Source organism: Aciditerrimonas ferrireducens (assembly GCF_023130475.1).
GTDB lineage: Bacteria > Actinomycetota > Acidimicrobiia > Acidimicrobiales > UBA8190 > Aciditerrimonas > Aciditerrimonas ferrireducens.
Map to the genome: position 1 here is coordinate 1 of NZ_JAKHEX010000014.1, position 57,009 is coordinate 57,009.

The 57,009-nt window shown below is 75.0% G+C and carries 48 protein-coding genes, 3 tRNA genes and 3 pseudogenes (1 of these 54 only partly in view); 22 read left to right on the forward strand and 32 right to left on the reverse strand.

What is annotated here, in order from left to right:
- The 3 genes and pseudogenes from Acit_RS08675 to Acit_RS08685 all read left to right on the forward strand — a co-directional run.
- Positions 1–678, forward strand: a pseudogene (locus tag Acit_RS08675) (hypothetical protein); the annotation flags it as partial.
- Positions 675–3,374 (forward strand): malto-oligosyltrehalose synthase, encoded by a 2,700-nt coding sequence (gene treY / locus Acit_RS08680; protein ID WP_248108133.1) that lies wholly within the window; start codon positions 675–677, stop codon positions 3,372–3,374. The pseudogene Acit_RS08675 and the gene treY, both read left to right, overlap by 4 nt.
- 13 nt (positions 3,375–3,387) lie before the next feature.
- Positions 3,388–4,266 carry a hypothetical protein gene (locus Acit_RS08685; protein ID WP_248108135.1) on the forward strand — a complete coding sequence of 293 codons (879 nt, stop codon included), beginning with the start codon at positions 3,388–3,390 and terminating at the stop codon, positions 4,264–4,266.
- A gap of 53 nt (positions 4,267–4,319) precedes the next feature.
- Here the strand turns inward: Acit_RS08685 and Acit_RS08695 are convergent.
- Positions 4,320–5,397, reverse strand: a pseudogene (locus Acit_RS08695) (ferritin-like domain-containing protein).
- A gap of 147 nt (positions 5,398–5,544) precedes the next feature.
- On the opposite strand from Acit_RS08695, the gene Acit_RS08700 reads away from it, so the two are divergent.
- Entirely contained in the window at positions 5,545–6,237 is a 693-nt protein-coding gene (locus tag Acit_RS08700) for a TetR/AcrR family transcriptional regulator (RefSeq protein WP_248108141.1), read from the forward strand.
- 33 nt (positions 6,238–6,270) lie between these two features.
- Positions 6,271–7,701, forward strand: coding sequence for a threonine/serine exporter family protein (locus Acit_RS08705; RefSeq protein ID WP_248108143.1), 1,431 nt, complete (start codon positions 6,271–6,273; stop codon positions 7,699–7,701).
- Between the two features lie 12 nt (positions 7,702–7,713).
- Here the strand turns inward: Acit_RS08705 and Acit_RS08710 are convergent, their stop codons facing one another.
- Positions 7,714–10,650, reverse strand: coding sequence for an AAA family ATPase (locus Acit_RS08710; protein WP_248108145.1), 2,937 nt, complete (start codon positions 10,648–10,650; stop codon positions 7,714–7,716).
- The gene (locus tag Acit_RS08715) at positions 10,647–11,816 is read right to left on the reverse strand and encodes a metallophosphoesterase family protein (RefSeq protein WP_376746040.1); all 1,170 of its coding nucleotides are present in this window, start codon (positions 11,814–11,816) and stop codon (positions 10,647–10,649) included. The genes Acit_RS08710 and Acit_RS08715 overlap by 4 nt, the downstream gene beginning before the upstream one ends.
- Positions 11,817–12,079: 263 nt before the next feature.
- On the opposite strand from Acit_RS08715, the gene Acit_RS08720 reads away from it, so the two are divergent.
- The 6 genes from Acit_RS08720 (at position 12,080) to Acit_RS08740 (ending at position 15,484) form a co-directional block, all read left to right on the forward strand.
- Positions 12,080–12,352, forward strand: coding sequence for a type II toxin-antitoxin system Phd/YefM family antitoxin (locus Acit_RS08720; protein ID WP_248108149.1), 273 nt, complete (start codon positions 12,080–12,082; stop codon positions 12,350–12,352).
- 23 nt (positions 12,353–12,375) lie between these two features.
- On the forward strand, positions 12,376–12,624 hold the full coding sequence (locus Acit_RS08725; protein ID WP_248108151.1) for a type II toxin-antitoxin system RelE family toxin: 249 nt from the start codon (positions 12,376–12,378) through the stop codon (positions 12,622–12,624).
- 94 nt (positions 12,625–12,718) lie between these two features.
- Complete coding sequence (locus Acit_RS08730; RefSeq protein ID WP_248108153.1) at positions 12,719–12,877, forward strand: hypothetical protein; 159 nt, start codon at positions 12,719–12,721, stop codon at positions 12,875–12,877.
- 385 nt (positions 12,878–13,262) lie between these two features.
- On the forward strand, positions 13,263–13,604 hold the full coding sequence (locus tag Acit_RS13950) for a hypothetical protein (RefSeq protein WP_376746038.1): 342 nt from the start codon (positions 13,263–13,265) through the stop codon (positions 13,602–13,604).
- The gene (locus Acit_RS08735; protein WP_376746039.1) at positions 13,605–14,618 is read left to right on the forward strand and encodes an IS1380 family transposase; all 1,014 of its coding nucleotides are present in this window, start codon (positions 13,605–13,607) and stop codon (positions 14,616–14,618) included.
- A 227-nt stretch (positions 14,619–14,845) separates the two neighbouring features.
- Entirely contained in the window at positions 14,846–15,484 is a 639-nt protein-coding gene (locus Acit_RS08740) for a tyrosine-type recombinase/integrase (RefSeq protein ID WP_248108155.1), read from the forward strand.
- Positions 15,485–15,510: 26 nt separating this feature from the next.
- Here the strand turns inward: Acit_RS08740 and Acit_RS08745 are convergent.
- The 11 genes and pseudogenes from Acit_RS08745 to Acit_RS08795 form a co-directional block, all read right to left on the reverse strand.
- Positions 15,511–15,584, reverse strand: a tRNA-Arg gene (locus Acit_RS08745).
- Between the two features lie 92 nt (positions 15,585–15,676).
- Positions 15,677–17,116, reverse strand: coding sequence for a metallopeptidase TldD-related protein (locus Acit_RS13640; RefSeq protein WP_248108157.1), 1,440 nt, complete (start codon positions 17,114–17,116; stop codon positions 15,677–15,679).
- Entirely contained in the window at positions 17,113–18,615 is a 1,503-nt protein-coding gene (locus Acit_RS08755; protein ID WP_248108159.1) for a TldD/PmbA family protein, read from the reverse strand. The genes Acit_RS13640 and Acit_RS08755 overlap by 4 nt, the downstream gene beginning before the upstream one ends.
- A 2-nt stretch (positions 18,616–18,617) precedes the next feature.
- Positions 18,618–19,574, reverse strand: a complete 957-nt coding sequence (locus tag Acit_RS08760; protein ID WP_248108161.1) for an alcohol dehydrogenase catalytic domain-containing protein — start codon at positions 19,572–19,574, stop codon at positions 18,618–18,620.
- Between the two features lie 42 nt (positions 19,575–19,616).
- Entirely contained in the window at positions 19,617–20,441 is an 825-nt protein-coding gene (locus Acit_RS08765; protein WP_248108163.1) for an ROK family protein, read from the reverse strand.
- Positions 20,442–20,563: 122 nt separating this feature from the next.
- Positions 20,564–21,196, reverse strand: a pseudogene (gene bluB, locus Acit_RS08770) (5,6-dimethylbenzimidazole synthase); the annotation flags it as partial.
- An 11-nt stretch (positions 21,197–21,207) separates the two neighbouring features.
- Positions 21,208–22,686, reverse strand: a complete 1,479-nt coding sequence (locus Acit_RS08775; RefSeq protein WP_248108167.1) for a type IV secretory system conjugative DNA transfer family protein — start codon at positions 22,684–22,686, stop codon at positions 21,208–21,210.
- On the reverse strand, positions 22,686–23,945 hold the full coding sequence (locus Acit_RS08780) for a VirB4 family type IV secretion system protein (protein WP_248108169.1): 1,260 nt from the start codon (positions 23,943–23,945) through the stop codon (positions 22,686–22,688). Before Acit_RS08780 ends, Acit_RS08775 begins: the two co-directional genes overlap by 1 nt.
- A gap of 13 nt (positions 23,946–23,958) precedes the next feature.
- Positions 23,959–25,443, reverse strand: coding sequence for an SCO6880 family protein (locus tag Acit_RS08785; protein ID WP_248108171.1), 1,485 nt, complete (start codon positions 25,441–25,443; stop codon positions 23,959–23,961).
- Positions 25,436–26,803, reverse strand: a complete 1,368-nt coding sequence (locus Acit_RS08790; protein WP_248108173.1) for a hypothetical protein — start codon at positions 26,801–26,803, stop codon at positions 25,436–25,438. The genes Acit_RS08785 and Acit_RS08790 overlap by 8 nt, the downstream gene beginning before the upstream one ends.
- A complete protein-coding gene (locus tag Acit_RS08795; RefSeq protein WP_248108175.1) occupies positions 26,800–27,105 on the reverse strand; it encodes a DUF6112 family protein in 306 nt (101 codons plus the stop codon). The genes Acit_RS08790 and Acit_RS08795 overlap by 4 nt, the downstream gene beginning before the upstream one ends.
- Before the next feature lie 283 nt (positions 27,106–27,388).
- Between Acit_RS08795 and Acit_RS08800 the strand changes: the two genes are divergently transcribed.
- A complete protein-coding gene (locus Acit_RS08800; protein WP_248108177.1) occupies positions 27,389–28,651 on the forward strand; it encodes a sensor histidine kinase in 1,263 nt (420 codons plus the stop codon).
- Positions 28,648–29,412 carry a winged helix-turn-helix domain-containing protein gene (locus tag Acit_RS08805; RefSeq protein WP_312710394.1) on the forward strand — a complete coding sequence of 255 codons (765 nt, stop codon included), beginning with the start codon at positions 28,648–28,650 and terminating at the stop codon, positions 29,410–29,412. The genes Acit_RS08800 and Acit_RS08805 overlap by 4 nt, the downstream gene beginning before the upstream one ends.
- A 43-nt stretch (positions 29,413–29,455) precedes the next feature.
- Here Acit_RS08805 and serS read toward each other — a convergent pair whose 3' ends face one another.
- Positions 29,456–30,757 carry a serine--tRNA ligase gene (gene serS / locus Acit_RS08810; protein WP_248108179.1) on the reverse strand — a complete coding sequence of 434 codons (1,302 nt, stop codon included), beginning with the start codon at positions 30,755–30,757 and terminating at the stop codon, positions 29,456–29,458.
- 27 nt (positions 30,758–30,784) lie between these two features.
- On the opposite strand from serS, the gene Acit_RS08815 reads away from it, so the two are divergent.
- Both Acit_RS08815 and Acit_RS08820 read left to right on the forward strand, forming a co-directional pair.
- Positions 30,785–31,858 (forward strand): ABC transporter ATP-binding protein, encoded by a 1,074-nt coding sequence (locus Acit_RS08815; protein ID WP_248108182.1) that lies wholly within the window; start codon positions 30,785–30,787, stop codon positions 31,856–31,858.
- Positions 31,855–32,586, forward strand: coding sequence for an ABC transporter permease (locus Acit_RS08820; RefSeq protein ID WP_248108183.1), 732 nt, complete (start codon positions 31,855–31,857; stop codon positions 32,584–32,586). Before Acit_RS08815 ends, Acit_RS08820 begins: the two co-directional genes overlap by 4 nt.
- A 4-nt stretch (positions 32,587–32,590) precedes the next feature.
- On the opposite strand, the gene Acit_RS08825 is transcribed toward Acit_RS08820, so the two are convergent.
- On the reverse strand, positions 32,591–33,244 hold the full coding sequence (locus tag Acit_RS08825; RefSeq protein WP_248108185.1) for a TlpA family protein disulfide reductase: 654 nt from the start codon (positions 33,242–33,244) through the stop codon (positions 32,591–32,593).
- 13 nt (positions 33,245–33,257) lie between these two features.
- The gene (locus Acit_RS08830) at positions 33,258–34,169 is read right to left on the reverse strand and encodes a heme o synthase (protein ID WP_248108187.1); all 912 of its coding nucleotides are present in this window, start codon (positions 34,167–34,169) and stop codon (positions 33,258–33,260) included.
- Positions 34,170–34,304: 135 nt separating this feature from the next.
- On the opposite strand from Acit_RS08830, the gene clpS reads away from it, so the two are divergent.
- From clpS to Acit_RS08855, 5 genes are all read left to right on the forward strand, one after another.
- Positions 34,305–34,622 (forward strand): ATP-dependent Clp protease adapter ClpS, encoded by a 318-nt coding sequence (gene clpS / locus Acit_RS08835; RefSeq protein WP_248108189.1) that lies wholly within the window; start codon positions 34,305–34,307, stop codon positions 34,620–34,622.
- 7 nt (positions 34,623–34,629) lie between these two features.
- Positions 34,630–35,115, forward strand: coding sequence for a DUF2017 family protein (locus Acit_RS08840; protein ID WP_248108191.1), 486 nt, complete (start codon positions 34,630–34,632; stop codon positions 35,113–35,115).
- Positions 35,112–36,467, forward strand: coding sequence for a CysS/YqeB C-terminal domain-containing protein (locus tag Acit_RS08845; RefSeq protein ID WP_248108193.1), 1,356 nt, complete (start codon positions 35,112–35,114; stop codon positions 36,465–36,467). Before Acit_RS08840 ends, Acit_RS08845 begins: the two co-directional genes overlap by 4 nt.
- A 213-nt stretch (positions 36,468–36,680) precedes the next feature.
- A tRNA-Asp gene (locus Acit_RS08850) sits at positions 36,681–36,755 on the forward strand.
- Between the two features lie 55 nt (positions 36,756–36,810).
- Positions 36,811–36,883: transfer RNA gene (locus tag Acit_RS08855), tRNA-Phe, on the forward strand.
- 81 nt (positions 36,884–36,964) lie between these two features.
- Here Acit_RS08855 and pyrE read toward each other — a convergent pair.
- Genes pyrE through purF form a run of 3 tightly spaced genes read right to left on the reverse strand, consistent with a single transcriptional unit; the run spans position 36,965 to position 40,139 of the window.
- Positions 36,965–37,606, reverse strand: coding sequence for an orotate phosphoribosyltransferase (gene pyrE / locus Acit_RS08860; RefSeq protein ID WP_248108195.1), 642 nt, complete (start codon positions 37,604–37,606; stop codon positions 36,965–36,967).
- Complete coding sequence (purM, locus tag Acit_RS08865; RefSeq protein ID WP_282436658.1) at positions 37,597–38,640, reverse strand: phosphoribosylformylglycinamidine cyclo-ligase; 1,044 nt, start codon at positions 38,638–38,640, stop codon at positions 37,597–37,599. The genes pyrE and purM overlap by 10 nt, the downstream gene beginning before the upstream one ends.
- Positions 38,641–38,657: 17 nt before the next feature.
- Positions 38,658–40,139: an amidophosphoribosyltransferase gene (purF, locus tag Acit_RS08870; RefSeq protein ID WP_248108199.1), complete on the reverse strand. Its 1,482-nt coding sequence runs from the start codon at positions 40,137–40,139 to the stop codon at positions 38,658–38,660.
- A 124-nt stretch (positions 40,140–40,263) separates the two neighbouring features.
- Between purF and Acit_RS08875 the strand changes: the two genes are divergently transcribed.
- Positions 40,264–41,133, forward strand: a complete 870-nt coding sequence (locus Acit_RS08875; protein WP_248108201.1) for a PHP domain-containing protein — start codon at positions 40,264–40,266, stop codon at positions 41,131–41,133.
- A 53-nt stretch (positions 41,134–41,186) separates the two neighbouring features.
- Here the strand turns inward: Acit_RS08875 and purL are convergent, their stop codons facing one another.
- The 12 genes from purL to dnaK form a co-directional block, all read right to left on the reverse strand.
- Entirely contained in the window at positions 41,187–43,397 is a 2,211-nt protein-coding gene (gene purL / locus Acit_RS08880; protein ID WP_248108203.1) for a phosphoribosylformylglycinamidine synthase subunit PurL, read from the reverse strand.
- Positions 43,394–44,086: a phosphoribosylformylglycinamidine synthase subunit PurQ gene (gene purQ, locus Acit_RS08885; protein WP_248108205.1), complete on the reverse strand. Its 693-nt coding sequence runs from the start codon at positions 44,084–44,086 to the stop codon at positions 43,394–43,396. The genes purL and purQ overlap by 4 nt, the downstream gene beginning before the upstream one ends.
- The gene (gene purS, locus Acit_RS08890) at positions 44,083–44,370 is read right to left on the reverse strand and encodes a phosphoribosylformylglycinamidine synthase subunit PurS (RefSeq protein WP_248108207.1); all 288 of its coding nucleotides are present in this window, start codon (positions 44,368–44,370) and stop codon (positions 44,083–44,085) included. The genes purQ and purS overlap by 4 nt, the downstream gene beginning before the upstream one ends.
- Positions 44,367–45,263, reverse strand: coding sequence for a phosphoribosylaminoimidazolesuccinocarboxamide synthase (locus Acit_RS08895; protein ID WP_248108209.1), 897 nt, complete (start codon positions 45,261–45,263; stop codon positions 44,367–44,369). The genes purS and Acit_RS08895 overlap by 4 nt, the downstream gene beginning before the upstream one ends.
- Complete coding sequence (purB, locus tag Acit_RS08900) at positions 45,254–46,624, reverse strand: adenylosuccinate lyase (protein ID WP_248108211.1); 1,371 nt, start codon at positions 46,622–46,624, stop codon at positions 45,254–45,256. The genes Acit_RS08895 and purB overlap by 10 nt, the downstream gene beginning before the upstream one ends.
- Positions 46,621–47,886, reverse strand: a complete 1,266-nt coding sequence (gene purD, locus Acit_RS08905; protein WP_248108213.1) for a phosphoribosylamine--glycine ligase — start codon at positions 47,884–47,886, stop codon at positions 46,621–46,623. The genes purB and purD overlap by 4 nt, the downstream gene beginning before the upstream one ends.
- Positions 47,887–47,897: 11 nt before the next feature.
- Entirely contained in the window at positions 47,898–49,178 is a 1,281-nt protein-coding gene (locus Acit_RS08910; protein ID WP_248108214.1) for an adenylosuccinate synthase, read from the reverse strand.
- A 106-nt stretch (positions 49,179–49,284) separates the two neighbouring features.
- Positions 49,285–51,777: an ATP-dependent Clp protease ATP-binding subunit gene (locus Acit_RS08915; protein ID WP_248108216.1), complete on the reverse strand. Its 2,493-nt coding sequence runs from the start codon at positions 51,775–51,777 to the stop codon at positions 49,285–49,287.
- Positions 51,778–51,945: 168 nt separating this feature from the next.
- Positions 51,946–52,386: a heat shock protein transcriptional repressor HspR gene (locus Acit_RS08920; protein ID WP_248108218.1), complete on the reverse strand. Its 441-nt coding sequence runs from the start codon at positions 52,384–52,386 to the stop codon at positions 51,946–51,948.
- A complete protein-coding gene (gene dnaJ, locus Acit_RS08925) occupies positions 52,386–53,513 on the reverse strand; it encodes a molecular chaperone DnaJ (RefSeq protein ID WP_248108220.1) in 1,128 nt (375 codons plus the stop codon). Before dnaJ ends, Acit_RS08920 begins: the two co-directional genes overlap by 1 nt.
- A gap of 6 nt (positions 53,514–53,519) precedes the next feature.
- A complete protein-coding gene (locus Acit_RS08930) occupies positions 53,520–54,242 on the reverse strand; it encodes a nucleotide exchange factor GrpE (RefSeq protein WP_248108222.1) in 723 nt (240 codons plus the stop codon).
- Complete coding sequence (gene dnaK / locus Acit_RS08935; RefSeq protein WP_248108224.1) at positions 54,239–56,071, reverse strand: molecular chaperone DnaK; 1,833 nt, start codon at positions 56,069–56,071, stop codon at positions 54,239–54,241. The genes Acit_RS08930 and dnaK overlap by 4 nt, the downstream gene beginning before the upstream one ends.
- 199 nt (positions 56,072–56,270) lie before the next feature.
- Here dnaK and gpmA point away from each other — a divergent pair, with 199 nt between their 5' ends.
- A protein-coding gene (gpmA, locus tag Acit_RS08940; protein ID WP_248108226.1) for a 2,3-diphosphoglycerate-dependent phosphoglycerate mutase crosses the window boundary here: on the forward strand, positions 56,271–57,009 show its 5' portion. It continues 14 nt past the right edge of the window; the window shows 739 of its 753 coding nt (coding positions 1–739); its start codon is at positions 56,271–56,273; its stop codon lies beyond the right edge, outside the window.

The following is a 57,009-nucleotide window of genomic DNA, read 5'->3' on the forward strand; positions in this document are numbered from 1 at the left end:
AACCGGCCCCGGGCCGATCGCCTCACGATGGTGCTGCCGCCCGAGCTCGTCGAGCTGGCGTGCGTCCTCGTGGCCCTCGGGCCGGGCACGCCGCTGGTGTTCATGGGCGAGGAGTACGGCGAGACCCGGCCCTTCCCGTTCTTCGTCGACCACCGGGACCCAGCCCTCCTCGACGCGGTGCGCCGGGGGCGGGCCGAGGAGCTCGGGGCCGACCCGGTGGCCCTCGGGCTCGACCCCGCCGATCCCGCCACCCGCGCCCGGGCCGTCCTCGACCCCTCGGTGGCCGGGTCCCCGCCCCACGAGCGGCGCCTGGACCTCTGGCGGACCCTCCTCAGCGTGCGCCGGACCCACCCGGCCCTCGCCCCCGGGGGCACCTGCCGGGCCGAGTGGCACGAGGGCACGCTGCTGGTCCAGCGGGAGCACGGGGAGGCCCTGGTGGTGCTCTGCTGGCGGATCGGGCCGGGGGAAGCCGTCCTCGAACCGGCGCTCAACCTCGGACCGGGTCGCTGGCGGGTGCTGGCCGGCTCGGCGTTCCCCCTCGACCCCAGGCCCCCGGGGGCGGGCCGAGACGGGCCGCTGTCCGAGGACTGTCGGCTGGCCGTGCCGGGACCGGGCTGGCTCCTGGTGGACCGCGAGGCGCCCGCCGGTCCGGCGGTCCCCCCGGGGGCCGCGAGGTGAGCGCCAGGCGGCCCGTCCCCGGGCCCGAGCCTCGGCCGGCCCGGTGGCTGGGCTCGACCTACCGCCTCCAGCTGCGCCCCCCGGACCTCGAGGGGGCCCGGACCCTGCTGCCCGAGCTGGCCCGGCTCGGGATCTCGACCCTCTACCTCTCCCCCATCGCCCGGGCCCTGCCCGGCAGCCGGCACGGCTACGACGTCGCCGACCCCAGCGAGGTCGACCCGGCGATCGGCGGCTTCGCCGCCTGGGAACGCCTGGCCGAGGCGGCCGAGGCCCTCGGGATGGGCCTCCTGGTGGACAGCGTGCCGAACCATCAGGCGGCCCACGAGGAGAACCCCTGGTGGGCGGACCTGCTTCGCCACGGCCGGCGGTCCCCGCACGCCCGGGCCTTCGACGTGGACTGGGCGGCGCATAAGGGACGGGTGCTGCTGCCCATCCTGGCGGTGCCGTTCGCGGACGCCCTTGCCGAGGGGTCCCTCCGGGTCGCCGTGGCCCGCCGTCGCGGCGAGCCCCGGGGCCTGCGGCCCGGGGAGCCCGTCGTGGTCGTCTCGGACCGCCGGCTGCCGATCGGGCCGGGCACCTGGGAGGACCTGGCCCCCGACCCGCCGTCCCTGGCCCGGCGCTGCAGCGCCAGCCGGCGCGGCCGTGCCCTGCTTGCCGAGCTGCTCGATCGGCAGGCCTGGCGGTTGGCCTGGTGGCGGACCGCGCCGGCCGCGGCCGGCTACCGGCGGTTCTTCGACGTGGACGGCCTGGTCGGGGTGCGGGTGGAGGACCCCGAGGTCTTCGCCGCGACCCATCGGCTCCTGGCCCGCCTGGCCGAGGCCCCGGCGTTCGCCGGGGTGCGGGTGGACCACCTCGACGGCCTGGCCGACCCGGTCGCCTACCTGGGCCGCCTCCAGGCCCTCCTGGCCGGGGCCGGCGCCGGGCGGGCGGAGCGGCCCGTGGTGCTGGTGGAGAAGATCCTTGCCGACGACGAGGTCCTGGTGGCCGGGCCCGCCGACGGCACCACCGGCTACGAGGTCACCGCCCGCCTGCTGCGGACCCTGGCCCCGAGCGACCCGCCTGCCGCGGACGTCGGGTCCCTGGCCCGCCAGGGCCGGCTGGTGGTCCTCGACGAGCTCTTCCCCGGGGAGCTCCGACGCCTCGCCGGCCGCATGGGTCACCAGCTGGCCCGGAGCACCGCCGGCCACGACCTGACCGAGGAGGACGTCCTGGCCGGCCTTCGGGCCCTGACCGCCGGCCTGGACCGCTACCGCACCCTGCTCCGACCCGGGGAGCCGCCGGGGCCGGCGGACCGGGCCGCGCTCCTGCGGGCCGCCCAGGTGGCCCGGGACCTGGTCAGCCAGGAGGCCGGGCCGAGCGCCCCGCTGGCCCGCTCCGACCCGGCCCGGCTGCTCAAGGTGCTGGTCGACTTCCTGCTCGCCGTGCCCCCGGCAGGGGGCGGCGCCGAGGCCGACCCGGGCCTAGCCGGCTCGATCGGCTGGGGCCCGCTGGTCGCCCGCTGGCAGCAGCTCGCCAGCGCCGTGGCCGCTAAGGGCGTGGAGGACACCGCCCTCTACCGCCTGCCCGGGCCCCGGGCCGACGCCGACGTGGGGGACCAGCCGGGGGCCGGGCCCCTGTCGAGCGCCGAGCTGGCCGGCTGGCTGGCCGAGCGCCAGCGCTGGGCCCCCGAGGGCCTGTGCCCCTTGGCCACCCACGACGCCAAGTGGTCCGGGGACGCCCGAGCCCGGCTCGCCACCCTGGACCACCCGTCCTCGGGGTTCGAGCGGGCCGTCGCCCGCTGGCAGCGCCGGCACCGTCGCCTGCTCGGCGGCCAGCCCGGGCTGGACGCGCCGAGCCTGGCCGACGAGCTGCGCCTCTACCGGAGCCTGGCCGCCCTCTGGCCCCCGGGGGGCCTGGCCGCCACCCCGGACCCCGCCGGGACCCGGGAGGCCCTGGCGGGGAGGCTCGGCGGGATGCTCGAGAAGGCCGCCCGGGAGGCCAAGGAGCGGACCAGCTGGACCGACCCGGACCCGACCTACGAGGCGGGCCTGCGGCGCTGGGTGGAGGAACTCGTCCTCGGCCCGCCGTCCGGGCGGTTCCTGGCCGAACTGGAACGGCTCCTCGCCCGGGTGGGCCCAGCCGCCGCGGCCCTCGGCCTCGGCCTGGTCGGCCTGGCCCACCTGGCCCCCGGGATCCCCGACACCTACCAGGGCAGCGAGGGCTGGCTGCTGGTCGGCGTGGACCCGGACAACCGCGAGCCCCTCGACCCCGCCGCCCTCGCCGCCCGCCTGGCCGTCGCCCTCGGCGAGCCCCTCGAGGCCCTGGTCGAGCGGTGGTGGACCGGGGCCCTCAAGATCCGGGTGGTCCACGAGCTGCTCGAGCTCCGCCGGGCCCGGCCGGCGCTCTTCCGGCACGGTGCGGTCAGCGCCCCCCGGGTCCAGGGCCCCGAGGCCGAGCGGGTCGTGACCCTGGCCCGCCAGGACCGAGAGACGACGGCGCTGCTCCTCACCGTGCGACCGGACCCGGGCCGGGTCCGCCCCGGTCGCCTGCCCGCCGGCGCCGAGCTGGCCCCGTCGGCCACGGTGGTGCTGCCCCGAGGCTGGCCTGGCCGGTTCCGGGAGCTCCTCGGCGGCCACGAGGTCCGGGCGCGGGCCGGCCGGCTGTCGGTGGCCGACGTGCTCGGCGCCGTGCCGCTCGGGGTGCTGGTCGGGGTCTAGGGTGCGGCTTTTGATGCGCGCGAGCTCCCCCTGGACCCAACCGGCCCGGCGGCTGGCCGCCCTGGGAGCGATCGGGCTGGCCGGCTGCGCCCTTGCGGCCTGCAGCAGCGGCACGACCTCGGCCGCCACCCCCGCGACGTCGTCGGGGGTCGGCGGCACGCAGCACCAGCCCGCCGCCCCGGCCACGAGCGGGCAGGCCGGCTCGACGACCGGGGTGCCCTCGGCCTTCCCCAGCCCGGTCCGCCAGGCCCTGGCCGCCCTCGCTGCCCGCACCAGCCTGCCGCTCGCCGGCCCGACCGACCTGGCCAGCCCCGACGCGCTCTCCGCCCTGACGGCCCTGGAGCGCGCGAGCTGGTCGGTGCAGCTCTACGCCTGCCCGCGCCCGGAGCCCTTGAACAGCCCGGCGATCAGCTCGTGCGAGGACGGGGCCGACACCGAGGGCGGGTTCGGGGTCCACGAGGAGGCCTCGGCAGCCGCGGCGCAGGCGGCGCTGCCTGCGGTCGCCTCGATCGCCGGGCCCGCGCAGCCGGTGCGAGGGTGTCCCGCCAGCTCACCCCAGACGACGGTCGACGGGCAGACGGTGGCCCTCTGCGGGCCGAGCGGCTCACCGCCGACGATGGCCAGCTGGACCGAGGGCGACTGGCACATCGTCTGGCTGCTCAACGGCGAGCAGGGCACGGCGCTCACGGCCGCCCTGACACCGCTCGTCGAGCGGCTCGACCACGTGGACCTGCCGCCCCACCCCGGGATCCTGGGGGTGGACGAGGCCCCCGACGGCCAGCACGCCACCGCCGCCTGGGCGGTCGGCGACACCGTCTTCTGGGACTTCGCCTACCACTCGGCGGTCCAAGCCGCCGACATGGCGGCGAGCACCCAGTCGTTCCGCCCATGAGCGGACCCGGGCCCGGCCGCCGGGCCGGGCATCACGGTCGCCGTTGCGTCGGCTCAGCTGGCCCCGGTGGCGATGGTGGCCGCCACGTCCGCCTGCCGAGCGGCCAGGCGAGCCGCCGCCGCCCGGCGCGCCGCGTCGATCTCCTCGGCGGTCCGCTCGTCCTCGGCCATGACCCCGTCGAGGTCGACCGACTCGAAGCCGATGACGCCCATCTCGGTGAAGGCCTGGCGGACCTTCGGGCCGAAGAGCCCGATGTCCTTCAAGGTCGGCACGATCCGGGTGAAGAGCAGGCTACGGAAGGCTACCTGGATCCTCGACGTCGAGGCCCAGGCGCTCCCAGACCTCCTCGGCGAGGAAACGGTCCCGCATGAGCCAGCAGGCCTCGGCGCAGAGCTCCTCGCGCTCCTCCCGTTCGGCAGTGCTCAACTCGGGGTAGTAGGCCCGGAGGACGTGCCGGCCGAACATGACGTGGCGGGCCTCGTCCTGCATGACGTAGGCGTTGAGGGCCCGGGCCAGCGGGTCGCCGGTCTGGTTGCGGATGAGGCCGAAGGCCGCCAGGGCCAGCCCCTCGATGAGGACCTGCATGCCGAGGTAGGTGATGTCCCAGCGGCTGTCGGTCAAGACGTCGTCCAAGAGGGCCTGCAGGTGCCGGTTGATCGGGTAGGCGAGGCCGAGCTTCGTCAGGTACCGCCCATAGGCCTCGACGTGGCGGGCCTCGTCCATGACCTGGGTGGCGCCGTAGAACTTGGCGTCGATGTCCGGCACGTTCTGGACGATCTTCGCGGTGCAGACCAGCGCGCCCTGCTCCCCGTGGAGGAACTGGGAGAACTGCCAGGCCACCATGTGGCGGCGGACCTCGGCCCGCTCGGCAGGACCCATGCGCTCCCAGGCCGCCGACCCGAAGATGGGCACTGCTTCGTCGGGCACCTGCAGGGGGTTCTCGGGGTCGATCTCGAGCGACCAGTCGATGCGATCGGCGGCGTCCCACTGCTTGCGCTTGCCCTTGTCGTACAGAGCGAGCAGTTCGGCCCGCTCGGCGTCGTAGTCCCAGCGGAAGCGGACCGTCCCGCTCCGATCCTGGGTCTCCCAGCCGGTCTGCTCGACCGGCACGGCGTAGTGGAACTCGAGCACCTTCACCTCCCCCAGTCCCGGCAGACCTGGTCTGCCCGCGATGCACCGAGGACGACCGGCGTGACGCCCCCCGGAGCCGGTCCGTCCCCCTCCGACTGTGACATGCTGTCACACATGGCGTCAAGGGGTGGTCTAGCGGGGCGGCGGATGGAGGCTGGGACCCTGACGCCCCTGGCGAGCCGACCCCGTGGCGCCCGGCAACGACGGGAGGTGGTGCAGCGGCAGCTGGCCGACGTCGTGGAGGGGCTCCTGCGCTCTCGGCGCTGGGCCACCCTGCGGGTCGAGGAGGTGGCCGGCGCCCTCGGCATGACCCGGACCGCCTTCTACCGCTACTACCCGGACCTCGGGGCGGTGCTGCTCGCCCTGCTCCGCGACCTGGCGGGCGCCATCCAGAGCCGGGGCGCCGCCTGGTGGGGACCCCCGCCGCCCGCCGACCCGGCGGGCATGGCGGCGCGGGGAGCGAGCCTGCGGGCCGCCGCCGTGGGCACCGCCGAGATCTTCGCCGACCATCTGCACCTGCTCCGGGCGGTGCTCGACGCGGGGGCGAGCGACGAGGGCATCGAGCGGGCCTACCGGGCCATCGTGGAGGGCTTCGTGGCCGCCGGGGCCCGGCGGATCGCCGCCGAGCAGGCCCTCGGCACGGTGGATCCCGGCCTCGACCCCGAGCAGACGGCGGCTGCCCTGGTCTGGATGAGCGAGCGTTACCTCGGCACGGTCCTCGGCCGCCCCGAGGCCCCGAGCCCGGCCGCCGCCGGGGAGGTCCTGGCCACCATCTGGTGGCGGACCCTCTTCGGGCGGGAGCCCGGGGCCGGGGGCGGGCCGCTGATGGGTCAGGGCTGAGCGCTCGGTTCGCTCTTCCTATCCTGGGGGGCCGTGGCCGACCCTCCTGCGCTGCCCGCCCCCCGGGCGGAGGGTCGCGGGGAACCGGGCCGGCCTGGCCGGGCGCGACGGCGAGGAGCGGGCTGGGCTCGCTTGGCCCGGGACGGTCGGGTGCTGCTCGATGCGGCTCGGCAGCGGCTGGCCGGTTGGCGAGCGCCGGGGCCGGCCCCGGTGCACCTGCCCGAGCCGGAGGAGCGCGCCGTCTACCGGATCCTCACCTTCGCGCTGCGAGCCGGGGCGGTGCTGCTCTCGGCGGGCGCGGGGACGGTCGACGTGGAGCGGACCATCCTGGCCCTGACCGCGGCCTGTGGTCTGCCGGGTTGCGAGGCGGATGTGACCTTCACCTCCCTCACCGCCTCCTACCGGCGGGGCGACGACGTGGAGCCGGTCACCACCTTGGTGGTGGTCCGGGACCGGACGGTGAACTTCGCCAAGCTGGCGGCCATGGCCGAGCTGCGCCGGGACTTGGTCCAGGGCCGGATCGACCCGGAGACCGCCATGGCCCGCTTGGGGGCCATCGAGCGGCTCTCGGTCCGGCGGGGCCGGGTGGTGGTGCTCGGCTGGGCGGGCATGGCGGCAGCCTTCACCGTGCTGCTCGGGGGACAGGCGCTGGCCGCGGCGGTGGGTTTCGTCTCGACCGCCGTGGTCTTCGTGGTGAACCGGCGCCTGGCCCGGGCCGGGGTGCCGGACTTCTTCTTGAGCGTGAGCGGCGCGGCGGTGGCCACTGCCTTCGCCGTGGCCCTGGCGGCGCTCCACGCCCCGGCGGTCCCGGCCTTCGTGGTGGCCGGGGGGATCATGGTGCTGGTGCCCGGCTTCAAGCTGGTGGCCAGCGTGCAGGACGCGCTGACCGGATTCCCGATCTCGGGCACGGCCCGGGGCCTGGAGGTCCTGCTGATCGCCACCGGCATCGCCACCGGGGTGAGCATGGTGATCTACGCGGGCCGTTCGGCGGGCATGAGCCTGCACCTGGGCAGCATCCCGGAGTTCTCCCTGCTCTACTTCCCGGTTCAGGTGCTGGCGGCTGCGGTGGCCGCCGCCCTCTACGGGGTGGCTACGTCGGTGCCTCGCCGCTTCCTGGTCTGGTCGGCGAGCACCGGGGCGCTGGGCTGGGCCATCTTCTTGGCCCTGGGCCGCAGCGGGGTGTCCCTCGTAGTGGCCTCGGCGGTGGCGGCCATCGCCGTCGGCTTGGCCAGCCAGCTCCTGGCCGGCTGGCACGGCACCCACCCGTTCCTCTTCATCGTGCCGGGCATCATGCCGCTGGTGCCCGGCCTGACCATCTACCACGGGATGCTGAGCCTGGTGGAGGGGCAGCGGGACGCCGCCGGGATCCTCGTCGAGGCCCTGGCCATCGGGTTGGCCATCGCCGCAGGGGTCACCCTCGGGTACCTGCTCGTCCAGCCCTTGGAGCGCCCCCGGCCGAGCTGAGGCATCTCGCGCTCAGGGCTCGGCGGGTCGGTAGCGAGCCCCTCGCTTGACGCCCTCCTGGAGGACCTGCCCGGTGGCGAGCAGGTGCCGGATGGTCGCCGACCAGCGGGCCTCGTCGAGACCGGTCGCCGCGAGGACCTCGGCCCGCCCGAGGGGCCGCCCGGCCTGCCGGAGGCAGGCGAGGACCTGCGCCGCGTCGTCTGCAGGGCCGCCCGGAGGGAGGTCGCTCGGGGCGGGCCCGGTGGCGCCGCCCCGGGTCGCCATGGGCTCGAGGCGGACGGCCTTGGCGGTCCCGACGGCCCGGTAGCGCTCGGGGACGCAGGTGAGGACGAGGACCTGGGCGTCGCGCCCCGCCTCGGCGAGCACCGCCCCGAGGCGTTCGAGCCGGTCGGGGTCCGAGTAGCCGAGCGCGTCGTCGATGACGACGGGCACTCCTGTGTCGGTCTCCGGTCCGCCCTCGGCCCCGGGGCTCGTGGCCTGTCGGGCGACCAGGCGGGCGCAGGCGAGGCGACCGAGGAGGCAGAGCTGCTCCTTCGCGCCCGTCGAGAGGGAGTCGTAGGGAACGGTGACGCCCTCGAGGGTGCGGCTCACCACCTGGAAGGTCTCGGGGTCGAGCTCGACCGAGAGGCTCGGACCGAACACCACCCGCCCGAGGCGCTCGATCTCGGCCCGCAGGGGCCCGAGGTAGCGGGCCTTGGCCTCGACCCGATGTCGGGTGAGCACCTCGAGCAGCAGGTCGGCCGCCTCGGCGCGCCGCTCGATCGCGACGTGCTCGTCCTCGAGCGCCCGGCAGCGGGCCCGGGCCTCCTCGAGCCGGTCGTGGAGGCCGCGCTCGCCGGTGGACCGCAGCTCGCCGGTGACCTCTGCGAGGCGCCTCTCGAGCTCGGCCCGCTCCCGCCGGTGACGCTCGAGACTCTCCTCGGCGTTGGCGAGGAGGATCCGCTGGCCGCCGGGATCCTCTTTCTCGAGGCTCTCCCGTGCCTGGCGCGCCGTCGCCCCGGCCTCGTCGGCGAGCCGCCGGGCCGCGCCGAGGGCCTCTTCGACCGTCTCGTCGGGCTCCTCGCGCCGGGCCGCCGCCAGCTGCTCCTCGAGCATCCCGAGGTCCCGCCGGGTCGCCTCGAGGGCCACTCGACGATCCATGGCGGCCTCGCGATGCCGGGCGAGCTCCTCTCGTGCCCGGGCGTGGATCTCTTCGGCGCTCGACTGGGCCTGCTGGGCCTCGGCGAGGGCCCGGAAGGCCTCGGCTTCCTCCCGCTCGGCTGCCGGGAGATCGACCGGCAGGGGTTCCTCGGCGCGGTGCTCTCGCCGGTCGGCCTCGACGCGCGCCTCGAGCGAGCGGACGAGGTCCGCGAGCCCCTCCTCGGGGAGACCCTGGAGGTGCTCATGCACGGCCTGCTCCGCCCGCTCCAGCCTCGCTTCGGCGTCGCGCCGACGGCGGACCCGTTCCCGGGCGTCGCCCACGGGATCGGCCGGGTCGAGCCCGTGCTCGGCGGCGAGGCGGGCGAGTGCCGCCTCGGCGGTGCGCAGCGCCTCGGTCCGCTCGTGCTCCCCGGTCTCCACGCGCACTCGCGCCAGTCCGGGGAGGTGGAGCTCGAGGCCCTGCCCGACCGCCTCCTCGTGCGTCTCGCCGGGCGACAGGGTGAGCCGGCGCTCGCGGAGCTCGACCTCGAGCGGCGCGAGGGCCTCGACCCGGAGTCGGCCAGCGGCGGCCTCGAGAGCGACGCGGGCGGTCTGGACGCGCTGCCAGGCCTCCTCGACCCGTTGCAGCTCGGCGTCGTCGAGGCCGCCGGCTCGGAGGAGCGCCTGGGCCTCGGCCCGCTCTCGCTGGGCGGCGGCGACCCGCCCGAGCTGCTCGCGACGCCACTCGAGTTCGGTGCGGGCGCGCCAGTGGTCGAGGTCGGCTCGGGCCCGGGCGTGGCGCCGCTCGGCGGCCTCCCGGGTGCGCCGCGCCGCGTCGAGCTCGGCGCCCGCCCGCTGCTCGAGACGCTCGGCCTCCTCGAGCGCCGGGGCCTCCCGGGCGTCCTCGGCCTCGAGCCCGGCCAGACGCTTGCGGGCTTCGGCGACCCGCTGGACCAGCTCCTGGCGAGCCGTGGCGACCCGTTCCGCCTCCTTGAGGCGGTCAACGGCCCGCTCGGCTTCCCGCTGCAAGCGCTCGACCTCGAGCTCGCGCCGCCCGAGCTCCTCGACTTGGGACCGGCGCTCCTCGACCTCGGCCTGCTCGCGGGCCAGGCGCGCAGTTAACTCCCCGACCTCGCGGGTCAGCCGACCGTGCTCCTCGACGAGCTGGTCGATCGCCGCCAAGTCCTGCTCGAGCTCACGGACCTCTGCGCGGAGCTCCTCGAGACGACGCCGGCGCTCCTCGCGGTCCTTGGTGGGCCGGCGGCGGTTCGGGGTCCAGTAGCGGTCCCGCTCGGCCATGACCGCCTCGAAGAGCGCCGTCGCCCCTGGGTCCGACAGCGCCACGCCCGAGGCCGCGGCGTCGAGGGCCGCGGCCAGGGACTGGGACTGGTCGAGGGCTGCCTGGGTGATCGCCACCCCCTGCTGGTGGCGCAAGGCCCCCCACAGGTGCACGTCGAGGGTCTCCTCGAGGATCTCCCTCACCCGGTCGTGGGCCTCGCGCCCGGTGAGGTTCGCCGCCACCGGTTCGAGCACCTGGAGGGTCGTGCGCGGGTTCTTGTGCCAGCGCTTCGCGTAGCGGAGCCGGTAGGGGCCGGTGGAGAACTCGAGCTCCACCTCGGCGCCCTCGTCGCGGTCGACGGGCTTGAGGGCCTGCACCTGCCGGTCCTTCGAGCTGTCGGGCTTGTCGAACAGGACGTCGATGGCCTCGGCCAGGCTCGACTTGCCCACCTCGTTGGGCCCCTCGACGATCGTGACCCCGGGGGCATCGAACGTCACGGTCGTCTCGTGGATCCCCCGGAAGTTCCGCAACGTCAGTTGGTGGATCCTCATCGCCGGTCGCCTCCGGGGGTGCTCGTCCCGGCCGGCCGACCCCGGGCGAGCCGGTAGAGGAGCCCGAGGGCGTCCGTCGCCGTCTGGGCGTCGGGCGAGCCCGGCGCGGCCCGGGCCCGGAGCTCCCCGAGGGCCTCGGCGGCGAAGCCCACGAGCCCGAGCTCGTCGAGGTCGGCCTGATCGGGCAGGACCGCCAGGTCGCTTCGGTGCTCGGCAACCCGCAGTGAGGCGAACAGGTCACGGTAGTGCTCGAGGAGGTCGTCGAGACGGGCCTTGGCCGCCAGCCCCAGCGTCCCGACCAGCTCGAGCTCCACGACGCTCGTCTCCTTCTCGGTGAACGCGTCGAGGGAGGCCTCGAGCCGGTCCACACCCTCCTCGCCGTCGAGGTCGAACCTCTGGCGCAGGAAGCGCCACGACCCGACCTGGCGCCGCTCGGTCGCGACCCTCCCGTCCTCGAGGGTCACGAGGAGGACGTGGTTCGGGTCGACCTCGTCGTCGTCGGTGACGAGCGGCGTCCCCGCGTACCAGACCCGGCCGGTCGAGCCGACCTCGGTGACCGAGTGGCGGTCGCCGAGGGCCACGTAGTGGACCAGTCCCTCGTGGATGGCCCGCTCGAGGGCCGCTAGGCGGATCGCCTGGGGGTTGTCGCGATCCGGGCTCAGCTCGTCGACCGCGCCGTGGGCGACGAGGATCCGGAGCCCCGCTGGCGGCGCCAGCCCGTCACAGGCCCGCGCCACGAGGTCCTCGCTCGGCCGCTTCGTCGACCACGGCACCCCCACGACCTCCACCGTCTCGCCCAGGCCCGGCACGAGGACCGGGTCGGTGGTCTCGAGCACCCGCACCCCGGGCGGGCAGCGACCCGTGAACGAGGGGGAGCGGTAGATGGAGGTGGGGTCGAGGGGGTCGTGGTTGCCGGGCAGCAGGTAGACGGGGACGGGGAAGGTCCGAAGGGCCTCGAGCGCCCGACCGAGCACCTGCCGGTCGACCAGGTTCGACTCGAACACATCACCGGCCACGACCACGAACGCCGCGCCCTCTTCCCCCGCCAGGCGGCCGATGGCCCGGATGGCCTCGAGCCGGGCCGCGTCGTAGCGGGCCTGGGCCTCGGGCGGGAGGAAGTACCGGCGCATCCCGAGCTGCCAGTCCCCCGTATGGACGAACCTCACCACCTGACACCCCCCTCTGTCCTCCCAAGCCCGCCGACGTGGCGCGCTGTGACATCCAGTATCGCCGGCAGCTGTGACGCCCGCCGGCTGGGCATTTGCGGCGACCATGACGGAGGAACCCGGGCGTCGAGGACGGCAAGGCCTGCCCGCGTTCCCGCCACGGTTGCCGAGAAACGCTCACTGGTCCCCAGGGCGATGTCACCCGGGTCGGAAGACCCCAGGGGACGGTTGGCAGGCTGCTAGGGATGACTATAATCATGGTCATGTCGGAGACGTTGCCGCTGGCAGAGATCAAAGCCCACCTCTCCGAGATCGTGGATCGCGTGGAACGGGAGCACGAGCGGATCGTCCTGACTCGCAACGGGAGACCGGCCGCAGTCATCCTCAGCCCGGGCGACCTCGAGGCCCTCGAGGACACCCTTGAGTTGCTCTCGGATCCCCACGCAATGATCGAGATCCGGGCAGCACGCGACGACCTTGCCCATGGTCGAGTCGTCACGACAGAGGCGTTGCGTTCGAAATACCTGCATCGGTGAGCCCCCCGTCCTACCGGGTGGTCGTGAGCGCGAGCGCTGAGCGCGCCCTCGCTCGCCTCCCCGAAGGCGTGGCCGCCGCCATCGTCGAGTTCGTGCTTGGAGCACTCGCCGACTCCCCCCGCCGGGTCGGCCACCCGCTTCGTCAGGAACTGACTGGCCTGTGGTCGGCTCGTCGAGGCTCGTATCGGGTCGTCTACGAGATCGACGAAGACCACCACCAGGTCGCCGTCGTGCGGATCGACCACCGGGCTGACGTGTACCGACCCCGCTGACGGTTGCCGAACGTGGACTGGACCGTTGGTGATGGGGCCAGCGGCGCCCCGCGTCCAGTCGTCGAGAATTCGCTCGCTGACCAGGATTTCCCCGATGGAGGCGGGCAGCCGGGTGGTCTCGGCGCACCCGGACCAAGTCACACTCCTGATTGCGTACCAGTGGGAGTACGACGGTGCGAAGGTCAGCGCCAGCCTGCCCGACGAAGACGTGGAGTTACTCGACGCTTACGCCCGAGATCAAGGTCTGCCGTAGAGGTCGGCAGCGCCGTACAAGGCAGTTCGCCTCCTGCGACGCGCCGAGATCGCGCCGGCCGACGAGGACGCGTTCGTCTCCTGGGAGAAATCCGAGGAGGGACGCGACCAGGACGCCGCGACCGGCGACGCTCTCTCACCGACCCTCGGCGGCAAGATCCGGATGGTGAACCTTGCACGGTCATCGGGGCGGAGGCCAACACCTCCCGGCCGGCGATCGTGGTGAGCATCGCCGAAGCTAGCCCCGATCTTTCACAGGGCGGAGCTGGCTGAGGCCTCTTGGTCCGCGAATGCGCCCTCCTGGTAGGCGAGACTGCGCTTGTCGAAGGCAGCAGGACCGCAACCAGGAGGGCACTTCCGTGGTGAACGCTACCAGCACGGTCCCGGTGAGGGTGGAAGGCGGCGGGGACCAGGTCGTGGCCCATGTCGGGCTGCACGCACTGGGCTGTTTCGCTGACCGGCTCGGGTTGGGCGAGGCCGTCTCGGAGGCGGTCGTGGCTGGCGGCGATCAGGGGGTGCTGGTCCATGACCGGGGCGAGGTGTTGACCCAGATGATGCTGGTGCTCGCCGGGGGCGGCGAGTGCTGCGCGGACATCTGGTACCTGCGCTCTCAGCTGGGCCTGTTCGGGCCGGTGCCGTCGGACTCGACGGTGTGGCGGACCTTCGAGCGGATCGACTCGGTCACCCTCGGTTATCGCCGCCAGGCGGCGGGGGCGGTCCGTTCCTAGGTGTGGGCTCGTTCGGCGGCCACGACCAGAACCGCAGCGGTGACCCTGGACCTGGACGCGTCGCTGGTGGAGATCCACTCGGAGCACAAGGACGGGACCGGCCCGACCTACAAGGGCGGGTTCGGGTTCCACCCGATGTTCTGCTTCGCTGATGCCACCGGGGAGGCCCTGTCGGGACTGTTGCGCCCGGGTAACGCTGTGGCCAACTCGATCGAGGACCACCTGGCGGTCCTCGACACGGCGATCGACCAGCTCCCCGCCTGGGTCGCTGCCGGCCACCGGCCCGGCGACGACCCGTCTAGCGTGGCCCGAGCGCTGCGGGTCCGGGCCGACTCGGCCGCCTGCTCGGCCACCCTGGCCGCCGGGTTCTGGGAACGCAACGTCGGCTTCTTGGTGACCGCCCGCTCCAGTCGGGCCATCGCCGCCGCGATCAGCCGGGTCGTCGACGACGGCGAGACCGCCGGCTGGGTCCCCGCCCTCGGACAAGACGGCAACCAGCGCGACCGCGCCGCGGTCATCGAGGTCACCGACCTGGTCGACCTGTCGGGCTGGCCGGCGGGCACCCGGCTGATCGTGCGCCGCGAGCCGCTCCACCCCGGCGCCCAGACCAGCCTGTTCCCCTCCCTGGAGTTCCGCTACTGGGGCCACTACACCGACCAAGCCGGCGACCCCGCCGTCTTGGACGCCGACATGCGAGCCCACGCCCATGTCGAGGACCACATCCGCCGACTGAAAGCTTCCGGCCTCGAACGGTTCCCCTTCGCCAACCTCGACGCCAACCGGGCATGGATGGCCTCCGTGTGCCTCGCCGCCGACCTCGTCCGCTGGTTCCAGCTGCTCTGCCTCACCGGCCCCATAGCCGCCGCCGAACCCAAGACACTGCGCTGGGCGCTGTGGCACACCCCCGGCCGCCTCGTCCGCCTCGCCCGCCGCCACGTCGTCCGGCTCCTCGAGCACTGGCCCACCACCCCCGACCTGCTCGACGCCTACGGACGCATCGCCACCATCACCTGAACCACCGAGCACACCCGGACCCGCGGCGCAGCTGTCATTCAGCGCGCCCCGACCTCGCCCGGCGGGCCCCGCACCGCCCCTCACGTCAACCCAGCCGCCCCGAACACAACCGCAAGCGTCGCCGCAGCCCCCTCGCGGCGTCGGATCACACCAACCCCAGAGCCACCCCAGGGCAGGACGAAAGATCGGGGCTAGGACTGCCGAGCCGGGCAAGACGAGAGCTGCGGGTGCTCACGCCAGGGGAGGTCGAGCTGCTGGCCGGAACGGTCGAGAAGCTGGGCTGCCCCACCGGCGCGCTGGTGGTACGCCTGGCCGCCTGGACGGGCCTCCGAGCTGGCGAGCTGGCCGGTCTGCGGGTGGGGCGGGTGGACCTGGACCACAGAGTCCTGACCGTGGTCGAGGCGGTAGCCGACGTGGACGGGCGGCTCGTGGCAGGAACGACCAAGACCGGCCGGGTCCGCACCGTGCCCATCCCCGATGGGCTGGTGCCACTACTGCGGCAGCAGGTCGAGGGGAAGGCGGCCACCGAGCTGGTCTTCCAAGGGCCCCGAGGCGGCCCCTGGCGGCACTCCTGGTTCTACCCCCGCTACTTCCGTCCGGCCTGTGAGCGGATCGGGCGGCCTGACCTTCGGTTCCACGACCTGCGCCACACCTACGCCTCCTGGCTGCTCGGACAGGGCATCCACCCTCGGACCGCCATGGAGCTGCTGGGCCACAGCTCGATCCAGGTGACCATGGACGTCTACTCCCACCTCATGCCAGACGCCGTAGGACACGTGCGGGGGCGACTGGACGCCCTGTGGCCCGACACAAAGTGGCACGGTAGTGGCACGCTCGAAAGGGCCGGAGCGGAGTTAGAGCTTTGAAACGCCTCTGACCTGGGCATTTGCAGCGCGCTCGGAGGGACTCGAACCCCCAACCTTCTGATCCGTAGTCAGATGCTCTGTCCAATTGAGCTACGAGCGCCGGTGGACCTGGTGGCTCGGGGCCCCCAGGCACCTGGTGGATCCTAGCGGAGCGGTCCTGGGGGCTTCGCCCGGCTCGGCCCGCCGCGCCGCTCAGGTGGCGGGGCTGACCGAGGAGCAGTTGAAGTCGGGGACGAGGAGGGGGGGCATGGCGGTGCGGGGGAACCACTCGTGCCACTCCCGGGAGAGGGCCCGGCGGGTGGCCCCGACGGCCTGGGCCCGGCGGAGGATCTCGAGGGGGCTCTCGTTGAAGCGGTAGTTGCCGACCGCCCCGACGACCTCCCCGCCTTCGACGAGGTAGACGCCGTCGCGGGTGAGGCCGGTGAGCAGGAGGGTCTGGGGGTCGACCTCCCGGATGTACCACAGGCAGGTGAGGAGCAGGCCCCGGTCGAGCCCCCGGACGAGGTCCTCGGTGATGCCCTCGGCCCCGGGGAGTTCGAGGACCAGGTTGTCGACGGGCGGGCTGACGGGCAGGCCGAGGCGGGCGGCGCCGGCCCGGTGGGCCCGGAGGCGGCGCAGGGTTCCCGCTTCGAGCCAGGCGGTGGGGCCGAGGGGCAGGCCGTTGTCGAAGACCGAGACGTCGGGGCCCGAGGCCGAGGTGGCCACGAACGGGGCGCAGGCCAGGCCGGGCTCGGCCGGGTCGGAGCGAAGGGTGAAGGGGAGCGGGGTGAGCTGCTCGCCCAGCCGGGTGCCCCCGCCGGGGGCCGAGAAGACGCTGCGGCCCTCGACGGCGTCCTGGGCAACGGCGGCCTCCCCGAGGAGGCAGACGAGGTCGGCGACGGCGTCGGGGGGCAGGACCGTGGGGTAGCGGCCGGCCGGCAGCTCGACCCGGCGCGCCGCCCAGCGGAGGCGGCGGTCGATCTCGGCGAGCATGCCGGGCAGGTCGAGGGTCCGCAGGTCCTCGGCGCCGCGGCCCACCCAGCTGGAGGCCTGGCCGTCGGCGGTCCGGCCGACCACCTGGGCGGTGCCGGTGGGTTGGGCGAAGCGCCGGCGGGCCCCGGCGGAGGTGCCGAGGACCAGGGTGTCGACGGTGTGCTCGAGGTAGCCCGAGAGCACCAGGCCGCGAGCCTCGGCCTCGGCGAGAGCCGGTCCGAGGTCGGCGAGGAGGGGGGCGAGGACCTCCGGCCCGGTCTCCTCCGGGGGCTCCTCGAGGCCCGGGTCGCTCGGCCCGGCCACCAGCTCGGCGGCGTCCTCGGCTGGGGGGGCCTCGGCCGCCCGGGCCAGGGCCGTCGCCACGAGCTGGTCGAGCTGGTCGGCCCGACCCCGGCCGACCCCCCCGGCCACCGCCACCCCGGCGGCGAGCCCCTCGGGGCGTGGGTCGAGGACCACGACGGTCACCGAGCGTCGGCGGCGGCGGCCGTTGGTGGTGAGGGTGCCGTTGGCGAAGCGGGCCTCGACCCCAGCGTGGTCGTTCACCAGGACGACGCCCCCGTGGGGCAGCCGGGCGAGGACCTGCTCGACGAGGCTGGCCGCCGGCACCTCGGCCTCGGCCGCCCAGTCCTCGGGGCCCGGCACCGGCCGGTCGGCGCTCACCGGCCGGCCTCCGCCTTGGCGTTCAGGATGCGGACCTGGCGGACCAGGACCGCCGGGCAGCCGTGGCTGACCGGGGCCACCTGGCCGGGCTGGCCCTTGCCGCAGTTCATGGCCCCGCCGAGCACCCAGGTGCCCGGCCCGCCGACGGCCGCCAGGCGACCCCAGAAGGCGGTGGTCTGGTCCTGGTAGGCGGCGTCGCGGACCTGGCCGACCAGGCGGCCCCGCTCGATGCGGTGGAACCGCTGGCCAGTGAACTGGAAGTTGTGGCGCTGCATGTCGATGGACCAGCTGCGGTCCCCGACGACCAGCAGGCCCCGGTCGACCCCGCTGACCAGCTCGTCGAGGCTCGGGCCCTGCGGGTCGGGGGCGAGGGAGACGTTGGCCATGCGCTGGATGGGCACGTGGAAGGGGGAGTCGGCGAAGGCGCAGCCGTTCGAGCGGGCCAGGCCGGCCTCGGCCGCCATGGCCCGGTCGAGCTGGTAGCCGACGAGGATCCCGTCGGTGACGAGCTCGAAGCGCTGGGCCTCCACCCCCTCGTCGTCGTAGGCCACGGTGGCCAGCCCGTAGGGCTCGACCCGGTCCCCGGTCACCGTCATGCCCGGGGCGCCGTAGCGCAGGTGGCCACGCTGGTCGGGGGTAGCGAAGGAGGTCCCGGCGTAGGCCGCCTCGTAGCCGAGGGCCCGGTCGAGCTCGAGGGCGTGGCCGATGGACTCGTGGATGGTGAGCCAGAGGTTGCTCGGGTGCACGACCAGGTCGTAGTGGCCCGGTTCGACGCTCGGGGCCTGGAGCTTCTCGGCCAGGTGCTCGGGGAGGGCGGCCACGTCCCCGGCCAGGTCGGCCCCCTCGCCGTCGAGCAGCTCGAAGCCCCGGCCGCTCGGGGCGGTCAGGGTCCGCATGGTCTCGAAGTCCCCCTCGGGGGTGACCGCCAGGGCCTCGACCACCGGGTGGACCCGGACCCGGAGCTGATGGGTCCGGGTGCCGGCCAGGTCGGCGTAGTGCTTCTCCTCGGTCACGGCGTGGAGGCTGGCGGTGACGTGGGCCACCGGCGGGCGCTGGAGGAGCTGGTCGGCGAAGGCGAGGAGGCGGCCGCTGGCCTCGTCGAGGGGGACGGCCAGGGGGTCGACCCGGTGGGGGGCGACCCAGCGGACCTCCCCGTGGACGGGTTCGTCGGCCAGCTGGACCCGGTGCCGGACCGCTGGGGCGCAGGCCTCGGCGAGGGCCACCGCCTCCCCGACGGCCGCGGCCACGGCGTCGGGCCGCAGGGCGTCGGTGGCGGCGAACCCCCAGACCCCCCGGTGGAGGACCCGGATCCCGACCCCCACCTCGAGGTCGTCCACGACCGTCTCGACCGCCCGGTCCCGCACGGCGACGAACCGGCTGGCCAGCCGTTCCAGGCGGACCTGGGCGTGCTCGGCGCCGAGGGCCTCGGCCCGGTCGAGGGCCGCCGGCAGCAGGCTGGCCGCCAGGTCGTCGAGCTCGAAGCGGGCCTGACCGGCCACCCTCAGCCGGCCCCCGGCCCGAGCAGGACGATCTTTCCGAGCTTGCCCCCGGCTGCGAAGCGCTCGTAGGCCGCCTCGGCCTCGGCCAGGGGGTAGGTGGCGAGCACCGGGACCTGGAGCCGCCCGGCCCGCAGGTGCCCGAGGGCGGCCTGGCCGGCGGCGGCCACGACGGCGCCCTTCTCCTCGGGGCTCCGGGCCCGCAGGGTCGCCCCGGCCAGCTGGGCCCGCTTGGCCAGCAGCACCCGGAGGTCGAGGTCGAGGTGCTGGCCGGCGCCCAGGCCGATGACGATGGCCCGGCCCCCGACGGCCAGGGCCCCGAGGGCCCCGGCGAGGCTGGGCGCCCCGACGAGCTCGAGGACCACGTCGAAGGGTCCGGCGGCCAGGGCCTCCTCGGGGGTCGCCGCCAGCGCGGCCCCGAGGGACCGGAGGGTCCCGTGGGTGTCGGGGTTCCGGGCCGAGGCCACCACCTCGGCACCGGCCAGCGCCGCGAGCTGGACGGCCACGCAGCCCACCCCGCCGGCCGCCCCGGTGACGAGGACCCGTTCGCCCATGGCGAGCCGGCAGCGGCTGAAGAGGGCGTCGTGGGCGGTGCAGAGGGCCTCGGGCAGCCCCCCGGCGACCGGCCAGTCGACCCCCTCCGGGAGGGGCAGGGCGGCCCGTTCGTCGACCAGGGCCAGCTCGGCCTGGGCGCCGCCGCCGACGAGGGCCATGACCCGGTCGCCGGGCCGGAAGCGGCGGACCGCCCGGCCGACGGCCAGGACCTCCCCGGCCAGCTCGAGGCCCGGCACGTCGGCTGGCACGCCGGGAGGCGGGGGGTAGTGGCCGGCCCGCTGCAGGAGGTCGGCGGCGTTCAGGCCAGCGGCCCGGACCGCCACCAGCAGCTCACCGTCCCCGGGCTCGGGGTCCGGCCGGTCGGCCAGGACCAGCCGGCCCCCTTCCTGGATGGTCACGGCCCGCACGGCGCCCACCGTAGCGGGCGTCGGCGGGGACCGGCCGAGTGCCTAGAGCCCGAGGTGGTCCGCCTCCCAGAGCCGCACCCCGCCGGTGATCCCGGCGCTGTTGTCCACCAGGGTCACGTCCGGGCCCAGGTCCCCCTCCTCGAGGTGCGCGGCGTTGCCCCCGCCGACGTAGCAGTGGTCGAAGAGGGTCAGGGTGCGCATGGCGGCCAGGGCCTTGCGGACCCGCTTGCGCCACTTCTTCGTGCCGATGGCCTCCCGGGCGTGCTCGCCGAGGTGCTCGGTGTAGGTCTCGCCCTTGCGGAACGGGATCTGGGCCACCTCCAGGTGCGGGAGGAGGCGCCCTTCGAAGAAGAGGGCGGTGCCGAAGCCCGTGCCCAGGGTGACGACCAGCTCGAGCCCTTGGCCCCGGACGACGGCCGCCCCCTGGACGTCGGCGTCGTTGGCCACCTTCGTCGGCACCCCCAGGCGCTTTGCGAGGGCCTGGGCCAGGTCGAAGCGGTCCCAGGCCCGTGCCAGGTCGGGATCGACCGGGGTGCCGGGCCCCCCGGTCCGGACGAAGTGGGGGGCGCTCAGCACGACCCCCTGGCGGACCATGCCGGGGAAGCCGGCCGAGGCCCGATCGGCCCGGGGCAGCTCGTCGGCCAGGTGGGCCAGCTCCTCGACCAGCTGCTCGGGTCGGAGCGGGTAGGGGGTGTCCTCCCGGACCCGCTCGGCCACCATGGCCCCCGCGGCGTCGAGCACCGAGGCCTTGAGGCCGGTCCCGCCGATGTCCAAGCCGAGGGTCAGGGGCCCGCCGCCCGGTCGCTCGCCGCCGGGCCCGTGGCTGTTCGACCCGTGCCCCGGCTCCTGCCCGTGGTCCTCGCTCACCGCGATCCTCCTCCCTCGGCCCGCTCGAGCGGCCCTCCCCCGGCCCGGGCCTCGTCCGCCCCGTCCCCGATGGCACCCCCGAGCCGACCGCCGGGCCCGCTGGCCAGGAGGCCGCCGTGGTGGCCCCAGGTCTCCTCGTGGAGGACGGCCTCCAGGGGCAGGCGGTGGCGCCAGCCGTGGCGTTCGAGGTCCGGGACGGCCTGGAGGGCCCGGACCGGCCCCACGCAGAGCCAGGCGACCGGCCGGACCTCGGCGGGGATGCCGAGGAGGTCCCGGAGGAAGGCCTCCCGGTAGAAGGAGACCCAGCCCAGGCCCCAGCCCTCGGCGGTGCAGGCCAGCCAGAGGTTCTCGATGGCCAGGCAGGTCGAGTAGAGGCCGGTGTCGGCGATGGCGTGGCGGCCGAGCACCGCCGGGGCCCCGCGGGCCGGGTCGTAGGTGACGACCAGCCCGAGGCTGGACTCCCGGATCCCGTCGATCTTGATCCGGGCGAAGCGCTCCGCCTGGGGGCCTTCGAGCTGGCTGGCGAAGACGGCCCGCTCGGCCTGGACGTGCTCGAAGAAGCGCTGCCGGATGGCCGGGTCGCTGACCACGACGAAGTCCCAGGGCTGGGAGAGCCCGACGCTCGGGGCGCTGTGGGCGGCCGCCAGGACCCGGCCGAGGACCGCCGGGTCGACCGGCTCGCCGGTGAACTCGGCTCGGACGTCCCGGCGGCGAAAGAGGGTCTCGTAGAAGTCGACGGTCGGCCGGCCCTCCATGGCTGACCACGCTAGCGGGGCTCCTCGTCCCCGGGTCGGGCGAGGCGACGGAGCTCGGGGTCGTCGAACCAGGGGACCAGGCGCACCCGGCAGGGCTGGCGGGACCCGACGATCAAGAGCCCCTGGCGGGTCGGCAAGCGGCGGAGGGCGTCGGGGGGCAGGAGGCGCTGGCGCTGGGGGACCTGGGCGGTGCCGACCCGGCCCTGGGCGTCCCGGCTCACGGTCCGGCTGGGCCGCTCCACGTCCCCGGCCAGCGAGCTGGCGTGCTCCAAGGTGGCGGGGTCGGCGATGCCGGGCAGGAAGAGACGGGCTCGGTGGTTGTTGAGGACGGTGCCGGCCCGAGGGCCGTAGCGGGCCTGGAGCTGGGCCAGGTCCTGCCAGACGGTCACCAACTGGATGCCGTGGGCGGCGACGGTGGCGGCGAGGACGTCGAGGTCGGCGAGGGGTGCGACGTTGGCCGCCTCGTCCACGACGACCAGCAGGGGCGGGTCGAGGGGCCGGCCGTGGCGTTCGGCCCGGTCGACCGCCCCCGCCAGCACCTCGCCGAGCAGGGCGGCGAAGAGCGGCCGGAGGCGCTCTTGGTGGTGGGCGGGCGCGCAGAGGAACAGGCTGTCGCACCCGGCGCTCAGCGCTGCGGGGTCCAGGGGCGGGCCGCCCGGCCCCTCGGCGAGGCCCGGCTCGGCGTAGGCCTCGAGGACGAGCTCGGCGGTGGCCAGGACGGCCGACCGCTGCCGGTCGTCCCGTCCCCAGCACGCCCGAAGGGCCTGCAGCGCAGGCCAAGCCCCGGCGGCGTCGAGCAGGGCCCCGGGCTCCTCCGCCTCCTGGGTCTCGAGCCACCGCAGCACCTCGGTCACCGGCAGCCCACCGAGGGCGGCGGCGTGGAGGAGGGGCCCGAGGAGCTTGGCCGCCTGCTGGTACCAGAAGTCCCCGTCCCGGAGGTCCCCGGCGCGGCTACGGGCCACGCTGGCCAGCGCCGAGGCCAGCCGGCGGGCCCCGGCCCAGCTGGTCGCCCCGTCGACCGGGGTCCAGCCGACCGGTTCGGCCCCGTCGGCCCACAGCCCGGGCCCGGCCACCTGGACCGGGTCGTAGAGGAACACGCGGCCGAGCCGGCGCCGGGCCTGGAGGGAGGCGCGGACCAGGTCGGCCTTCACGGAGGCGGCCACCACCGGGCCGGGCCAGCGCAGCAGGGCGGGTACGACCAGCCCGCTGGTCTTGTGGCTCTGGGTCGGGCCCACCACGGCCAGGGCCTGCCCGGGCTCGAGGCAGACCAGCCGGCCGCGGGCCCGCCCGACCACCACCCGACCGGGGACCGGCCGGCGGACCGCCAGGCCCGCGAGGTCCGCCCGCTTTGCCCAGCGGGTCGGCGCCTCGGCCCTGGTCCGCCCCCGCCATGACCGGCCGGCGCCCCCTGGAGTACCCCGCAACGAGCGGTCCCCGAGGAGGACCGCGCCGAGGGCCCCGAGGGCCCAGAGGCTCTGGGGCGGGGCCATCAGCGACCAGCGCCGGAGGCGGCGGACGTGGGGGCGGCGGGCATGGCGGCGTCGGTGCCGACCACGGGCCCGTCGGCGGGCCCAAGCAGGTGCTGGACCACCAGAGATCGACCGCCGACCTTCCAGAGGGCCCGGCCACGGCCCAGGTGCGGGACGAGGCGGGCCTCGGTCGAGGACAGGCCGAGTAGCTCGCGGGCGGCGGCCAGCTCGCCGGGGGCCTGGGCGTAGACGACGCGGGTCTCCGAGTCGGCGAGCAGGCCGAGGGCCAGGCGCTCGTGCTCGGGACCGCCCGCGCCGAGGAGGTCCGACACCCGGTGGAGGACGGCCACGTGGGCCACGCCTCGGGCCCGGGCCAGCTTCCAGGTGGCCTGCAGCCACCGGGCCACCCCGAGGTCGGCGAGCACCGCCCAGGCCTCGTCGACCACGAGCACCACCCCGCCGTCGACCGTGGGCAGCTGGGCTTCCAGCCAGGCGGTGGCCAGCACCATGGCCGGGCCGAGGGCCGCCGATCGGAACAGCGCCGAGACGTCGAGGACCACGCAGGGCCCCTGCAGGTCCAGGCCCGCCGAGGTCGGGCCGTCGAAGAGGCCCCGGAGGTCCCCGTCGACCAGCCGGTGCAGCTCGAGGGCGACCGCCCGCCCCTCGGCCGCCAACCCCCCGGGGTCCGTCCCGACCCGCGCCGCCGCCTCGGCCGTCGGGGCGAGCAGGGCGGCGACCACCCCCGGCAGGGTCGGGACCGCCTCGCGCCGGCCCCGCTCCTCGACGGCGAGGGCCAGCGCCGCTCGCTCCTGTGGCGAGAGGGCCCGGCCCAAGGTGGCTTCGGCCACTGCCCCGATCAGGGCGGCCCGGCGCTGGTCCTCGCCCCGGGGGTCCCCGTCGTCGCCCTTCGGGGCGTCGAGGGGGTTCAGCCGCACCGTGCCGGCGGGCCGGAGCCGGATCGGCCGGGCCCCGAGGGCCTCGGCCAGCGGCCCGTACTCGCCCTTCGGGTCCACCACCCAGGCCCGCCGACCGAAGACGGCCAGCCGCCAGAGCAGGGTCTTCACCAGGGCGCTCTTCCCCCGACCCAGTTGGCCGAAGACCACGACGTTCGGGTTGGTCACGAGGCCCTGGCGGTAGCAGGCGAAGGGGTCGAAGCAGAACGGCTGGCCCCCGTGGTCCCGGCCGATCAGTGGCCCCGGCACCCCGAGGGGCTGGCCGAGCCCGAAGGGGTAGAGAGCACCGAGATGCCGGGTGGTGGCCTCGTGGGCGGCGCGGCTCACCGTCGATCCCCGCTCAGGGCAGGCCGTCGCCGGTCGGCCAGGTCGCCAGCCACGCCTCGAGCTGGTCGCCGTAGCAGCGGCGCAGCTCGAGGCCTGTCCGGGCGGCTCGCTGCTCGAGCTCCTCGGCGGCCGCCTCCAGGGCAGGCCGGTCATCGGCGCAGATGGTCAGGTACCCGGCGAAACGGCAGGCGGCGTGGCCCTCCGCCAGCTCCCGCTCGCGGTCCCAGACGGCCTGCTCCTCTCGCCGCCGCCGGGCGGTGCGCAGGAACCCGCTCCGCTGGCGCAGCTCGGCGTCGGCCAGGTCCGCGGTGCGGGCCCGCTCGGCTTGTCGACGGGCCTCGGTGGGGCCGAGGGGGGCCAGGACCACCACCAGGCGCTGCCGCCAGCGGCTCGGCACCAGGAGCGGGACGAGGAACCCGGCCGGGACGGCCTGGCGAGGCCACTCGGCGACCCACCAAGTGGCCTGCCAGGTGCCGTCGGTCCGCAGGCAGTCCCAGTCGGCCCGCACGGCGTCCGGCCAGGGCCACCCGGTCGCCGCCCCCGCTCGGTCGTCGCTGGATGGCCGGCTGGTCCCCGCCAGCCACCGGGCCAGCGCCGCCCGGTCCAGGGGTGGACCCGGTCGGGCCCCGGCCTCGGCGAGGCGCTCCCGCAGGGCGTCCAGCTCGCGGGCCAGGCGTGCCAGGGCCTCCTGGGTCCCGTCCCGGGCGCCGAGGAGGCCGCCGAGCCAGGACCCGAGGTGGCGGGCCTGGCTCCGGACGCTGACCGCCAGGTGGACCTCGTGGCGGACCAGCGTCGGCGCCCAGCTGGCCACCAGGGCCCGGTAGGCCTCGGCCGGCCCTTCGCGCTCTTCACCGGCGTGCCCTGCCGTGCGGCCCGGCGGCGCACCTGGCTCGGCCACGTCGGTGCGGCAGAGCCGGGCCAGGTCGGCTCGGGACAGGGGTCCGCAGCTGGCGAGCCACTGGAGCCGGTGGACCCCGCCGAGGTCTCGGCCGGCCGCGCCCAGGACCCGGGCCCAGCGGGCGACCTGCTGGTCCTGCTCCTCGGGCCCCCGGAGCACCAGGCCGTCCCCCTCGACCGGAAGAACGACGCTCAGCACGCCGCGGGCACGGTCGACCACCACGCCCACCCGGTCCGCCCGCCCGGGGGACCGGCCCGGCGCTTGGGTCTCGGCTAGGGCGAAACGTCGGCCGAGGTCGGCCCGGGGCCGCCATCCCCGCAGGCGCCCGGCCGCGTGGCGCAGCGCGTCGGGGGCCCACTCCTCGGCGGTCCGACCGGCCAGGGGCACGGTGCCCGCCGCAGCGCCGAGCCCGAGCAGGCCCAGAGCACCCACCACACCGGGCAGGGCCGGGTCCGCTCGGAGGACCGTCACGGCGAGGAGCGCGCCGAGGCCGAGGGCCGCGAGCTGCCCACCCCGGAACCCCGCGACCAGGCCCCGGCGGCTGAGCGGACCGAACCAGTACCGCTGGCCGCCCCCGTCCGCTCGGGCGTCCTCAGCCATCGTCGAGTCCTTCCTCCTGGACCTGCCGCTCAGCCGCCCGCTCCGCGGCGATCTCGGCGGCCACGGCCGCGTCGAGGTCCACCCCTCGGAGCTCGCCCGCCTCGACCCGGGCGAGGGCCCGTTCGTAGCGGGCCACCAGGACCGGGTCGACGACCAGGGGTGGCTGGAACGGCACCTCGCCCCGCTCGTCGTCCCCGACGGCCGGCACCGGGGGGACGCTGCTCGGGTCCGCCGTAGACCCGAGCGAGGCCCCCGGCCCCGCCAGGCTGGGGCCACCCGGACTGGGACCGCCCGCATCGGGACCACCCGGACGGGGACCATCCGCATCGGGATCCGGCGGGCCGCCGCCACTGGCGCCATCGCTCCCGGGATCGCCGAGCTCCTCGCCGATCGCGGGACCCGGACCGAACCCCTCGGTCCCCAGGGGGTCGGCGGGACCGTGGAAGGTCTCCCAGAGGTCCAGGCCGGTGGCGGCCAGCCGGCGGGGCGCGCCGGTGGCGCGACGGAGGTGGTGCCGGGCCTGCTCGAGCTGGGCCACGGCGCCGGCCTCGACCACCGGCACGAGGCGCAGGAGGGTGAAGGGCGCGGCCGCCGCCACCACCAGCAACGCTGCCCCGCTCACCAGGGCCCCGAACCCGTCGCCGGCGCTGAACGCCAAGCCGTGGGCCATGGCCTCGGTGGCCAGGGCCAACGCACCGACGATCACGAGCTTGGCCAGGACCAGGGCGGCCAACGTCTCCGCCAGGCGCCGGCACCAGTGGGCCAGGGCCGGCCAGACGGTGGTCGCGAGGATCAGGGGCAAGAACAAGACGGCCAGGGTGACCGCGGCCGCCCGGACCGCCATTTCCAGCCAAAGGGCCAGGCCGGCGACCGCCACCACCACGGCGCCGAGCAGCACCGCGAAGCTCGGCGCAGCACCGAGCACCCCGGCCCCGAGCGCCTGGGCCACGGGGGCGACGCTGCGGGCCGGGGTGGTGCCCGAGGCGGTGAGCAGCTGCTGGCAGAGGCCGTCGACCACGACCAGGCCCAGCTGCACCAGCGCAACGGCCGTCCCGGTGCCGGCCAGCGCAAAGGGCAGGTGGACCACCACCGCCCGGAGCAGCAGGCCGGGCTGCTGGGAGAGGACCGCCTGGATCGCGGCGCAGCACGCCAGCGGCACGGCCAGGGCTGCAGCGGCTGCGGCCACGACCCCCAGCTGCTCGTGGAACCAGGCCGTCGAGAGGGGCGGCGCGGTGGTGGCCGAGACCACGGCCACCACCTGGGCCAGGATCCAACTGGCCCCCTCGGCGACCCATCGGCCAGCCAGGTCGAAGACCCCAGCAGCCCCCAGGCCGAGCAGCCCGCCGGCCCCTGGGCTCACCGCACCCCCTGACCGGCGTGGAAGAAGAAGTTCACGATGGCCGGGGCTGCCCCCACCAGAAGGGCGGCCAGGGCCGAGACCAGGACGACCCGGCGGCCGACCAGCGACTGGTGGAAGTTCTGCGAGTGGGCGCCGAGCGCCCACGCCGCGGCACCGACCACCAGGCCGGCCACGGCCAGGACCAGGGCCCAGCCGGCCAGCCCGTTCGTGACCTGCTGGAGGACGTTGCTCCCCGGCAGGTCGCCGGGCGTGGGGGTGAGGCTGACGTCGGCCAGGAGGCCGACCAGGGTGACGACGGGCACAGGTGCTCCTCGGACGAGCGAGGGGTCGAGGCCAGCGAGGCGTCGCGCGAGCGGCGAGCTGCGGCGAGAGGGCCAAATCCGGCGGGCACGCGGCGGCCGAGAGGGAGCACCGGCCACGGGGAGCCGCCGGCACCGAGGCGACCCTCACCCTAGCAGACCTTTCGTTGGCTGCAAGGGTCTTTCGATGCCCTCCATGTCGACGCCGGGGTCGCGGAGCGGACAGCCCGGCCGGGGTCGCCCGGGGGTCACCCGGGGGGCACCGAGGGCCTGTCATGCTGGGGGCATGCTCGGGGCCAGCCTGCCCATGGCCGAGGCGATCGGCGGCATGGCCGGTGTGGCCGCCGTCGGCGTCCTCGCCGCCGTGGCCGCCCATGCCGCCGGCCGGCGCGCCGGCCGGGGCAGCTTGGAGCAGCGCTTGGCCGCACTGGCCGCCCGCCTCGGCGTGGACCTCCCCGAGGGCGGTGGGGTCGAGCCGACCCTGCAGCAGCTCGAGCAGGTCACCGACCGGGCAGCGGAGACGGTCGCCGAGTCCTCGGCCGAGGCCATCCGGCTCCGGCGGGCCCTCGACACCTTGCCGCAGGGGGTCATCGTCTGCGACGAGACCGGCGAGGTGGTGTTCCGGAACGCGCGGGCGGTGGGGCTCATGGGTGGCCGCCACGGCGACGCCTTGGCCGCCCAGGCGGTGGTGGACCTCCTGGCGCTGGCCTGGCAGCAGGGTTCGGCCGAACGGACCCTGGACCTCTACGGCCCGCCCCGGCGGACCCTGGCGGTGCGGACCCAGCTGCTGGACGACGGCCGGCGGACCCTCGGCGTGGCCGCGGTCATCGACGACGTCTCGGAGCGGCGGCGCCTGGAGGAGATACGGCGGGACTTCGTGGCCAACGTGAGCCACGAGCTCAAGACCCCGATGGGCGCCCTGGGTCTGCTGGCCGAGACCCTGGTGGCCGAGGAGGACCCCCAGGTCGTTCGGCGGCTGGCCAGTCGGATCCAGGACGAGGCCTTCCGGGTGAGCCGGATCATCGACGACCTGCTGGACCTCTCCCGGATCGAGGCCGAGGAGGCCCCGCCCCGGGAGCCGGTGCCGATCGGGCTGGTCATGGCCGAGGCCCTGGAGCGGGTCCGGGCCGCGGCCGAGCAGCGGGCAGTGAAGATCGAGGTGGAGGAGCCCGACCCGCCGGTCGCCGTGGTGGCCGAGCGTCGGCAGCTGGTCTCGGCCCTCTACAACCTGCTGGAGAACGCCGTGAAGTACTCCTACGAGGGCGGTTTGGTGCGCTTCAGCGGGACGGTCCACGATGGCGAGGTGGTCTTCGCCGTGGCCGACCAGGGCATCGGGATCCCGGCCCGGGAGCTCGAACGGATCTTCGAACGTTTCTACCGGGTCGAGAAGGGCCGCAGCCGCCAAACCGGGGGGACGGGTCTCGGGCTGTCGATCGTGCGGCACGTGGCAGCCAACCACCAGGGTCGGGTGGAAGTGGAGTCCCGGGAAGGGGAGGGATCGACCTTCCGCCTGGTGGTGCCGCTCGAGAGCGGGAGCCGCCGCTCGTGAGCTCGCCTCGACGAGCCGAGGGCGACCAGGTGCGGGTCCTGCTGGCCGAGGACGAGGAGAGCTTCGTCGAGGCCCTGGAGGTCGGCCTCGCTCGCGAAGGTTTCGAGGTGGTCGTGGCCCGGGACGGCACCGAGGCCCTGGCGTCCTTCGAGGAGACCCGTCCGGACCTCGTCCTCCTGGACGTGATGCTGCCCAAGCTCTCGGGCCTCGACGTCTGCCGGGCCATCCGGGCCCGTTCGACGGTCCCGATCATCATGGTCACGGCGAAGAGCACCGAGATCGACACCGTGGTGGGCCTGGAGGTCGGGGCGGACGACTACGTGGCCAAGCCCTACCGCCTGCGGGAGCTGGTGGCCCGCATGCGGGCGGTCCTGCGCCGGGCACCGGGGTCCGGGGAGGCCCGGGAAGCGCCGGCCGGCAACGGACCCGAGGTCGTGGCGGAGGACCCCGACGACCAAGTGCTGGAGGTCGGCGAGGTGACCCTGGACGTGGCCCGGCACCGGGTCTGGGTGCGCGGCCAGGAGGTCCAGCTGCGGCGCAAGGAGTTCGACCTGCTGACCCTGTTGATGGAGAACGCCGGGCGGGTGCTGACCCGGGAGGTCCTCATCGACCGGGTCTGGGGCTCGGACTACGTCGGGGACACGAAGACCTTGGACGTCCACATCAAACGGCTCCGCAGCCGCATCGAGGAGCAGCCGTCGACGCCGCGCTGGATCGTGACGGTGCGCGGCGTGGGCTACCGCTTCGAACGGCCCCACTGACACCTCGATCTTCCCGGGGTCGGGAGCGCCGAAGGGGGGCGGCTCAGACGACGAGCTGCCCGCCGGGGACGATGCGGCGACGCCCCCCGAGGTAGGGGGCCAGGGCCTCGGGCAGCAGGACCGTGCCGTCGGGTTGGCGACCCCACTCCACCAGGGCGGCGAAGATCCGGGCCCAGGCGAGACCCGAGCCGTTCAGGGTGTGGACGAAGCGGGGGCCCGAACCGTCAGCGGGCCGGTAGCGGACCTCGGCCCGGCGGGCCTGGTAGTCCCGGAACCAGCTGATGGAGGAGACCTCGAGCCACTGGTCGCAGCCAGGGGCGTAGACCTCGATGTCGAAGGTGCGGGCCGAGGAGTTGCCGAGGTCCCCGCAACACAGGTCCAGCACCCGGTAGGGCAGTTCCAGGCGCTGGACGAGGGCCTCGACCCGCTGGACCATGGCCGGCAGCTCCTCGGCCGCCTGGGCCTCGGTGGCGTAGCAGAAGAGCTCGACCTTGTCGAACTCGTGGACCCGCAGCAGGCCCCGGGTGTCCCGGCCGGCCGCGCCAGCCTCGCGACGGAAGCAGGCCGTGGCGGCGGTGAGACGCAGGGGCAGCTGGGCCTCGTCGAGGACCTCGCTGCGGTACATGGACGTGAGGGGGACCTCGGCGGTCGGGATGGCCCAGAGGTCGTCCCGCTCGATGGCGTAGGCCTCCTCGGCGAACTTCGGCAGGTGGCCGGTGGAGACCATGGTCTGGGTCCGCACGAGCGTCGGGGGACGGACCTCCTGGTAGGCGTCCTCGTGGTGGTCGAGGGCCAGGGCGGTCAGGGCACGGAGGAGCCGGGATCCCGCCCCCCGGAAGAGGGGGAACATGGAGCCGGCGAGCTTGGCTCCCCGGGCCAGGTCCAAGATGCCGAGGGCCTCGCCGATCTCCCAGTGGGGGACCCGCTGGTGCTCGGCCGGCACCGGCGTCTCGGCCGGCCAGCACCGCACCACCGGGTTGTCCTCGGGGCCGGCCCCGTCGGGGGCGTCCTCCGCCGGCAAGTTCGGAAGCCAGAGGAGCCGGCGGCGGACCTCCTCCTGGGCGGCGTCGGCGGCCCGTTCGGCCTCGGCGAGCTCGTCCCCGAGGCGCCGGCTGGCGTCCTGGAGCTCGCTGGCTCTGGCCACCTCGCCGGCCTTCCGGGCGGTGGCCACGTCCCGGGAGAGCTGCTTGACCCGGGCTCGCAGCTCGTCCCGGTGGGCCACCAGCCGCCGGGCCTCGGCGTCGGCGTCCACCAGGCCCTGCACCTCGGCAGGGTCCACTCCTCTGCGGGCCAGGGCGCGGGCGACGCCCGCAGGATCCTCTCGGACCAGCCGAATGTCGATCATGGTGGGGCCAACGGTAGCCTCCCGGTCGTGCCCGACCCGGTTGTCCCCCACGGCCCGCCGGGCCCGGGCGACCCGGCGGTCAGCGTGGAGGGCCTGGTCGTCCGCTACGGCCATCGGACGGCGGTGGACGATCTGTCCTTCGAGGCTCGCCCCGGGGAGGTCTTCGCCATCTTGGGCCCCAACGGGGCCGGGAAGACCTCGACGGTGGAGACCCTCGAGGGCTACCGGGTCCCGACCGGCGGCCGGGTCCGGGTCCTGGGCCTCGACCCCCGGGCGGACCACGCGGCGCTGGTGGCCCGCATCGGGGTGATGCTCCAGGGCGGGGGGCTCTACCCGAGCCTGACCCCCCGCCAGGCCCTCTGGCTCTTCGCCCACCTCTACCCCGATCCACTCGACCCGGCGGCACTGCTTCGCCGCCTGGGCCTCAAGGCGGTGGCCCGGACCCCCGTGCGCCGGCTCTCGGGTGGCGAGCGCCAGCGGCTGTCCCTGGCCCTGGCGCTGGTGGGCCGGCCCGAGGTGCTGTTCCTCGACGAGCCGACGGCGGGCGTGGACCCCGAGGGCCGCCTGGTTGTCCGTTCGCTGGTGGCCGAGGAGCGGGACCGCGGGTGCTGCGTGGTGCTGACCACCCACGAGCTGGCCGAGGCCGAGCACCTGGCCGACCGGGTCCTCATCCTGGTGGACGGCAAGGCAGCAGCCGAGGGATCCCTGGAGGAACTTCGGGGCACGGTGGCCCAGGCGGCCATCGCCTTCGCCGCCCCCCCGGGCCTCCCCCGGGCCGACCTGGACCAGCTGGCCGGGGCCTGCGGCGTGCCTGGCGGGACGGTCCGGGAGGTCGAGCCGGGCCGGTACGAGGTCGGGGCCGAGCCCACCCCGGCTCGCCTGGCCGCGGTGGCCGCCTGGCTGGCCGAGCGCGACCTGCCGGTCGCCGACCTGGCGGCCGCCCGCCGAGCCAGCCTGGAAGCCGTCTACTACGAGGTCGCTGGCCGGGGCCGCCCGTCCGCCGACCTCGAGGAACCGGCCGGCGACCAACCGCTGGGGACTCCCGGGAACGGGCCCGCCCGGGGGCGGCGACGGGCTGCGAGCGGGGGGCGGCGACGGTGAGGACCCGGCGGTTCCTGGCCCAGCTGGGGGTGGAGCTCACCTTGACCGCCCGGCGGGGCGAGTCGCTGGTGCTGACGATCCTCATCCCCGTGGTCCTGCTGGCCTTCCTGGCCGAGGTCCACCTCCTGCCCACCGGGCCCGGCAAGCCGGTGAGCTTCCTGGCGCCGGGCATCCTGGCCCTGGCCGTCATGAGCACGGCCTTCACGAACCTGGCCATCGCCACCGGCTTCGAGCGGGGCTACGGGTTCCTGAAACGACTCGGCGCCACCCCCCTCGGCCGTCCGGCCCTTTTGGCCGCGAAGCTGGCCGCCGTCCTGGCGATCGAGGTGGTCCAGGTGCTGGTGCTGGTGGCCGTGGCCCTGGGCCTCGGCTGGTCGCCCGTGGGCGGTGAGGCCCCTGCCGCCCTGGGGGTGGTCCTCCTGGCCACCGCCGGATTCGGCGGGCTGGGCCTGCTCTTCGCCGGCACGCTGCGCCCGGAGGTCAACCTGGCCGCCGCCAACGGGGTGTGGCTGGTCCTGCTCCTGGTCAGCGGCATGCTGGCTCCCCTGCGCCGCTTCCCGGGCTGGCTGGCCGGGATCGCCCGGGTGCTGCCGAGCGCTGCCCTGGCCGACGGCCTCCACCGGACCCTCAGCCTGGGCCGCTCGGTCCCGACCTGGGCCTGGGTGGTGCTGGCCGTCTGGGCCCTCGCTGCCCCCCTGGCTGCGGCAGCCACCTTCCGCTGGGAATGACCCCTCAGCTGGCCCGAACCGCCGGCAACGGCGTGCCGGGCCGGAGGGCGTGTCGGGGCGCGGCGCTCGCCACGGCCTGCTCGAGCCGGCGCAGACTGCTGACCCCGGCCACGGTGGCCACGACCCGCCCGCTTGGGGCCACCGCCACCAGGTCCGGAAGGCCCACGAGGCCGAGCTGTCGAGCCACGGCCTCCTGCCGATCGGCGGCCACCGGGAAGCCGACCCCGGCCTGGCGGGCGAAGGCCCAGCCGGCCGAAGGCGTGTCGTCCCCGTCGATCCCCACGAAGACGGCCCGGTCGCCGGCTCGCTGCTCCGCAGCGGCCAACCGCGCCACCTCGGGCAGGTCGGCGTGGCAGGCCACGCACCACGAGGCGAAGAACACGAGCACCACCGGTCGCCCCGCCAGGGATCCCCGCAGGGGATAGGTCACCGGGTCGGCGGCGTCGAGGCCCGTGGGCTCGAGACGCGGCAGGCTGAAACTGGCCAGCCGAAGGGTCGGGCGGCGGGGGCCGCTCGCGATCCCGACGAGCAGCACGGCCAGGACCACCAGGAGGACGGCCACCCCGACCACCAGGCGGCGAGCCCGCCGGGTCCCTTCGGCCACGGGGTGGGCCCCTGGCCCGGTCGCCGGCACCTGGCTCGCCGTCGCCGTGCTCATCGCCGCCGGGGCCTCACCAGTGGATCCGGACCACCGTGTCCAGGGCCATGGCGGCGAAGAGCACGGTGACGTAGCTGATCGAAGCGTGGAAGACCGCCATGGCCCGCTCCGTGCTGGGGCGGGCCAGGAGCCGCCAGGCCAACCAGCAGAAGCCCAGCCCGTCCAGCCCGGCGACCACACCGAAGAGCACCCCCATGTGGGCGTCCCACGCGAACAGGCCGGTCACCACGAGCAACGCCAGGGTGTAGGCCAGGATCTGCCGGGCGACCTGGGGGACCGACCGGACGGCCGGCAGCATGGGGACCTCGACGGCCCGGTAGTCCTCCCGGTAGCGAATGGCCAGGGCCCAGAAGTGGGGCGGGGTCCAGAGGAAGATGAGGGCGAAGAGCAACAGGGGCGGCCAGGCCAGGTGGCCGGTCACCGCCGCCCACCCGACCAGGACCGGCACGGCCCCGGCGGCCCCCCCGATGACGATGTTCTGGCTCGAGGTCCGCTTCAGCCAGAGGGTGTAGACGAAGACGTAGAACGCAGTGGCCGCGAGGGCCAGGACCGCCGAGAGCAGGTTGACCGCCAGGGTCAGCTCCACGAAGGCCAGCACCTCGAGGGTCACCGCGAAGACCAGGGCGGCCCGAGGGGTCACCACCCCGGTGACCAAGGGCCGCTGCTTCGTCCGCTGCATCACCCGGTCGATGTCCTGGTCGACCACCATGTTGACCGCGTTGGCCCCCCCGGCGGCCAAGGACCCGCCGACCACGGTGGCCAGCATCAGCCACACGCTGGGCACCCCGCCCTTGGCGACGAACATGGTCGGCACGGTGGTGACGAGCAGCAGCTCCACGATCCGCGGCTTGGTCAGGGCCAGGTAGCCGCGGAGCTTGGCCCGCCAGGGAACGCTGCCGCCGACGGCGGCCGAGACCGAGGTCACGGCGCTAGCCTACGGGCCGCCCACCCGGGCGAACAAAGCGCGAGCGTCGCGTTTTCGGGCCCGGGGCTGGGCCGAGGCGCCGAGGGCCGGCGACTAGCATGGCGGCGCCACCAGGCCGGGCGGCGAGGAAGAACCATGGCGTCCAGCGCATCCACCGAGACCTTCCAGCCACTCCCCGATCTCGACCAGGCCCCCGACGAGCGGTCCGACGACCGCCCGGATCGACCCTGGCAGGTGGTGGTTTGGAACGACCCGGTGAACCTCATGTCCTACGTCACCTGGGTCTTCCAGAAGCTCTTCGGCTACAGCCGCGAGCGAGCGACCAAGCTCATGCTCGACGTCCACACCAAGGGCCGCGCCGTGGTCTCCTCGGGCCCTCGGGAACGAGCCGAGCTGGACGTCTACCGGCTGCACCAGCACGGGCTCTGGGCGACCCTCGAGCAGGCGGGCTGAGGGCGCCGTGTGGCGGGCCCGGCACTTCGTGCCGGACGGCACCGGCGGGTTCCGGCCGCAGCTCCGGCGGCTCGAGCGGGCCGTCCTGGCCGACCTGCCGGACCGGGTCCTGGCCCTCATCGAGGAGCGGCACCCCGCGACCGCTCGGCTCTTCCCCGCCGCCTACCCGGCCGACCCCGAGGCCGACGCCGACTACCGCCGGGCCACGGCCGCCGAGCTCCTCGAGGCACGCCGAACCTGCCTGCGGGCCCTGGCCGAGGGGCTCCGGCAGCGGACCATCAGCGCCGAGGAGCTCGAGGTCTGGGTGGCCGCCTTCGAGACCCTCCGCCTGGTGCTCGGCACCCAGCTGGACGTGCAGGAGGACATGACGCCCCCAGCCCCCGACGATCCCCTTGCCGCCCCCTTCGCCCTCTACCAGTTCCTGAGCCTGCTCCAGGACGAGGCAGTCCAGGCCTTGAGCGGCCTGCTGCCCGAGGAGGCGGAGGCGCCGTGAGCGGTGCCCGTCTGCTGGTCGTGATGGGCTCGGGCGAGACCGCCCCGACCATGGTCAAGGTCCACCGGCGGGTCGTCCAGGCCGTCGGCAGCGACCGGCCGGGGCTCCTGCTCGACACACCCTTCGGCTTCCAGATGAACGCCGACGAGCTGGCCGAGCGGGCCGTCCGCTACTTCGCCGAGAGCGTGGGTGCCCGCCTCGAGGTGGCTGGGGTCCGCCGGCCCGAGGACCTCCAGGGCGAGGCCGGCCACGCGGCCGTCGCCCGGGTGGCGGCGGCCCCCTGGGTGTTCTCGGGCCCGGGCAGCCCGACCTACGCCCTGCGGGTCTGGCAGGGCAGCCTCCTGCCCGGCGTGCTCGTCGAGAAGCTCACCCTCGGCGGGGCCGTGACCTTCTCCTCGGCGGCCGCCTTGACCCTCGGGGCCTTCACCGTCCCGGTCTACGAGGTCTACAAGGTGGGGGAACCCCCGGCCTGGCGGGAGGGCCTCGACCTGCTGGGCCGGCTCGACCCTCGCCTACGGGTGGCCGTCGTGCCCCACTTCGACAACGCCGAGGGCGGGACCCACGACACCCGGTTCTGCTATCTTGGGGAGCCCCGCCTGGCCCGCCTCGAGGCCGACCTGCCCGAGGAGGCCTTCGTCCTCGGCATCGACGAGCACACCGCGGTCCTGATCGATCTCGAGGCCGGTCAGGTCGCCGTCGAGGGCCTCGGCGGCATGACCGTGCGGGTCCGGGGTCGGGCCGAGGTGGTCCCGGCCGGCCAGGGGCTGGCCCTGGAGGACCTCTTCCGGGTGGTCGACGACCTCCGACGGACCAGGACGGGGGCCGACAGCCCGACGCCGCCCCTTGCACCGCCGTCGACTGCTGCCGAGGCCAGACCGACGGGTGCTCCGGATCCGGCGCCGGGCCCCACCCGTGTCCCGGGGGGCAGTCCGCTGGTGTGGGCCGCCCGGGAGTACCAGGCTCGTTTCGACGAGGCCGCCCACCAGCGCGACGCCGCCGGCATGGCCCGGGCCGTGGCCGACCTGGAGGCCGAGCTGTGGGCGTGGCGGGACGACCCGAGCCAGACCGACGACCAGGACCGGGCCCGGGCCACCCTGCGGAGCCTCATCGCCGAGCTCGGCAAAGCGGCCGAGGCCGGCACCCGGGACCCGGCGGAACTCGTGGGGCCCTTCGTGGACCTCGTCCTGGCCCTGCGGGCCGAGGCCAGGGCCGCCCGCCGATTCGACCAGGCCGACACGCTCCGGGACGGCCTCCTGGCCCTCGGGGTCGAGGTGCGGGACACCCCCGACGGCGTCACCTGGCAGCTCCGCCCGGACCACTCGGGGCGCCCCTCGGGCGACGGGTGTCGGTGAGGGAGCGAGCGACCAGGGCACCCTGCCTCGGCGTTGTGGAGTTTGTGTGAATCAACGCTCACCGGTGGCCTCGAACGGGTCAGGTCGGGCCCGACGGTAGGACCCCGCCGAGCTGGTAACCTGCGAGGGCTCGACAACCGGTCCTGCCCCCATCGTCTAGCGGCCGAGGACGCCGCCCTTTCAACCAGGCTGGCGGCCGGGTCGACGACACAGGGTCCTGTGGTGCAGTTTGGAGTGCACGCCGGCCTGTCAAGCCGGAGGTCGCGGGTTCAAATCCCGTCAGGACCGCGGGAGGGGCGGCCTGGCCGCCTCGCCGGTGGCCCGGGCATCCCGGGTCGCAGCTGGTCGGGTAGCTCAGTTGGCAGAGCGTCCGCCTGAAAAGCGGAAGGTCACCGGATCGATGCCGGTCCCGACCACGAGGGGCCCCACGGGCGCGCCGGGGTGACCAGCGAGGACATCCGGCGTGGGCAGGGCGGCGTGCCGGGCTGGGCCCGCATTCAGGACGGGCTCGGCCGGGCGGGCTCGTCGAAGGGGAAGCCGAGGTCGGGTGCGCCGAGGAGCGCGGCGAACGGTACGCCGTGGTCGGCCAGGAGGTCCCGGGCGGCGCCCCCGCGGTCGACGACGGCGATGGCCAGGAGGACCTCGGCGCCGGCTGCCCGGACGGCCTCGACCGCCTGGAGGAGGGAGGTGCCCCGGGTGACGGTGTCCTCGGTCACGACGACCCGGTCGCCGGGGTCGAGCGCGCCGGCGATCCGCCCGCCGCCCCCGTGGTCCTTGACCTCCTTGCGGACGCTGAACGCCTTGAGGGGCCGGCCGGTCGCGTTCCCGAGGGCCGCGGTGGCGAAGGCCACGGGGTCGGCCCCCATGGTGAGGCCCCCGATGGCCGTGGTGGTCGGCGGGAGGAGGGCGAGGACCCCGCGGGCGACGAGCAGCATGCCCGCTGGTCGGCAGACGGTCTGCTTCGCGTCGATGAACCAGGTGGAGGACCGGCCGGACTTCAAGACGAACTGGCCGGTGCGAACGGCGTGTTCCCGGAGGTGGGCGACGAGGGCGGGGCGGAGCGCTTCGAGCGGCAGGGCCCCAGGGTCGAGGGCGACGCCGCGCTGCGCTCCGCCCGGGTTCGGGGTGCTCAGTGCCACGAGCCCTCCAGGTGGACCTGGCGGTCCCCGGGGCGGACCTCGCCGACCACCTGGGCGGGGGTGTCGGCGCCGTGCAGGACGTCGAGCACGGCCTCGGCGGCCTGGGGGGCCACGACGAGGACCATGCCGAGGCCGAGGTTGAAGACCTGGGCCATCTCGGGGTCCTCGACCGGCCCGAGCCGGGCGATCTCGTCGAAGATCCGGGGGACCGGCCAGCGGCCGAGCAGCACCCGGCCCTCGAGGTCAGGTGGCAGCACCCGGCGGAGGTTCCCGGGGATGCCCCCGCCGGTGATGTGGGCCGCGGCGTGGATCGCGCCCGGGTGGGCCCGGAGGGCGGCGAGGACGGCCGGGGCGTAGATGCGGGACGGCTCGAGGAGCTCCTCGCCGAGGCTGCGGTGGGCGCCGGGCCAGGCCGGCGCCTGGAGGTCCCGGCCGGCCCGCTCGAGGAGGACGGCCCGAGCGAGGCTGTAACCGTTGGAGCGGAGCCCCGGGGAGTGGAGGCCGACGAGGAGGTCGCCGGCTCGGACCCGTTCGGGACCGAGCTGCTGGCCCTCCTCGAGCACCCCGACGGCGAACCCGGCGAGGTCGAGCTCCCCGGGGGGCAGGACACCGGGGTGCTCGGCGGTCTCCCCGCCGAGCAGGGCGCAGCCGGCCCGCCGACAACCCTCGGCGACCCCGGAGACGACCTCGGCCACCTGCTCGGGGTCGAGGCGGCCGACGGCCAGGTAGTCGAGGAGGAAGAGGGGTTCGGCACCCAGGCAGACCAGGTCGTCGACGCACATGGCCACGAGGTCCTGGCCGATGCTGCGGAGCTGGCCGACGGCCAGGGCCACCTGGAGCTTCGTGCCGACCCCGTCGGTCGAGGCGACGAGCAGGGGCCGCTGGTAGCGGCCGGGGGGGAGGGCGAAGCAGCCGCCGAACCCGCCGATGCCCCCGCGGACCTCGGGCCGCCAGGTGGTGGCGGCCAGCGGGGCGATCCGGGCCACCGCCTCCTCGCCAGCAGCGATGTCGACCCCGGCCTGGCGGTAGTCCATGGGGCCCGGCCCGGGGCTCACCGGCGGGCTCCCACGGTGGCGCCCGGCACCGGGTCCGCCAAGGGGGGCGGCTCGGGGTAGCGGCCCGTCAGGCAGGCGGTGCAGAAGCCGGCGCCGGGGACGTCGATGGCGGCCAGGAGGTCCTCGAGGGACAGGTAGGCAAGACTGTCGACCCCGAGGTGGGCGGCGATGCCGGGCAGGTCGAGCCGGGCGGCCAGGAGCTCGTCGCGCTCGGGGATGTCGATGCCGTAGAAGCAAGGCCAGGCGAGGGGTGGGGAGGAGACCCGCAGGTGGACCTCCCTCGCCCCGGCTTCCCGGAGCATGGCCACGACGGCCCGTTGGGTGGTGCCGCGGACCACGGAGTCGTCGACGACGACGACCCGCTTCCCGGCCAGGCTCTCCCGCAGGGGGTTCAGCTTCCGGCGGACCCCGGCGGCCCGGGCCTGCTGGCCGGGGGTGATGAAGGTCCGGCCGATGTAGCGGTTCTTCACCAGGCCGTGGCCGAAGGGGATGCCGCTGGCCACGGCGTAGCCTTCGGCGGCCGGCACCCCGGACTCGGGCACCCCGATAACCAGGTCGGCGGCCACCGGCTCGGCGGCCGCCAGCCGCTGGCCCATGCGCCGGCGGGCCCCGTGGACCTCCCGGCCGAGCAGCTGGGCGTCGGGTCGGGCGAAGTAGACGAGCTCGAAGATGCAGAGGCTGGGCGAGCGCTCCCCGGGCGGCACGAGGGGGAGGGACCGGGGACCCTGCTGGTCGAGCACGACGAGTTCCCCGGGCTCGACGTCCCGGACGACGTCGGCTCCGACGATGTCGAGGGCGGGGGTCTCCGAGGCCACCACCCAGCCGGCGGGCTCCTCGGGCGGGCCGAGCCGTCCGAGGCTGAGGGGCCGGAACCCGTGGGGGTCCCGGACGGCGTAGACCCGCTGACGGTCCGCGAGGACCAGGGAGTAGGCGCCCCGGACCGCCGGGAGGACCGCCTGGAGGGCGAGGGCCAGGGGCGGCCAGGCCGGCCCCGCGCCGGGCTGGCCCGTCGAGTCGGCCACCCCCGAGGGGTCGTCGGCCAGGTCCCGGCCCTCGAGCTCGCGGGCGAGGAGCTCGGCCAGGACGTCGGTGTCCGAGGTCGCCATCCCCGGCAGCATGCCGGCCCGGCCGGCCAGTTCGGCGGTGTTCGTCAGGTTGCCGTTGTGGGCCAGGGCGAAGCCGGCGGGACCCACCGCCCGGAAGAGGGGCTGGGCCTGGCGCCACTCGGAGCGGCCGGCCGTGGAGTAGCGGGTGTGGCCGATGGCCACGCTGCCGGGCAGACCGGCGACGGTCCGCTCGTCGAAGACGGCGGTGACCAGGCCCATGTCCTTCACGACGGTGATCGACTGGCCGTCGCTCACCGCCATGCCGGCGGACTCCTGGCCACGGTGCTGGAGGGCGTAGAGGCCGTCGAAGGTCAGGGGGGCCACGTCCCGGCCCGGGGCCACGACGCCGAAGACGCCACAGGATTCCTTCACTCGTCCCTCACCGTCTCGTGCCGGCGCCCGTCGGTCCCAGCGCCGTGCCGACCCGTCCGGGCCGTCGCCGGGCCGGGCCGAGATCCTACCGGCCCCGAGCCGCTACGGTCCGGGCGGTGGCCCGATGATCGATCTCCACACCCACTCGACGGTCTCCGACGGGAGCGAGCCGCCGGCCCAGGTCGTCCGCCTGGCGGCCGCCGCCGGCCTGCGGGCCGTCGCCTTGACCGACCACGACCGCTTCGACGGCCTGGCCGAGGCCGGGGCCGAGGCGGCCCGGCTCGGCGTCGAGCTGGTGCCGGGCTGCGAGGTGTCGTGCCGGGGGCCAGGGGACCCGGCGAGCGCGGCGGGCAGCGCCCACGTGCTGGTGTACTTCCCCGACGAGGACGGCCCCCTGTCGGCGACGCTCGCCACCTTGCGCCGCAACCGGGAGGACCGCAACCGCCGCCTGGTGGCCCGACTGGTCGAGCTCGGCCTGCCCGTCACCTGGGAGGAGGTCGTGGCCGAGGCCGGCGGCGAGGACGGCCTCGGGCGGCCCCACGTGGCCGCGGTGCTGGTGCGCCACGGGGTGGTCGGCTCCATCCAGGAGGCCTTCGACCGCTACCTGGGGCCCGGCGGGGCGGCCTACCTGCCGAAGGACAACCTGGGCCTGCCCGAGGTGGCGCGCCTGGCAGCCGCCTCTGGCGGCCTGTGCGTCCTGGCCCATCCCCTCAGCCTGGGGCTCCCCGAGGCCACCCTGGCCCGGTTCCTCGAGGACCTGGCCAGCTTGGGGTTCGCCGGGGCCGAGGCCTTCTACGGCCGCTACCGGCCCGAGGAGCGCCGGCTGCTCGAGCGCCTGGCCCGGCGAGCGGGCCTGGTGCCGACCGGCGGGTCGGACTTCCACGGGACCTACAAGCCGGACCTGGCGGTCGGGACGGGCCAGGGGGACCTGGCGGTCCCCGACTGGTGCCTCGAGGAGCTCCTGGCCCGCCGCCCTGCTCGCCCCCGGGGCTGAACCGGCCCGGCCCCGACGGACCCACGGGTGCGGCTGCGGTGCTGCGCCCCGGGTCAGTCCAGCCAGCGGGGCAGGGCGCCGCGCCAAGCCCGGTGGGCGCTCTCGAGGTCCAGGTCGAGGAGGCCGGGGACGAGGAGGCGGTCCCCGCCGGTCTCCCCGAGGTCGCTCACCGGCACCCCCGCCGCCTCGGCGGCGGCCCGGACGGCCGCAGGCTCCCGGGTGCAGACCACGACCCGGCTGGGCGCCTCGGAGAAGAGCGCCCGCTGGTCGGGGAGGCCCCGGACGACGGCCCCGACGCCGCCGGCGAGGGCCAGCTCGGCGAGGGCGAGGGCGAGGCCGCCGTCGGCCACGTCGTGGAGACCGTCGAGCAGCCCCGGCTCGTGGACCAAGGAGACCAGGAGGTCGAGCAGGCGGCGGTGGGCGACCGGGTCGAAGGCGGGCAGCGGACCGCCGCTGCGGCCGGCGGCCTGGGCGAAGCGGGAGCCGCCGAGCTCGTCGCGGGGCCGGCCGAGGAGGAGGAGCCGGGCGCCGGGGACGAGGCGGACCCGGGGCAGGTCGGGGCGGAGCCGGTCGAGGAGGCCGAGGACGGCCACCACCGGGGTGGGGTCGATGTCCTGGCCGCCGGCCTCGTTGTAGAGGCTGACGTTGCCCCCGACCACGGGCAGGTCGAGGGCCCGGCAGGCCTCGGCGAGGCCGTCGACCACCTGCTCGAGCTGCCAGGCCACCTCGGGGTGCTCGGGGTTCCCGAGGTTCAGGCAGTTCACGAGGCAGATCGGGCGGCCCCCGCCGCAGGCGACGTTGAGGGTCGCCTCGGCGACGAGCAGGGTGGTGCCGACCCGGGGGTCGTGGGCGCACCAGCGGGGGTTGCCGTCGGCGGAGACGGCCAGGCCCTTGCCTCGCCAGGGGACCCCGGGGGCCGCGAGGCGGAGCACCGCGGCGTCGCCGCCGGGCCCGACGACGGTGTTGCCGAGGAGCTGGTGGTCGTACTGCTGGTAGGCCCAGGCGGGGTCGGCCAGCCAGCTGGCGACGAGCGCCGCGGCGGCCCCGGGGTCGAGGGCCGGGACCTCCCCGGGGTCGTCCTCGGGCCGGGGTCGGGCCGGGGGCCGGGCGGGGCGTCGGTAGCAGGGGGCCTCGTCGGCCAGGGCGGCGGCCGGCACGTCGGCGAGGACCGCCCCGCCGGGCCCGTCGAGGACCCGGAGCCGGCCCCGCCCCTCGACCGGCGGGGTGACCCGGCCGATGACGCTGGCCCGGACCTCCCAGCGGTCGCAGACCTCCTGGAGGTCGGCGAGCCGAGCCGGTTCGACGACGGCCAGCATGCGTTCTTGGCTCTCGGAGGTCATGACCTCGGCCGGGGTCATGCCGGGTTCCCGGCGGGGCACGGCCCGGACGTCGAGGTCGATGCCGACCCCGCCCCGGGCGGCGGTCTCGGAGGCCGCGCAGGTCAGGCCGGCCCCGCCCAGGTCGCAGAGGGCGACGAGGAGGCGCCGCTCGAGGAGCTCGAGGCAGGCCTCCATGAGGCGCTTCTCCTCGTAGGGGTCCCCGACCTGGACGCTGGGCCGCTTCTCGTCGCCGGCCCCGGGCTCGGCCGCGAAGCCGGCGGAGGCCAGGACGCTGACCCCCCCGATGCCGTCCCGGCCGGTAGCCGCCCCGAGGAGGACCACGAGGTTGCCGGGGCCCTCGGCCCGGGCGAGGGCCAGGCGTTCGGTGGGCAGGACCCCGATGCACATGACGTTCACCAGGAGGTTCCGGGCGTAGCCGGGGGCGCTGACCAGCTCGCCGCCGACCGTGGGCACCCCGACGGCGTTGCCGTAGGCCGAGATGCCCCGGACGATGCCGTCGAGGTGCCAGCGGCTCCTGGGGTCCTCGAGGGGGCCGACGTAGATGGGGTCGAGGAGCGCGAGCGGCCGGGCCCCCATGGTGAAGACGTCCCGGAGGATCCCGCCGATGCCGGTGGCCGCCCCCTGGGTCGGCTCGACCGCCGAGGGGTGGTTGTGGCTCTCGATCCGGACGGCCACGGCCAGGCCGTCGCCGACGTCGACCACCCCGGCGTTCTCCCCGGGGCCGACCAGCACCGCCGGACCGCTGGTCGGCAGGCGCCGGAGGTGCAGCCGGGACGACTTGTAGGAGCAGTGCTCGCTCCACATGACCGAGAACATGGCCAGTTCGAGGGGGTTGGGGGGCCGGCCGAGGGCTCCTTCGACCGCCTGGGCCTCGTCGTCGGTCAAGCCGAGGGCCCGGTGCAGGGGCAGGGTGTCAGAGCTCATCGGCGGGCTCCGCTGGCCGAGCGGTCGAGGGCGGCGGCGAGCAGGGAGCGGAGGAGCACCTGGCCGTCGGTGCCGCCCTGGAGGGGGTCCGAGGCCCGCTCGGGATGCGGCATGAGGCCGACGACGTTGCCGGCCTCGTTGCAGACCCCGGCCACGTCCCCCTGGGAGCCGTTGGGGTTCTCGAGGTACCGCAGGACGACCTGGCCGGCGGCCTCCAGGCGCTCGAGGGTCGCCGGGTCCACGCGATACGCGCCGGAGAAGTGGTTGACCGGCACGACGAGCTCCTGGCCGGCCTCGGCCTGGCCGGTGAGGACGGTGCCGGTGCGTTCGACCCGGAGGCGGACCGGTCGGCAGACGAAGCGCAGGGAACGGTTGACCCCGAGGGCGCCGGGCAGGAGACCGGCCTCGGTGAGGACCTGGAAACCGTTGCAGATGCCGACCACCGGGCCGCCGGCCGCCGCGAAGTCGGCCACGGCCCCCATGACCGGGGAGAAGCGGGCCAGGGCCCCGGGGCGCAGGTAGTCGCCGTGGGCGAAGCCGCCGGGGAGGACGACGGCGTCGACCCCGTGGAGGTCGGGGTCCTGGTGCCAGAGCATCCGGGCCTCCCCGCCCAGGCGCCCAAGGGCCTCGGCCACGTCGTGCTCGCAGTTCGTCCCGGGGAACACCACCACGCCGACCCGGGCGGTCATGGCCGGGGGCCCTCCTCGGGGGCGTTCGGCAGCGCCTCGACGGCCAGCACCTCGTAGTCCTCCATGACGGCGTTGGCCAGGAGCCGAGCGGCTACTGCCTCGGCCGTGCGCCGGGCCGTGGGCTCGTCGGGGGCTTCGAGGGTCAGACGGACCGCCTTGCCCAGGCGGACCCCCTCGACCCCGTCGAACCCGAGGGCCGGCAGGGCCCGGGCCACGGTGCTCCCGGCCGGGTCGGCGATGCCGGGCCGCAGGCGCACCTCGACGAGGACACCGAAGCGGCTCATGCCGCCGCTCCGTACCAGTCGTCCAGGCTGGCCCCGCAGAGCAGCTCGTAGGCGGTCCGGTAGCGCTGGGCGGTGGCCTCGACTACCTCGGGGGGCAGGTCGGGGGCCGGGGGCCGCTTGTCCCAGCCGCTCCGGGCAAGCCAGTCCCGGAGGGGCTGCTTGTCGAACGACGGCGGGAGGCGGCCCGGGGCCCAGGCGTCGGCCGGCCAGAACCGGGAGGAGTCGGGGGTCAGGACCTCGTCGCAGATGGCGAGCCGGCCCTCGATGAGGCCGAGCTCGAACTTCGTGTCGGCCACCAGGATCCCCCGGACCTCGGCCAGGGCGGCGGCCCGGCGGTAGGCCTCGAGGCAGAGGTCCCGGGCCTGCCCGGCCAGGGTCGGGCCAACGAGCTCGCAGGCCTCGGCGAAGGAGATGTTCCGGTCGTGGCCCTCCTCGGCCTTCACCGACGGGGTGAAGAGGGGTTCGGGCAGCCGGTCCGCGAGGGCGAGGCCGGGGGGCAGGGGCGTGCCGTGGACCGTGCCGGCCTCCTGGTACTCCGCGGCGGCCGAGCCGGCCAGGTAGCCCCGGACGATGCACTCGATGGGCAGCATCTCGGCCCGCCGGACCAGCATGGCCCGACCGGCCACGGGACCATCCTGGGGGTCGGCGAGCTCGGCGGGAAGGGGGGGGAACTCGACGGGGTCGGCGGTGACGAGGTGGCTCGGGGCCAGGTCCGAAAGGGCCAGGGTCCAGTGGACGGTCATGGCCGTGAGGACCCGGCCCTTGTCGGGGATGGCCTGGGGCAGGACCACGTCGAAGGCCGAGACCCGGTTGGAGGCCACCATGAGCAGCAGGCCGTCCCCGGCGTCGTAGAGGTCCCGGACCTTGCCGGCCCGGAGCTTCGTCAGGGACATGGGGCCCTCTCCTCCTTCCTCTCTCCCGGCGGCGCAGCGCCGGGTCCGTCGTCGGGTCCCCCCGGTCCAGTGGCGTCGCGGGCACCGGGCCCGACCTCGACCGCCTCGAGGGCGTCGAGGAAGCGGTGGACGTGGCGGAGGGACCGCGCCACGTCGAAGGCCGCGGCCAGCTCGGTGCTCGCCAGGGGCACCTCGGGGTCCTCCTCGAGCACCGTCCGGAAGGGCCGCTGCTCCTCCCAGGCCCGTCGGGCGTCCCGCTGGACGATCCGGTAGGCCTGGTCGCGGCTGAGCCCGGCACCGACGAGGGCGAGGAGGACCGGCTGGCTGAAGACCAGGCCCAGGGAGCCCTCGAGGAGGTTCCGGGCCATGCGGTCCCGGTGGACCACCAGGCCCTCGACGAGGCCGGTGGCCCGCCGGGTCACGTAGCAGGCCAGCGTCAAGGCGTCGGGCAGGGCGACCCGCTCGACCGAGCTGTGGGAGATGTCCCGCTCGTGCCAGAGGGCCACGTTCTCCAGCCCGGCGCCCAGGTAGCCCCGCAGGAGCCGGGCGAGGCCCGTGAGCCGTTCGGCCAGGTGCCCGGACCCGAAGGGTTCCTCGACCTCGCCGAGCTCGCTGCGGGCCAGATGGCGGACCTCGGTTGCCAGCTGCTCGATCGTGGCCCCGAGGGAGGCGCAGGCGTAGAGCAGCTCGGCGTGGCGGTCCCGGGCCACCACTTGGGTCGCCGGCACCGGGGCGAGGCCGAGGGCGGCGCAGACGTGGGCCTCGACCGCCGGGTCGATGTTCGAGTAGGTGCCGACGGCGCCCGAGAGCTTGCCGACGGCCATCTGGGCCCGGGCCCGCCGGAGCCGCTGGCGGTCCCGGTCGGCCTGGAGGCACCAGAGGGCCAGTTTGGCCCCGAAGGTGGTGGGCTCGGCCTGCATGCCGTGGGTCCGCCCGGCCATGGGGGTCCCGATCTCCTCGGTAGCCCGGCGCCGGAGCGCCTCGACGAGCCGGTCGAGGTCCGCCAGGACCACGTCGGCGGCCGCCACCAGGACCACCGAGAGGGCGGTGTCGACCACGTCGGAGGAGGTGAGCCCGTAGTGGACCCAGCTGCCCTCCGGCTGGCCGATGCGGTCCTGGACGACGTCCACAAAGGCGGCCACGTCGTGGTCGGTGACCCGTTCCCGCTCGGCCACGGCGGCGACGAAGGCGTCGTCCACCAGCGGGGCGCGCCGGCGAACCTCGGCCGCCACCTCGGGGTCGAGGACCCCGATCGCGGCCCAGCCCTCCACGGCCAGCAGCTCGACCTCCAGCCAGGTGGCGAGCCGTCGGCGGTCGGAGAAGAGCTCGGCCATCTCCGGGGGGGTGTAGCGCGGGATCACCGGTCCTCGTCCTCCTCGAGGCGGGCGACGTCGGTCCGCCACTGGCCGCCGGGCAGGTGGACGGCGGCCAGGGCCTCGTAGGCCCGCGCCCGGGCCTGCCCGAGGTCCGGTCCCTGGCCGACCAGGGTCAGGACCCGGCCGCCGGTCGCCCGGACCCGGCCGTCGTCGCCCCGGGCGGTGGCCCCGTGGAGCACGGTCACCCCCGGCAGGGCGGCGGCCTCCTCCAGGCCCTCGAGCACCCCGCCGGTCTCGGGGGCCCGGGGATAGCCGGGGGCGGCCAGGACCACGCCGACCGCGGCGTCGGGGCTGGGCCGGGGGTCGCTGCGCAGGCGCCCGCTGGCCGCCTCGGCGAAGAGCCCGGCGAGGTCCTCGGGGACGCGGGGCAGGACCACCTGGGCCTCGGGGTCCCCGAGGCGGACGTTGAGCTCGAGGACCATGGGGCCGTCGACGGTCAGCATGAGCCCGACGTAGAGGACGCCCCGGTAGTCGACGGCCCGGCGCCGCAAGGCGGCCAGGATCGGTTCGACGATCTGGTCCAGGACCTGGTCCTGGGTGCGGTGGTCGAAGTCGGGCACCGGGGAGTAGGCCCCCATGCCCCCCGTGTTCGGCCCCTGGTCCCCGTCGAGGAGGCGCTTGGCGTCCCGGGCCGGGGGCAGGGACACAACGCGGGTGCCGTCGGTCAGGACCATGAGGGAGACCTCCCGCCCGGACAGGCCCTCTTCGACCACCACGGTCCGTCCGGCGTCTCCGAAGGCCGCGCCGGAGAGCTTGGCCGCCAGGTCGGCCTCGGCCTCGGCCGGGTCCTCGGTGACCAGCACCCCCTTGCCGGCGGCCAGGCCGTCGGTCTTCACCACGAAGGGCCCGGGCAGCTCGCGGAGGAACGCCTTCGCCTCGGCGAGGTCGTCGAAGATCCCGAAGCGCGCCGTGGGCACCTTGGCCTCGGCGAGCAGCCGCTTCATGGCGGCCTTCGAGCCCTCCAGGACCGCGCCGGCCGCCCCGGGTCCGAGGACCAACCGGCCGAGGGCCCGCAGCCGGTCGGCCAGACCGGCCACCAGGGGCTCCTCGGGGCCGACGACCACGAGGTCGGCCTCGATGGCCTCGGGTGGTTCGCTCGAGGCGTCGATCCGCTGGCCACCGGGCACGGGCCCGACGAACGGGCAGCGCTCGGCCTCGGGCCGCTGGACGACGACGTCCACCGTCCGGGCCAGGGCCAGGGCCAGGGCGTGCTCCCGGGCACCGCTGCCGACGACGAGGGCGCGCACTGCTCGCGGGCTCAGGCGGCCAACCGGACGACCTGGTCCCGGCCGGGACCGGTGCCGACCAGGCGGATGGGCACGCCAATCTGCTCGGCCAGGAAGGCCACGTACTGCTGGGCTTCGGGGGGCAGGGGGTCGCCGGGGCCGAGGCGACCGAGCTCGCAGCGCCAGCCGGGCAGCTCCTCGTAGACCGGGCTGACCCGATGGAGGACCGACTGGTGGTAGGGGGGCTGGCGGAGCAGCTCGTCGCCGTCCCGGTAGGCCACGCAGACCTTCACCGTCTCAAGGGTGTCGAGCACGTCGAGCTTCGTCAGGGCCACCTCGTCGAGGCCGTTCAGCCGGACCGCCTGGCGCAGCAGGACCGCGTCGAACCAGCCGCAGCGCCGCTTGCGGCCGGTGTTCGTGCCGTACTCCCGGCCCCGCTCCACCAGCAGGTCCCCGAGCTCGCCGTGGAGCTCGGTCGGCATGGGGCCAGCCCCGACCCGGGTGACGTAGGCCTTGGCCACCCCGAGCACCCGGTCGACGGCCCGGGGCCCAATCCCGGCCCCCACGCAGGCCCCGCCGGCGGTCGGGTTGGAGGAGGTGACGAAGGGGTAGGTGCCATGGTCGAGGTCCAAGAAGGTCGCCTGGGCCCCTTCCAGGAGGACCTGGCGACCCGAGGCCAGGGCGTCGTGGACCACCGCCACGGCGTCCCCCACCATGGGCAGGAGACGCGGCGCGTACTCCTCGAGGTACTGGGCGCAGATGTCCTCGGCCCGAAGCGGCAGCCGGTTGTAGACCTTGGCCAGGACAGCGTTCTTCTCCTTCAGGGCCACGTCCAGCTTCTGCCGGAAGATCTTCGGGTCGGCCAGGTCCTGGACCCGCAACCCGACCCGGGCGGCCTTGTCCGCGTAGGCCGGGCCGATGCCCCGCTTCGTGGTGCCCAGGGAAGCCTTGCCCAGGTACCGCTCGGTCACCCGGTCGAGTTCCAGGTGGTAGGGCATGATGAGGTGGGCGTTGCCGCTCACGATCAGGCGGCTGGTGTCCACCCCGCGGGCAGCCAGGGCGTCGAGCTCGGCGAGGAGCACCCCGGGCTCCACGACGACCCCGTTGCCGATGACCGGCGTGATGTGGGGGTAGAGGATGCCGCTCGGCACCAGCTGGAGGGCGAAGCTGTCGCCGCCGACCACGACGGTGTGCCCGGCGTTGTGCCCGCCCTGGTAGCGGACCACGACGTCCATGGACCCCGCCAGCAGGTCCGTCACCTTGCCCTTGCCCTCGTCGCCCCACTGGGTCCCGACGACCACGGTTGCGGGCACGCGCGCTCCTCCGTTGATGCCAGCGGATTACGCCCCACTGTACCCCGTGCCGGACCGGCCGGCGGCGAGCCGGCCCGGTCCGGGAGGGGTGCGCAGCGGAGGGTGCTCAGCGGAGGGTGAGCTGCCCCTGGTCGTCGAGGTCGACGGTGACCGTGGCGCCCTCGGGGTAGCGGCCCTGGAGGACGGCGAGGGCCAAGGGGTCCTCGACCTGGCGCTGGATGACCCGCCGGAGGGGCCGGGCCCCGAAGGCCGGGTCGTAGCCCAGCTCGGCGAGCTTGTCCCGAGCCGGGTCGGTGACCTGGAGGGTCAAGCGCCGTTCCTGGAGCCGGGCGGCCAGGCGGCCGAGCTGGATGTCGACGATCCGACGGAGGTCCTCTCGCCCGAGGGGCTTGAACCGGACGATCTCGTCGATGCGGTTCACGAACTCGGGCTTGAAGAAGTCCCTCGGGTCACCGGGCAGGTTCGAGGTCATGATGAGCACCGTGTTCGTGAAGCTCACCGTGCGGCCCTGCCCGTCGGTCAGCCGGCCGTCCTCGAGGACCTGGAGCAGCACGTTGAACACGTCGGGGTGCGCTTTCTCCACCTCGTCGAGCAGCACCACCGCGTAGGGCCGACGGCGGACCGCCTCGGTGAGCTGACCGCCCTCCTCGTAGCCCACGTAACCCGGCGGAGCCCCCACCAGGCGGGACACGGTGTGCTTCTCCTGGTACTCGCCCATGTCGATCCGGACCATGGCACGGTCGTCGTCGAACAAGAAGTCCGCCAGCGCCCGGGCGAGCTCCGTCTTGCCGACCCCGGTCGGCCCGAGGAACAAGAACGAGCCGATCGGCCGGTTCGGGTCCGAGAGCCCGGCCCGGGAGCGGCGAATGGCGTTCGCCACCGCCGCCACCGCCTCGTCCTGGCCGACCACCCGCTCGTGGAGCGCTTCCTCCATGCGCACCAGCTTCTGGACCTCGCCCTCCATGAGGCGGGTGACCGGGATCCCGGTCCAGCGGCTCACCACCTCGGCGATGTCCTCGGCGTCGACCTCCTCCTTGAGCATGGCCCCGTTCGCCTGGAGCTTCGCCAGGGCCTCGCTGGCCTGCTGCACCTGGCGCTCCAGCTCGGGCACCTTGCCGTAGCGGATCTCGGAGGCCTTGGTCAGGTCCCCCTCCCGGGCGTAACGCTCCGCCTCCACTCGGGCGTTCTCCAACTCCCCTTTCAAGCGGCGGATCTCGGCGATCGCCTCCTTCTCCGCCTGCCACCTGGCCGTCATCGCCGCGGCCTGCTCCTTGAGCTCCGCCAGCTCCTTCTCCAGCTTCGCCAGGCGCTCCTTGGAGGCCTCATCGGTCTCCTTCGAGAGCGCCACCCGCTCGATCTCCAACTGGCGGATCCGCCGCGTCACCACGTCGATCTCGGTCGGCATCGAGTCGATCTCGATCCGCAACCGGCTCGCCGCCTCGTCCACCAGGTCGATCGCCTTGTCCGGCAGGAACCGGCCCGTGACGTAGCGGTCCGAGAGCACCGCCGCGGCCACCAGCGCCTGGTCCTGGATGCGGACGCCGTGGTGCACCTCGTAACGCTCCTTCAAGCCCCGCAGGATGGCGATCGTGTCCTCCACCGACGGTTGACCCACGAACACCGGCTGGAACCGACGCTCCAGCGCCGCGTCCCTCTCGATATGGGTCCGGTACTCGTCCAAGGTGGTCGCCCCGATCAAGCGCAGCTCCCCCCGGGCCAGCATCGGCTTGATCATGTTCCCCGCGTCCATCGCCCCTTCGGCCGCACCGGCCCCCACGATGGTGTGCAGCTCGTCGATGAAGGTGATCACCCGCCCCTCCGCGTCGGTGATCTCCTTCAACACCGCCTTCAAGCGCTCCTCGAACTCCCCCCGGTACTTCGCGCCGGCCACCATCGCCGAGAGGTCCAGGGCCACCACCTGCTTGTCCCGCAACCCCTCGGGCACGTCCCCTTCGACGATCCGCTGGGCCAAGCCCTCGACGATCGCGGTCTTGCCCACCCCCGGCTCCCCGATCAGCACCGGGTTGTTCTTCGTCCGCCGGGACAGCACCTGCACCACCCGCCGGATCTCCTCATCCCGCCCGATCACCGGGTCCAGCTTCCCCGCCCGCGCCAACGCGGTCAGGTCCCGCCCGTAGCGCTCCAGCGCCTGGTACTGCGCCTCGGGGGTCGGCGAGGTCACCCGGTGCGAACCCCGCACCTCCCGCAGGGCGGCGAGCAGCTGGTCCCGCCCCACCCCGATCCGCTCCGCCATGGCCAAGAGCAGGTGCTCGACCGAGAGGTACTCGTCCCCCATCTCCCTTCGAGCCGCGTCCGCCTCCTCCAGCACCTCCCGGGCCTCCCGGCCCAAGGACGGCTCCGCCCCCCCATACGCCCGAGGCAGGCCCCGCAGCCGCTCCTCCGCCCGGCGCAGCACCACCCCCGGGTCCACCCCCGCCTTGGCCAGCACCGGCATGGCCACCCCCTCGGGCTGGCCCAACACGGCCACCAACAAATGATCCGGCGTCACCTCCGGGTGCGCCTGGTCCCGGGCCGCCGCGGTCGCCGCCGCGAACGCCTCCTGGGTCCTCACCGTCCACTGCCGCGGATCGAGCGCCATCGCGCCCACCTCCTCCTCGTCGCTCTCGTCCTGCGAACCCGCCCCGGAGCCCCGGGTGGGCCGCAGCCCTTACTCCCCGCCACGTCCCGCCGATCGTCGTGTCCTGCGCTCTTTCCTGCCTTCCTCGGCCGGTCGGCCGCCTCGCCGGTGGTGCCGACCGGGGTTCGCTCAGCCGCCCCGGCCGAAGCCGGGCCGTCGGGCCGGCCGCACCACCAGGGCGACCTCCCGCACGGGCACCAGCTCCCGGCGGTACTGCCGGTGGGTCCGCTCCACCTGCTCCCGGGCCTCGGCCCGGGTCCGCTCCAGCTCCGCTTGGAGGGCCGCCACCTGGGCCTGCAGGCGCTCGACCTCGGCTTCGAGCTCGAGGACCCGGCGGACCCCTTGGAGGTTCAGTCCCTCGCTGGTCAGGTCCTGGATGTGCCGGAGCCGCTCGACGTCCCGGAGCGAGTAGCGCCGGCTGCCCCCGCCGGTGCGGGACGGCTCCACGAGGCCCTTGCGCTCGTAGATCCGCAGGGTCTGCGGATGCACGCCAGCCAGCTCGGCGGCCACCGAGATGACGTAGACCGCCCGCTCGGGGTCGCTGGTCGGGTCGAGGGGTCGGCGGGTCATCAGGCCACCGTCCCCAGATGCTGCCGGACGTTGCCGGTCGAGGCCTTTGCGTAGGCCTCGATGGCGGCCCGCTCCTCGGGGGTCAGGTGCCGGGGCACCTGGACCTCCACGGTGACGAGCAGGTCGCCGGCCGGTTCCCGCCCGGTGGCCGGGACCCCGCGACCCCGCACCCGGAAGGTCTGGCCGCTCTGGGTCCCCGGCGGGATCCGCACGGTGACGTTCCCGTCCAGGGTGGGCACGGTGATGGTGGCCCCGAGGGCGGCTTCGGCGAAGGTGACCGGCACCGCGAGGGTGAGGTGGCGGCCCCGGCGGCCGAAGAGCCGGTGGGGGGCCACGTGGACCGTCACGTAGAGGTCCCCCGGCGGGGCGGTGCCCCGCCCCGGTGCGCCCCGGCCCTTGACCCGGATCCGCTGGCCCTCCTCCACGCCCGGGGGGATGCGCACCTTGACCTCACGGGAGCGCCGGGTGGTGCCGGTGCCCCGGCAGGTGGGACAGGGCTTCTCGACCACCGTCCCCTTGCCGTTGCAGCGGGGACAGATCCGGCTCAGCGAGAACAGCCCCTGGTTCTCGTCCAGGACTCCCTTGCCGTGGCACTGCGGGCAGCTCACCGAGTGGCTGCCCGGCGCCGCCCCCGAACCACCGCAGGTCTCGCAGGCCGCCTCGCTCACGAGATGGACCGGCGCGGTCACCCCCCGGACGGCGTCCTCGAAGGAGAGGTGGAGCTCGGCCTCGAGGTCCGCACCCCGCTGGGGTCCGGCCCGACGGCGCCGGCCACCCCCGAAGACGCTGCCCAAGCCCCCGAGGAGGTCCGAGAGGTCGCCGAGATCACCGAGGTCGCCGACCCGGAAGGCGCCCCCGCCGGGCCGGCCGAAGCCGCCGAGGCCACCCAAGCCACTGGCCCCGAGGCGCCGGACCTCGTCGTACTCCTTGCGCTTCTGGGGATCCCCGAGGACGTCGTAGGCCGCGGTGATCTCCTTGAACTTCTCCTCGTTGCCCGGGTGGACGTCGGGGTGGTACTGCTTGGCCAGCCGCCGGTAGGCGCGGCTGATCTCCTTGTCGCTGGCCGTCGGGGAGACCCCGAGCACCTGGTAGTAATCGGTCTCGAGCCACTCACGCTGCGGCGGCACGATCCCTCACCCCCGCACTTTCACCATGGCCGGCCGGACCATCCGCCCCTGGAAGCGGTAGCCGGGCCGCAGGACCACCTCGACCACTGGCCCCTGGCCGTCCCCGTCGGGCGCATGCTCGACCGCCTCGTGGGCCGTGGGGTCGAAGGCGTCCCCGACGGCACCGATCCGCTCCAGGCCCTCCTTCGCCAAGGTGTCCCGGAGCAGGGCCACGGCCTGGAGCAGGCCGCCGGGAGAGACCGCCTCGTCCCCCACCAGGTGCTCCTCGGCCAGCTCGAACGCGTCCAAAGCGGGGAGCATGGCCGCCACCAGCCGTTCCATGGCCCGCAGGATCACGTCCTCCTGCTGGCGCTGGACCCGCTTGCGGTAGTTCTCGAAGTCGGCCTGCAGGCGCCGGAGGGCGTCGAGGTACTCGTCCCGTTCCCGTTGGACGACAGCCAGCTGCTCGGCCAGCCGGGCCGGGTCGACCTCGGCCGGCTCCTCACCACCGGGGGTCCCGGCACCGGGCCCTTGGGCATTGGTCCCTTCGGCATTGGGCCCCTTGGCACCGGGCTCCTCGGCACGGGCCGCTGCAGGAGCGGCCGCCGCGCCCGGTTCGGTCGCGGGCGTCGGGTCGGGCACCCCCTCGTGGCTCGCCGTGTCCGCCGTCGGCCCCGGGGAGCCACCGGCCTGGGCCACCTCCTCGGTGGCCAGGACCGTGGGCTCCCGGGGCTCCTCGACGCCGCTCACCGTCCCTGGTCGTCGACGATCTCGGCGTCGACGACCTCCTCGTCGGACGCCTGCCCGTCCCCACCGGCGCTCGTGGCCGTGGCCTGACCCCGGGCCGCCTCCTCGTAGAGCCGCTGGGTGAAGCCGTGGCTGGCGGTCACGAGCGTCTCGGTGGCCGAGCGGATCCGCTCCACGTCCGAGCCGGACAGGGCGTCCTTCAGGGCCGCCAGGGCGTCCTCCACCCGCTGGCGCTCCTCGCCCTGGAGCTTCTCCCCCTGGTCGCGGAGCAGCTTCTCGGTCTGGTAGACGAGGGTGTCGGCGTTGTTCCGGACCTCGGCCTCCTCCCGCCGACGCCGGTCGTCCTCGGCGTGGGCTTCGGCGTCCCGGATCATCCGCTCGATCTCGTCCTTGGAGAGCGAGGACTGACCGGTGATGGTCATGGACTGCTCCTTGCCGGTGGCCAGGTCCTTGGCCGAGACGTGCACGATGCCGTTGGCGTCGATGTCGAAGGTCACCTCGATCTGGGGCACGCCGCGGGGCGCCGGGGGCAGGTCGACCAGCTGGAACTTGCCCAGGGTCTTGTTGTACATGGCCATCTCCCGCTCCCCTTGGAGCACGTGGATCTCCACCGAGGGCTGGTTGTCGGTGGCCGTGGTGAAGATCTCGGAGCGCTTCGTCGGGATGGTCGTGTTGCGCTCGATCAGCCGGTGCATCACGCCACCCTTGGTCTCGATGCCCAGGCTGAGCGGCGTGACGTCGAGCAGCAGGACGTCCTTCACCTCGCCCTTCAGGACCCCGGCCTGGATGGCCGCGCCGACCGCCACCACCTCGTCGGGGTTCACCCCCTTGTGGGGCTCCTTGCCGGTCAGCTGGACCACCAGGTCCTGGATGGCCGGCATACGGGTGGAGCCACCGACCAAGATGACGTGGTCGATGTCGGCCTTCGTGAGCCCGGCGTCGGCGATGGCCTGCTCGAAGGGCCCCTTGCAGGCCTCGACCAGGTCTGCGGTCAGCTCGTTGAACTTCGCCCGGGTCAGCTTCATGTCCAGGTGCTTGGGCCCCTCGGAGGTGGCGGTGATGAAGGGCAGGTTGATGGTGGTCTCCTGGACACTGGAAAGCTCGATCTTGGCCTTCTCCGCCGCCTCCTTCAGGCGCTGGAGGGCCATCTTGTCGGCCGAGAGGTCGACCCCCTCGGTGTTCTTGAACTCCCGGATCAGCCAGTCGATGATCCGCTGGTCCCAGTCGTCACCGCCCAGGTGGGTGTTCCCCGAGGTGGCCTTCACCTCGAAGACCCCGTCCCCGATCTCCAGGATCGAGACGTCGAAGGTTCCCCCGCCCAGGTCGAAGACCAAGACGGTCTGGTCCTTGCCCTCCTTGTCGAGGCCGTAGGCGAGGGCGGCCGCCGTGGGCTCGTTGATGATCCGCAGGACCTCGAGCCCGGCGATCTGCCCGGCCTCCTTGGTGGCAGTCCGCTGCGAGTCGTCGAAGTAGGCGGGGACGGTGATGACCGCCTGGGTGACGGTGTCGCCCAGGTACGCCTCGGCGTCCCTCTTCAGCTTCATGAGGATCCGGGCGGAGATCTCCTGGGGGGTGTACTTCTTGCCATCGATGTCGATGGTCCAGGTGGTCCCCATGTGGCGCTTCACCGACCGGATGGTCCGGTCAGGGTTCGTGATGGCCTGCCGCTTGGCCACCTCGCCGACGAGGACCTCCCCGTTGCGGGAGAAGCCGACCACCGAGGGCGTGGTCCGGCTGCCCTCGGCGTTGGGGATGACGACGGGCTCCCCCGCCTCGAGGACGCTGACCACCGAGTTCGTGGTCCCGAGGTCGATTCCGACCGCCTTGGGCATGGTTCCGCTCCTTCGCAGTGACCGGGAGGCACCGGCTGGTCGCCGGGCCTCGTCTCCCCAGCTCTCCGTCCGCCGGGCACCCCTGCACCCGACGCCTCTCAGTATAGCAAACTTGAGTCGCTTATTGTCAACTGTGTTGCGGCTCGTGGACTGGGGTCGGGGGTCGGCCCGGGCTCGGCGGGCTGGCTAGGCTCCCGCCGTGTCCCACCTGGTGCTCCTCCGTCACGGCCAGTCCGTCTGGAACGCCGAGAACCGCTTCACCGGCTGGACCGACGTCGACCTGAGCCCGGTCGGCGAGGACGAGGCCCGCCAGGCCGGGCGGCTGCTGCGGGAAGAGCAGGAGGCCGGCCAGCTGGACCTCGTCGGGGTCCACACCTCCCTGCTGACCCGGGCGGTGCGGACGGCGACGCTGGCCCTCGAGACGATGGGCCGCCCCTGGCTGCCGGTCCGGCGGAGCTGGCGGCTGAACGAGCGCCACTACGGGGACCTGCAGGGGCGGAACAAGGTCGAGACCGCCGAGCGCCACGGCCTGGAACAGGTCCAGCGCTGGCGGCGGAGCTACGACGAACCGCCCCCACCCCTGGACCCGAGCGATCCGCGCTCAGGCACCCAGGACCCCCGGTACCGGGGCCTGCCGGCGTCGGCTCTGCCCCGCAGCGAGTGCCTGGCCGACGTGGTCCGGCGGGTGGTGCCCTGGTTCGAGGACTGCCTTGCGGCGGACCTCGCCCACGGTGACGTCCTGGTGGTGGCCCACGGGAACTCCATCCGGGCCTTGGTGAAGCACCTGAAAGGCATCAGCGACGAGGCCATCGTGGACCTGGAGGTGCCGACCGGGGTGCCCTGGGTGCTGCGTTTCGGACCGGACCTGACCGTCGAGGAGGACCGCTTCCTGGGAGACCCGGCGACGGTGGCTGCCCTCCAGGAGGCGGTCCGGCGCC

Excerpts from the sequence above, each read along its gene's own strand:
- Acit_RS08720 (WP_248108149.1), top strand. The coding sequence starts at position 12,080 with ATGTCGGAGACGTTGCCGCTGGCAGAGATCAAAGCCCACCTCTCCGAG.
- Acit_RS08800 (WP_248108177.1), top strand. The coding sequence starts at position 27,389 with ATGCTCGGGGCCAGCCTGCCCATGGCCGAGGCGATCGGCGGCATGGCC.
- purM (WP_282436658.1), bottom strand. The coding sequence starts at position 38,640 with ATGGACTACCGCCAGGCCGGGGTCGACATCGCTGCTGGCGAGGAGGCG.
- Acit_RS08895 (WP_248108209.1), bottom strand. The coding sequence starts at position 45,263 with ATGTCCCTGACGAAGCTCCGGGCCGGCAAGGTCCGGGACCTCTACGAC.
- purS (WP_248108207.1), bottom strand. The coding sequence starts at position 44,370 with ATGAGCCGCTTCGGTGTCCTCGTCGAGGTGCGCCTGCGGCCCGGCATC.
- Acit_RS08685 (WP_248108135.1), top strand. The coding sequence starts at position 3,388 with ATGCGCGCGAGCTCCCCCTGGACCCAACCGGCCCGGCGGCTGGCCGCC.
- Acit_RS08775 (WP_248108167.1), bottom strand. The coding sequence starts at position 22,686 with ATGGCCCCGCCCCAGAGCCTCTGGGCCCTCGGGGCCCTCGGCGCGGTC.
- Acit_RS08920 (WP_248108218.1), bottom strand. The coding sequence starts at position 52,386 with ATGACCCGCCGACCCCTCGACCCGACCAGCGACCCCGAGCGGGCGGTC.
- serS (WP_248108179.1), bottom strand. The coding sequence starts at position 30,757 with ATGATCGACATTCGGCTGGTCCGAGAGGATCCTGCGGGCGTCGCCCGC.
- Acit_RS08875 (WP_248108201.1), top strand. The coding sequence starts at position 40,264 with ATGATCGATCTCCACACCCACTCGACGGTCTCCGACGGGAGCGAGCCG.
- clpS (WP_248108189.1), top strand. The coding sequence starts at position 34,305 with ATGGCGTCCAGCGCATCCACCGAGACCTTCCAGCCACTCCCCGATCTC.
- purQ (WP_248108205.1), bottom strand. The coding sequence starts at position 44,086 with ATGACCGCCCGGGTCGGCGTGGTGGTGTTCCCCGGGACGAACTGCGAG.
- Acit_RS08915 (WP_248108216.1), bottom strand. The coding sequence starts at position 51,777 with ATGGCGCTCGATCCGCGGCAGTGGACGGTGAGGACCCAGGAGGCGTTC.
- Acit_RS08710 (WP_248108145.1), bottom strand. The coding sequence starts at position 10,650 with ATGAGGATCCACCAACTGACGTTGCGGAACTTCCGGGGGATCCACGAG.
- Acit_RS08700 (WP_248108141.1), top strand. The coding sequence starts at position 5,545 with ATGGAGGCTGGGACCCTGACGCCCCTGGCGAGCCGACCCCGTGGCGCC.
- purL (WP_248108203.1), bottom strand. The coding sequence starts at position 43,397 with ATGAGCTCTGACACCCTGCCCCTGCACCGGGCCCTCGGCTTGACCGAC.
- dnaK (WP_248108224.1), bottom strand. The coding sequence starts at position 56,071 with ATGCCCAAGGCGGTCGGAATCGACCTCGGGACCACGAACTCGGTGGTC.
- Acit_RS08825 (WP_248108185.1), bottom strand. The coding sequence starts at position 33,244 with ATGAGCACGGCGACGGCGAGCCAGGTGCCGGCGACCGGGCCAGGGGCC.
- Acit_RS08785 (WP_248108171.1), bottom strand. The coding sequence starts at position 25,443 with ATGGCTGAGGACGCCCGAGCGGACGGGGGCGGCCAGCGGTACTGGTTC.
- Acit_RS08730 (WP_248108153.1), top strand. The coding sequence starts at position 12,719 with ATGGAGGCGGGCAGCCGGGTGGTCTCGGCGCACCCGGACCAAGTCACA.